Origin of the sequence: Modicisalibacter xianhensis (genome assembly GCF_900113605.1) — a bacterium.
Lineage (GTDB): Bacteria > Pseudomonadota > Gammaproteobacteria > Pseudomonadales > Halomonadaceae > Modicisalibacter > Modicisalibacter xianhensis.
Map to the genome: position 1 here is coordinate 1 of NZ_FOPY01000016.1, position 57189 is coordinate 57189.

Below are 57189 nucleotides of genomic sequence, written 5' to 3' on the forward strand. Positions count from 1 at the left end.
TGGGCCTTCTGCTCGGCCAGACGCAGCTTCTCCTCAAGTTCCTTGATGCGCTGCTCCGGGGTCGGAGGCGATTTTGGCATGACAGGTCTCCTGGCGGCGCGCTCCGTGGCCCCGGGACGCCAGTCCTGGTGACCATAGCGACGCAACCACTGTAGTACCGTCGAGCGGCCCTGGATACCGTAGCGAGCCTGAGCCTGCTTGTAGGTCATCTCGCCGCGCTCGACCTGGTCTACCACCGTCTGTTTAAAGGCCAGGGTGTAGTCCCGCTGGGTGCGTTTAATGCGTTGATTCATCACGTTCTCCCAAGATAAGGGGCGGAACGTGTCAACTCTATTCAGGACAGGTCAAGGTGGTAAAAAAAGCCGAACCGTGATTCTTGTGCTGTCGACGGCGCGGACGCTGGGCATCAGCGTTGGCGTGACAGTACGCGCAGTCGCGACTCGAGCAGGTCGAGATCGAGATAAGTGCCCTGCAGGTGACGCTTGCCGGTATTGGGGTCGAAGGCGCGACGTCCGTGCAGTACGCGACGGTTGTCGAACGCGATCATCTGGCCCGGCGCGAGGGCGAACTCGATCTGGTGGCGCGGGTCGTGCAGCAATTGCCAGAAGTGGCGATAGGCGGCGTACCAGGCATCGACGTCATGCAAGGGCAGGCGCAGGGTATCGCGAATCCAGTTATTGAAGCGGATTTCCAGCGGCCTGCCATCCTCGTCCAGCTCAATGATCGGGGCACGGATGGCGATGTCGTGCTCTTCGTCCTGAAAGCGGAAGTCGATTGGCGTCTCGCTGAGGATACGGAAATGCTCCGGCGATTCCTGACGCAGGATCTCGGCGACGGTGAAGCCGTCGGCAAACGTCGACTCGCCACCCTCGGCCTCGTTCTGTAGGCAGTAAAGCAATTGAATGTCGGGCGGCTGTCGCCAGTTGGGCAGGTCGGTGTGCAACGCCAGCGCAATGGGCGTATAAGCCGCATTGTTGGGGTTGGGCTTGGATCGTACGTCGAAACGCGCCCCGAAGTTGGTGGCACGCATGGGGCCGATGCGTCCGGCCAGGCGGCTGACTTCCTCTTCGACCAGCGGGCCATCGTCGAGCAGGACGAGGCCGTCACGCAGCAGTGCCTCGAGCCACTGACGCTCGCCATCGCCCTCTTCCTCCATGAAATCATTATGCGAGACCCGCTCGGGCGTGAATCCCACATGCCAGGGGCGACGGGGCGGAACGATCTGGGCCGGGGTGAACGCGGCGTTCTCGAGTCGCCGCTGATGCAGCCAGACCGGATCGAAGCGGCTGACATGATCGTCGGCCCAAGACAGCAACAGGTTGCCGTCAACCACTCGGGCAGCGGGAGGTGTCTCGATGTCGTCGAGGGGGATGAAGAGACGTTCCCGCGTCAGTGGATGGCGGCACTCGACACAGGCGCAATGATCGCGTAGCCACAGCCAAGGGAAATGCGCCTGGGTATCATCGTCCCAGCGCAGCGTGACCCGGGCGCCAGTAGTGACAGCGTCGACCAAGGCAGGTCCCTCGGCATGGGCAGCGAGTTCTCCCATGTCGATGCGGGGACGAGCGGTGTTTTGCTCGTCATGTTGCGGTGTTGCCGTTTGCATCGAAACCTCCTGGACGCGGTTGGACAGGTGATGTTGATCGGTGAACAAGGATGAAGATTGAGCATGCCTGGGACAAACGATTAATCTGGGGGCTATGACCAAGCTCCGCTAATGACTCACTTGCCCATGAAACCCCTTCCTCCCGTACTCTGGCTGCAAGCCTTCGAAGCCGCCGCACGCACCCTCAGCTTTACTGAAGCCGGCAATGAGCTCGGCGTGACCCAATCGGCGGTTAGCCAACGCATTCGCTTGCTCGAAGACCGCCTGGGCCAGAAATTGTTCGTACGCCATCCGCGTAGCCTGACGCTGACACCTGCCGGGCAGGCCTGGTTGCCAAGTGTGCAAGAGGCCTTCACGCGGCTGGCCGAAGGTACGGCTGAAGTGTTCGGCCCGCACCCGGAGGCGCCTGTCACGCTGCGTGCCACCCCGGTCATGCAGCAGACCTGGCTGGTGCCTCGCCTGCTCGAGTTCCATCGCACCCAGCCCCAGGTAGCAGTACACCTTGTCAGTGCGATCTGGACCGAAGACTTCGGGCCCGAAGGTGCCGATCTGGAAATCCGTTACGGCAGAGGCGACTGGGAGGGGTTCGAGGCACACTCGCTTGGTGCTGAGTCGATGTTGCCGGTGTGCTCCCCTGAGGTGGCTGAACGACTGCATTCGCCAGCCGACCTGGCCGGCGAGACCCTGCTGCATGCGCTCGGCTTTGCCGTCGGCTGGCCTGCCTGGCTGGAGCAGGCCGGCGTGCCGGGACTTGACAGGCAATGTCCATCGATCACCTGCGACAACCAGGTCACTACTCTGACACTGGCAGCCCAGGGCGGCGGCGTGGCCCTGACGCACGACAGCCTGTTGGCTCGGCGTGACGATCTTGTCGCACCGTTTTCACTGACCGTTCCCAGCGATGAGCGTTTCTGGTTGGTACGTCCCTTGCGCTTGCGCTGGCGCCAGGAGGCCGGGCTGCTCTGGGACTGGCTGATGCGTTTCGCCGACTGAGGCCTATGCTGTAGTCAGTATCTCACCATGGAGGCAGAGGCGATGAGAGACACATCAAAGCCAGCATTCCGCTGTCGGCGCCAAGCCGCAACCCTGCTGATGGCTGCCTCGATAGGAATGGTGACTGCGCTGGCGGGGGCGGATGATATGCCCCGGACTGACGACAGTGGCCGCGATCAAGCTCAGTGGCAGCAAGGACACTCCCGGGAACGCCCCGACAGGCACGGCAATGAGAGGCGCTTTGATCGTGACGATCATCACCACGACCAGCGCGAGCGACGTGGTGATGGCATGCAACTGGAACCCCGCGTCGAAGTGATCGTCGATGACCTGTCGACTCGCGAACCGGCACGACGAGAGTCCCGGGTAGACGAAGATGAGGGCGCAACTATCTGTCGCCAGGCACATAGCGTGACCTGGTCCACTCGCAACCTGCCTTGCCCCGATTCGCAGCCGGCCGAGCGCTCCAATGTGTGGTCGACCACCGACAAGTAAGCACCGGCAGCTCCGGTGCATGTCATCGATTCCCTGCTTTCATTTCGTTATGAAACCAATGGTTACGTTCGGTTGGTGGTGATCCCTGCGTTCTTGTTCCAGTCTTGAATTCGATTGTTCTTCTTTTTCAGACCGCACTTGCAGCGTCCAAAGGAATGAACGCATGCCAAATCGTCGCGAATTTCTAGTTGGCGCGGCCGCCGCAGCCGCAGCTACTTCTGCTTCAAAGCTACTGGCTGCTCAGGATGGCCCCTCACTGAGCAACACCAATGTTGGTGGTAACAATCAGGGAATCATTTCCGAATTGCCAGAAAACCCACCCTTGGCTTCCAAGCTGTTTCCGCCCGAGCATAAGTTCGGTGTCGGTGGGACACAACTGGGAAATATCTTCAAGGTCACGCCTGATGAAGAGGCCGAGAACATGCTCGAGGCCTGTTGGGAAAATGGCGTGCGCTATTTCGATACGTCGCCGTTCTACGGCATGGGCCTCTCCGAGCGCCGGTTAGGGCATTTTCTCAATGGCAAGCCGCCGCAGGAATACCTGCTGTCGAGCAAGATAGGGCGGTTGCTAAAGGCCGATGCATCGGTGGATAGCCAGGGCAACTGGAAGGGTGACCTGAACTTCAGCTACCACTTCGATTACACCGCCGCCGGCACGCGTCGTTCCATCGAGGACAGCCTGCAGCGTTTGGGCGTTCCCAAGATCGACATCGTCTACATCCATGACCTGACGCCAGGCATGCTGGGCAAGGATTGGAGGGAGTACCTCGAGACAGCGCGCAAGGGTGCCATGCCTGAATTATCGCGTATGCGCGAGGAGGGCATCATCGGCCACTGGGGAATGGGGGTGAATAATATCGAAACCTGCCTTGCGGCCATGGAATCCGCCGATCCAGACGTGATGCTTCAGGCCACCAAGTACAACCTGATGGATCATGAAGAGGTCCTTAACCGCCTGTTTCCGAAGTGTCGCGAGAACGATGTCTCGGTGATCGTCGGTGCGCCGTTGGGTGCCGGCTTTCTCGCCGGGGTGAATCGTTGGTTATACAGTGATGGCATTCCCGACGGCTATTGGGAGAAGCGTGATCGTATTGCTCAGATCGCCCATCAACATGGCATCGATCTGCGTACGGCCGCACTGCAGTTCACGGCGGCACCGGATGTAGTCGCCGCGACCATCCCTGGCGCCCGCAATGCGCAACAGGCGCGCGAGAACCGCGCATCGATGAATGTCAGGATTCCTGCCGAGTTCTGGCAACAACTCAAACAGGAAGGGTTGATTGCCCAGGATGCACCCACACCTGGCTAAGCTGCGCGAGGGATGAATACGCTGGCCGGTTCAAGCGCGTCTGTAGGCTTTGAACCGGGCCAGCGGATCCTGGCGAAAATAGCGGTGCAGCAAGGAATAAAGGGTAGGGTAGGCGTCACTCAGGACATCCGGCGCAGTGAAGAAGTGTTCGCAGCAGACGGCAAAACACTCGGCGGGATGGGTGGCGGCGTAATCGTCGATGGGCGTGGGTTCGCCGCGCTCGAGGTGGGCTTGTAGATCATCCCAGACGGCCATGAACGTCTGGTACCACTCGCGACCGTCGATATCCGACGAGAGCGGTGGCAAGCCATCGGCATCCAGCGAATTATCCATGTCGAGCTTGTGAGAAAGCTCGTGAATGATCACGTTGAACCCGGTCCAGTCACCACTGTCACGCACATCGGCCAACGACAGCACGACGGGCCCCTGATGCCAGGTCTCGCCGACCCTCTCATCCGTGTATTCATGCATGACGCCGGCTTCATCCATTTCGGCGACCTGACAACGAAACGCCTCGGGCAGGACAACGATCTCGTGCACGCCGGCAAAAACCTCTTCGGCATCGGCATCATTCCACCCCAGCGTGAGCAAGCCGGCCTGGGCCAACAGGCTCAAGCGGTCGGCCAAGTCGAAGTCCAGCCCTTCCGGCAGGGTCAAACGCTTGCGATGCAGCATGCGCCAGGTGCGCTGCGCCAAGCGTTGGCGTTCCTCGTCACCAAGGGCGGCCAACAGCGGCAGGCGTTCACAAGCCTGTTGCCATTCCGCTTGAGGAAAAGGGTGGCGGGCATCGAATCGCTCGGCCCGCCACTGGCGCCACTTGTGCAGCATTAGTGATCTTCCTGCCGGCCCCCGGATGGCCGGCCCCCGCTCTTCCAAGACCAGTCGCGCCAGCGCAGGTCGAACAGGTCCTTGCGGCGGTCCTTGAGGTTGGTCACCGAGCCTTCCGAACGAACGATCTTCAAGCGCAGCAGGTCGAGATCCGAGAAGATCACCATTTCGGTATTCGGCGTTGTCTCGGAAAGTACGGCATCGTGCGGGAAGGCGAAGTCGGAAGGCGAGAACACTGCCGACTGGCCGTACTGGATATCCAGATTCTCGATCGAGGGCACGTTGCCTACGCTGCCGCACAGTACCACGTAGCACTCGTTCTCGATGGCGCGGGCCTGGGCGCAGTGGCGCACCCGCAGGTAGCTGTTCTTGGTGTCGGTCCAGAATGGCACGAAGAGAATATCCATGTCCTGATCGGCGAGCAGGCGCGGCAGCTCCGGGAACTCCACGTCATAGCAGATCAGGATGCCGATGCGCCCGGCATCGGTCTCGAACACGCGCAACTCGTCGCCGCCTTCCACCACCCAGTCGCGACGCTCCTGCGGTGTGATATGCAGCTTGGCCTGGCTCTCGGTGGAACCGTCGCGATGGCATAGGTAGGAGACGTTGTAAATCCTGCCGTCCTCGCCTTGTTCGATCATCGAGCCGGCAATGATATTGATATTGTAGGAGACCGCCATTCGCGAGATTTCGGTCTTGAACTGCTCGGTGAAGCCAGCCAGGTAGCGGATCGCCTGGAGCTGATCGGACTGGTCTGTCAGTCCCATCAACGGGGTGTTGAAGAGTTCGGGCAAAACCACGAAGTCGCTTTGGTAATCGGACACTGCATCGACATAGTATTCGACCTGCTGCAGGACCGACTCTACCGAGGCGAACTCACGCATCTGCCACTGCACGGCGCCGACGCGGACCTGAGTGCGGCGCGACTCGAGGATACGCTCGGCGGGCTCGAAGAGGATATTGTTCCATTCGAGCAGCGTGGCGTAGCCCTGCGACTTTTCATCCTCCGGCAGGTACTTGCGCAGCAGGCGCTTGACCAGGAAACCGTTAGCAAGCTGGAAGGAGAGAATCGGATCGTGGATTTCCTTGCGCGCGACCTTTTCCAGATACTCGGTCGGGGACATTTCCTCGGCGTACTGGTGATAGTTGGGGATGCGCCCACCGGCCAGGGTCGCACGCAGGTTCATCGAGCGGCACAGTTCCTTACGAGCTTCGTAGAGGCGTCGACCCAGGCGATGCCCGCGGTAATCCGGATGAATGAGCACATCCAGGCCATACAGTGCATCACCATCCGGATTGTTGAGGATGATCTCACGATGGCCGATCAGGTCGTCATACTTGTGCGGGTTGGAAAAACGGTCATAGTCCACCAGCGCGGTCAGCGCCACGCCGACAATCCGGCCGTCATCCTCGATCACGATCTGGCCGTCGGGAAACTCCGAAATCAGCTTGTCGATGGTCAGCTTGGGCCAGGCGCCCCCGATATCGTTATAGACGGAATCCATCAGCGTCTTGAGCTGCGGATAGTCGTCCAGCGTCAGGTTGCGCAGATTGAGATGGAGATCGTCTAGGGACATGGGCGTCTCGAGTCCTTGGGTTAAGGCAGTAGGTTAACATGCAGGCATGACCGCCAGGACGACCATGGACAGCAAACGCCATCAGACGTTCACTGTCCTTGCCCTTGCGTCGGGAAAAGCGAGTAACGAGATGATGCTCAGCGGCCAAGCGTTTCCAGGAAGGCCAGGGCACGGCCGTGCGAGAGCGCCGAGGCGTGCTGGTCGTAGGCGCTGCGTGCCCAGCAGTTGAAACCATGATCGGCGCTATCGTAGACGAACATTTCGGCATCGTCGCGTTCGGCAAAGGCCTGGCGTGTCTGCTCGATATGTTCGTTGGTGATGTGCTTGTCCTGACCGGCGAAGTGAAACTGGACGGGAACCCGTAACTGGTCGGCCTTATCGAGGTGGTTGGCGATGCCGCCGGGATAGAAGCATATCGCGGAATCCACGCCTGCCTTCAGGGCGCTGCGGAAGGAAAGAATGCCCCCCATGCAGTAGCCCAGCGAGGCCACCTTGCCCTCGAGTTCCGGCCGGCCACGCAGCGCCTCGACCGCGCTGGCGATATCCTCGATGGCCTGGTCTGCATCCATGGCCTTCATCAGGGAAAAAGCCTTTTCCATATCTTCCCCTTCATACCCCAACTCAACGCCGGGCTCCTGGCGCCAGAAGACATCCGGGGCCAGCACCACGTAACCATCCAGCGCGTACTGTTCCGCAACGCTGCGGATATGCGCGTTGACACCGAATATCTCCTGCAGCAGAACAATACCGGGGCCCTTTCGTGCCGGTGGAAGGGCAAGATAGCCTTTGAACTTACCGCCGTCCCTGGCGGTGATGTCGATCCATTGCGATGCCATTGAAGACTCCTTGACGATGCGGGACAGGCGATAGTGCCAAGGCCTGTCATGGTAACGGGTCCAGTCTAGGCATCATCAGGCTACTAGCGCCAACCAATGGCGAGAGTCGTTCAGTGTGAAGCTATTTCGCCACCCACTCCTTGGTCAGCGTGCGCTCGTCGGGATCATAGCGGTAAACGGTGATGCCGCCGTCGTTGACATGCCCTGTGACCAGCACATGGGCCTGTGGCGACGTGGCGATGCTCTGGCTGCGAAGATAGGAAAACGTCGATGGGTGAGGATCGGTGCCGAGGTCGAAGTACTTCTGTGGCCAGGGGTTGCCGGCCTCGAAGAGCGCAATCCAGTGCTTGTAGATGCCGAAACGCAGAAACTCCTTGCTGTCGTTGATGAATGCAACCGCGACGGTAGTCGTTGTAGTAAGCTCGCTGTTCCCCCATCGATCGGGTTTTTCAGCTTTAGGAGTGGGTATTAATCGGCTTCGGTCAAATTTCCTCGGATCATCAAGATCATAAGGTGCATCTTCAAGAAACACACCGCTATAGTAGCTGGCCATTCGGTTGCTTTTTGTGGGAGTATCAGTATTCCAAAATAGGCCAATAGTGCTTTCATCTCCACTAACTACCCACTTTCCATCAGGGCTAATGGTGGCGTCTACCTTGGAGTTGTTTCCCGAGAGGTTAGCAATAGGTCTTAATGTTTCAATGTCCCAGAGCACGACGCCGCCGTAATAACTAAATAACTGGTTTTCGACAATGGCAGGTTGTTCTGCAGGATCGAATTCTTCATCGCCAGATGAGCCAGCTGACAAGAATGTTTCATTCTCCTCGGATAAAGTAAGATGCATGAGCTTGCCCGACCCAAGAAAGCTGGGGGAGTTTCCGTCTTGTTTAATTGGTTGAATATTTTCACCATGGTCATGAAACAAGTTCCATTCACTATCTGAGGCGATGTAGTGATTCAGGCTTGAATCTATGACATGTCCATAAGTCGGGAAATGAGAGAAGTGCTCTATAATTTCTCCATTTACTGTTTGTATATAGACTTCATTGCTTAGGTCCTGCCATAGAAAGGCATTGCGATCATGTATAAAATAAGCGCTGTATATGTTGGCATTGCTTGATAATATCTTTCTGTTTTGTTTTTCAAGATTCCACAAGACTAAGTGCTTCGAAGCGTGACTGCTGATAGCATACCGTCCATCATTTGAGACACCAATGACTATGGCAGGGCCGAGGCTATTATTGGGTTTGTATGCAGTAGAGCTGCAACCTGCCATGAACAAGATGGAGGTTGTAGTTACTATCTTTTTAAGACAATGTTTGAAATTAGTAATCACCAAAACGTGAACCTCTCATCAGTCTCTTCATGATTCCATCTTGGTAACTTTTAACGAATATTTCCTCAGTAGGGTATTTCATCGCCGAATGCGACGGAAACCAGAGGGACTGATTAATTGCATCAAAAACCTTTACACTTATCCTTGGTTCAAAGAAAGGCTCTTTTATGAAACTTTCGAACCCAATCAACCCCAACGCCGGTCTCACGTCGGTATCCCTCGGCTGCCAGCCGTCCCGTTGAGCGAGTTGCCGCAGTTTATGCGCAAACAGGCGGGCCATGGATTCGCTGATCCGGTAGTGATGCGACAGGGGTTGGAGCAGGTCGTAAGTCGGCAAGGGAGTATCGGCACGCAACGGCCCCCAGAGGATCGTAGTTGCAACACGACGGGCCTCGTCGACGATGGCTTGTTCGATGGTGTCCCAGGCGCGTTCGATCTGCCATTGAGCATAACCATCGCCGTTACGCGCCTTCTGTTGCGTGTAAGTCTGAAATGCCGGCATGCAATCCTGACTGATTTTTCTGCAGCGCTCGAAATAATAGTCCTGGAAATAGCGCAGGCCGTCACCGGCAATGGGCGGAAAGGTCCACCACTTTTTCGTGTAGGCGCCACCGAGCTTGCCTGTCTGGTCATCGGTCGTGTCGTCGAAAAACGTGCGTATTCCGCGAAGGGCGCCAAGTAGTCCACTATCTTCTTCTATCAATGCGTCCTTGGCCGAGGGACCGAGAATACCGTCTTCGTGGGAATGCAGCACCACGACATTGTTGGTGGCAAGGTGGGCCGTGGGGAAAGTGCCCATGCCCAGTGGATGGACTTCTCGGGCCGGGCTGTGGGCAAGGCTGTCTGTTCCAAAGCCGTCACGACGCGGAGGCGTATCGGTGAAGGGTGTATCCGGGGACAGCGCATTGTCGGCGACGGCCGGCTCCCAGAGAAACAGGTTATCGATGCGTTGCCGCATGCCGTGCGCACCAAGAATGTTCAGGGCGGTCAGCACGACTCGGGCTCCCAGCGAGTGGCTGATCAGGTTGATGGTGATCCCGGCCTCGATCAGTTGCACCAGAATATTGACCAGGCGCCTGCCACTCTTCATCGCCGCGAACTCGGCCTCGATGAATTCGGTGGTGCCGGTGTCGCCAGGCCAGAACACGCCGACGATCCGTGTGTACTGGCGCCAGTCGTCGTCAGGCAGCCCGGCAGCGCGGTTCAACTGATATTCCATGTTGACCAGCCAGTTGCATGCACCACTGCCATTCAACCCGCGTTCGTCGGCATCTGTCGCCTCGCTCTGGCACAGTGTCGCCGTGGCGGCGCTGCCGTTGGGAACAAGCTTCGGCGTGCCTGGTTGCATTGCGGCCAGGCCGGAGAGGTCGGCGTTGTGAGTGAAACGCGCCCAGTTGCCATGCGGTACGTTGTAACCGTGCACGAAGATCGTGGCGTTATTGCCATTCAGGCGAAGCTGCTCGACGTCGGTGTCGCTTAGTCGGTCGACACTATCCGGAGCCGGTTCGCGTAGGTTGACCACGATAGGCGGGGGAATATAGATGGCCTGGATGGTTGTCTCGGGCATGGCCACGGCGGCCTGAGGCGCGATGAGGCCGCACGACACCGGATGACAGGGGGCGTCGTCAATGGCAACGAGATGATAGCCGGAGACATTGCCTATCTGCCATGCCACGGGACCCGCTGCCACGCGTGGGTGCCGGCTGAGTCCTTCGGCATTGATCACGCCATGATGATGCTGACCTCGATGGTCGACGAGCTCCACTGGCGCGCCTTCCGGCAAGGGGCGGCCAAGCGTGTCGCGGTGCTCAATGGTCACCAGAGTCAGGCTGGCGCAATCGGCTCGGGATATGGCACCGTTTCCGGTTTGCAGGCTGGCTTGCAAGGCTGGAGCGAGTTCACTCACAGGCATGTCTCCTGCGAGCTTGCAGGCTGTCGGCCAGAACGTCTTTCCCCCATGCCACGCTCGGCAAAGCGAGCTTCCAGATGCGATAACTTTGTCCGCCAGTCGCCAGGGATTGACTTGATTTCCTGACAAAGCGTGGGGCAGATGGTGCTGTCGAATTGGCACCGCGCCAGCCGCTCGCAGCCTTGAACCCGGGCATGTTCAGTGATGAACCCCATCGCTGGCATCTGCTGGTACCACTCGGCCAGGCGCGTCAGGGGCAGTCCATGGCGCTCGGCGATCGGTTGCAGTAATGCCTGCCCACGCCAGGCCTTGAGGCAGCGTTCATGGTATCGCGTCAACCGAAAAGGCGTGTCAGATGGCGTATAAGGCATCGCTGCTTCGCTTGGCTGTGAAAGTGCCCAGGGCTGGCCCAATGCGCGTCCCGACATCGCTACGAGAGGGCCCAGCAGCCGGTTGTAGTCACTGTCGCTCAGCGAGGCATGAATGCCGGCGTAAAGGCGTGGGTCGGCATACCTAAACAGAACCACGGCACCATTGTCGCGCAGGGTATGGGTCAGACTGCGCAGATGCGTCTCGATGACGTCCAGCTCTGCCGCCGATTGCAGTTCGATGACGATGCCTTCCTCGACTCGGCGCTGCAACCATTCGTGTCCCTCGCTGGTCGTGGGAGCCACCAGTACTGGGCCCCGCTCGGCAGCGCTGGCCTGTCCGGTGTGAAGATAGAGCAGGGTATAGCGGGGCGCCGGCTCGACCTCGAACAGATGACGCAGCCCATCCCGATACCAGGCGAGATCGAACAGGTAGTACGTTGCGAGGCCATGGCTAGCATTCATGTCTGGCATCGGCATTGTTCTCCCAGATTGCAATTGTCGGGGCCGCCCATCCGCGCGGTATCGCGAATCTGACAGACTTCCACGACCGCAGCGGCCTGAAGCGCGGCTTGCAGAAGCTGCTCATGGGTGACAGGGGTAATGGCACTGTGCTGTTCAGGCGTCGCCTGGCCGGGAAGGCGAGGTGTTTCGGCCGCCTGCCCCGAGCCACTGCTCGCACTGCCACCTGCGTTGATACGCACATTGGAGCCGACAATGGTGACCCCGCTGGCATCGAGCGTCAGAAAATTGCCACCGGCAGCGAGTGTCAGTTCGTCACCGGCCTCGAGCACGATCTGCTGGCCTGCCTTGATATGCAGCTCGCGCCCGGACTCGCTGAGCCAGGCCTTGCCCGCCTTGAGATGCAGGCTGCCGTTGACGGTCAGGCTGTGTGTGGTGTCGATCTTCTCGCGCCGCTCGCCATGCACGGTGAGGTGCGTGTCGCGGTCGATTTCCTCGAGGCGGTCGCGCTTGACGCTGAGGAAGCTGTCGTTACGGATTTCCTCGGTGCGGTCGTGCTCGGTGATCAGTTCCAGGTCGCGCTGGGCGTGCACCCAGATCTGCTCCCGATCCTTCTCGTCCTCGAAGCGCAGCTCGTTGAAGCCCTCGCCCTTGTGGCTCTGGGTGCGGATCACGGTGCGTGTCTTGTGCTCGGGCAGCGGGTAGGGTGGGGTATTCACCGCATGGTAGGTGCGCCCGGTGATCAGCGGCTGGTCGGGGTCGCCCTCGAGGAACGACACGATGACTTCATGACCGATGCGCGGAATCGCCATCACGCCGTAGCCGCCGCCGGCCCAGCCCTGGCTGACCCGCAGCCAGGCGCTGCTGGCTCCTTCTGCGGCGTTGCCGCTCGCCCCGGCGGTATCACCCTTGGCATACCGGTCCCAGGGGAACTGCACCTTGACCCGGCCGTGCGGGTCGCAGTAGATCTCCTCGCCTTCGGGGCCGACCACGAAGGCCACCTGCGGGCCATCGACACGTGGCTTGGGAGTCGGCGCGGGCCGCCAGGCACGGTCGCCGGGGGCCAGGGTCAGGGTGTTGGCGTAGCGGGTCATGGCTTCCGAGCCTGCCCGACCCTGCAGGCCTGGCTGCCCGCCCTGATGGAATCCATCTTCTTCCAGCGCCTGGGGCTGCTGACCCTCATGGATCACGCCGAGTACCTGCCAGTCGCGGTTGAGCGCGGCGTTGTCGTGGTCGGTCAGGGTGAAGGTGGTGCCCGGGCACAGCTCCGGCAGGTCGCTCTCGGCCTCGGCGGTGACGGCATCACGACGCAGGTGTTCCAGGCGGACCCGGGTGAAGGCTTGGCCGCTGGCGTCTGTCTTGTAGCGCCCGGGGTAATCGTAATGTTCGTACCCTTGATCAACGACGCCACACTGTGCGTATTCGTTCAGTCCCTCTGCTGATGGGTTGTATAACTGGGTATGTAGTTGTGAATAGGCGGGCTGCTTGAACGAGTAGTCCTTGAGCTGGGCGCTGGACGGACGCACCCGGGCGGTTTGGCGCCAGCGGCGCAGGTGGCGGGTCGGGGCGCTGCCGCCGGCGCGGCTGTGGTAGGTGCGCGGTCCCAGCGCGGCGAGTCCCTGCGGGGCATCGGCGAAAACCAGGCGATGCGTGCCGCCGACGGTATCCTCGCCTTTCCCCTCAAACAGGTGGAAGTAGAACAGCCCTTCCTCGGCGGCCAGGCGCTCGAGGAAGGCCAGGTCGGTCTCGCGGTACTGCACGCAGTATTCGCGCTCGGCGGGCTCGCGGGTCACCGCGAAGACGGCATCGGTAATGCCGCGCTCGGCGAGCAGGGTATGGATGATGGTCAGCGGCGAGACGTGCTGGAAGATACGCGAGTTATGGCGCAGCGACAGGCGCCACAGCGCCGGGCGCACGACGAGCGAATAGCGGGTCCGGCGATGGCCGCGGTCGCCCTGGGCAAACTCGCTGACGATGCCGTGAAAGCGACGCAGCGCCTGGCCGTCCTGCCATACGCTCAGGGTCACCGCGCGGTCGAGCCAGTCGGCGGGTGCCAGGTCGTGCCGTTGGCTGGCGAAGTCGATCACCAGGCGGAACGGCGCGGAAAGGGTTTCTTCCATCTTGAAGTCGATGACGGCGAAGTCAGCCGACTGATTGGGCAGGGCATCGGACATGCTGTCATCGATACTCGGCCCGGGCTCGGCACCAAGATGCAGGGAAAACCGTAATCCAGTCGAAGTATCCATGAAAGCAGGCAACCGGGAAGTTAATCAAACAACGGGCGCCGAAGCACCCGCTGTGCGAGCATCGAACGTGCGGTATCGCGTGAGCGTTACGCCTCGATCGGCGCGCGCCAGTCATCGGAACCGGAGGTGCCGGCGACGGTGTGCTCCCAGTCGATCTTGCGGTAGGCCAGGGACACGTCCATCAGTTGAGTGAATTCGGCCTTGGTAGAATCCTGGGCGTGCGGCATGCGCAGGTTGATGTCGACGATGGTGGCGTCGGTCAGCGAGGTGGTGAAGAAGTGCTCCTGCTTGCCTTCGATGGAGGTGCGATACCACTTGAGCTCGACCTTGGGCAGCATCTCACCGGAGGCTAGCGCGTTGTACATCAGTGGCACGGCCTTGTTCAGGGCCACGGTGAAGATGAACGGCTTGTGCGCGCGCTGGCCGGACGGCTGACCGGATTGCGGGTCGGTGGGTACGGTGACGACGTGCTTGAATTCCTGCACCAGCATCTGGTCTTCATGACCTTCGACGTAGATGTTGCCCACGGAATCCGGCGTGAAGGCACCGGCGGTGATGTTGCCCTGGGTCTGGCCTTCGATGCTGATGTAACAGGGTGTCGGCATGGTCTGCTTCCTTGATGGTAGGTTGAATGTCCTCAAGAGACATGCAATCCAGGCGAATTCCGTGCCACAGGTAATAAAGGAGCGTAAAAACAGTAGGTTGCTGTTGTGTGGGTGAACGTAGGCTTGACTGGCGGGGTAAGGCCTTGCCTGGACCGGGCAACAATTTGCCATCAGGGCAGGGCGTTGCGCTGGGAGGATAAGCCATCCCCGGCATAGCCGGGGATGGGCAGGGCAGCCTGGGGAAGGTACCCGTCAGCCGGCGACGGCTTGAACGCCGGCCTTGGCGACCTGCACGTCCTGTTCGGGCTTGACGCCGGAAATGCCTACGCTACCGGCAACCTGGCCGTCGACGATGACCGGCACGCCACCAGACAGCAATGCCTGCATCGGGGCGGTGACGAAGGCGGTGCGACCGTTGTTGATCATCTCCTCGAAGACCTGGGTCTCCTTGCGGCCGATGGCGGCGTTACGCGCCTTTTCGGTGGCGACGCCGGCACTGAACGGGGCGGCGCCGTCCATGCGACGCAGGCCCAGCAGATGGCCGCCGTCGTCGGCCACGGCGATGGTTACCGCCCAGTTGTTAGCCTGTGCCTCCTTTTGGGCCGCGTCGAGAATGGCATTGACATCGTCCAGAGTGAGAACGGATTTTGTCTGCATAGGGGTCTCCTTGGGTTGGTTATTTTTAGTGATGAGCTACGCGGGCCTAGCTTCTCGGGGCATGCTGCTCGCAGCTGATGCCAGCGAGTCATCAACAATTTCGATCCAATGTCTGACGGGTGTTCTGCTCGCCCCATCGAGATGAGTCTGGCAGCCGATGTTGGCTGTCACGATAAGTTCCGGGTTACCAGCCTCGAGCGCATCGAGCTTGTTGTCGCGCAACTGCTTCGAGAGTTCCGGCTGGGTCACCGAGTAGGTGCCCGCAGAACCGCAGCACAGGTGGGCATCGCGTACCGGCGTGAGTTCGAAGCCCAGGCGCGTCAGCACACTCTCGACTGTACCACCTAATCGCTGTGCGTGTTGCAGGGTGCAAGGGCAATGAAAGGCGAGGCGACGCGAGTCCTTGACGTTCAGGGCATCGATATCTTCTTCACGCAGGATTTCGACCAGATCCTTGGCCAGTGCGCTGACGCGCTTGGCCTTATCGGCATAGACCGGATCGTCGGCGAGCATCTCGCCGTACTCCTTGACGAAGGCGCCACAGCCGCTGGCGGTCTGCACGATCGCCTCGGCACCGTTTTCGATGGCTGGCCACCAGGCATCGATATTGGCACGAATGCGTTGCCGGCCGGCTTCCTGGGCATTGAGGTGAAAGTCGATAGCGCCGCAGCAGCCCGCTTGCGGCGCCGGGGTCAGGCCGATGCCCAATCGATCGAGCACCCGTGCCGTGGCGGCATTGGTATTGGGTGACAGGCCCGGCTGCACACAACCTTCGAGAATCAGCATTTGCCGGGCATGTTGACGGCCGTCGGGGCGCTTGCCCGGATCGACGGGGCGGGCCGGCATCTTGTCGCGCAACGTACCCGGGACCAAGGGGCGAAAGGTCTGGCCGGCTTTCAGCAGTGCAGCGAAGCGCTTGGGGTCGACCAGCGCCTTGCGTAGCCCATAGCGCAGGGCGCGTTCCTTGGGCGTGCGGCCTACGCGCCGTTCGACCTCGGCACGGCCGATATCGAGCAGCTTGTGATATTCCACGCCCGACGGGCAGGTGGTCTCGCAGTTGCGGCAGGTCAGGCAGCGGTCGAGATGCAACTGGGTCTCGCGGGTGACCTGGTCATCGTCGTCGCGGCTTTCCAGCAGTTCCTTCATCAGGTAAATGCGCCCGCGCGGCCCGTCGCGCTCGTCGCCGAGCAACTGATAGGTGGGGCAGGTCGCGTTGCAGAACCCGCAGTGCACGCAAGAGCGCAGCACACGATCAGCTTCGCGGATATGCGGCTTCTGCAGGTCGGCGTCGGTAAAGTGCGTCTGCATGTCAAAACTCCGAGTAAAGCCGGCCGGGATTGAAGATGCCGTTGGGGTCGAGCTGGGCCTTGAGTTGGCGGTGATACTTGGCAACGATCGGGGCCAACGGCGTGAACGGCTCGGCCGCCCCGCCTTCTGACTGCGGGGTGAAACAGGTGGCGTGTCCGCCGGCGCGCGCGACAGCGTCGCGCACGGTTTCGGCAGCGGCATCGCTGCGCAGCCAGCGCTGGGCGCCGGCCCAGTCATAAAGCGTATCGCCGTCGATGGCGAGTCTCGGGGTATTGTTAGGTAATGACAGGCGCCACAGCGGGCGGGAATCGGTGTCGCCGAAAAACGCCAAGCGTTGTTCACGCAGGTCTGACCAGAATGACGCCTCCAGGCGCTCACCGCCCAGACGTTCCGCCGTGGCAGCCACTGAACTGCGCCCCCCCTCGAGACGCAGATGAAGTGCACCGTCGTGCCAGGCGGCCGCACTCAACGGCAACGGTTGACGGCCCCACTCGGCGAGCCGCTCAAGCGCGTTGTCGAGTGTCATCTCCAGGCGCAGGCTATGTGTCTCGGTGGCCTTGGGCAGCACCTTGAGTGACACCTCGGTGACGACACCGAGCGTGCCTTGTGCACCGACCATCAGGCGGGACAGATCGTAACCGGCGACGTTCTTCATCACCTCGCCACCAAAGCGCAGATGCTTGCCTTCGTGCGTGATGACCCGTGTACCGAGCACGAAGTCACGGACACTGCCGGCCCAGGGGCGACGCGGCCCCGACAGGCCGGTGGCAATCATGCCGCCGACCGTGGCTGACTGGCCGAAGTGAGGTGGCTCACAGCCGAGCTGTTGACCCTCGGCGTCCAGGGCTGCCTCGAGTTCGCGCAGGGGCGTGCCGCTACGCACCGAAATCACCAACTCGACCGGATCGTAGTGGGTAATGCCGCGATGCTCGGCCAGCGATAGTGTCTCGCCCTCGACAGGGCGACCGTAGAAGGCCTTGGTATCGCCACCGACGACCTTGAGTGGTGTCTTGTCGGCATTGGCCTGGCGTACCCGCTCGCACAGCGCCTCGCTAATATCCCGGGCAGGTGCCGAGGATGCGCCGCGTTCGGCGTGTGCTGAGTAGTTGTCCTGTTCGTGGTGTTCCATGGTCAAACCTCAAAAGCGCGGCAATTCGGGGTGGGGAAGCTCCCCGTTATGCACATGCATCGCGCCGAACTCGGCGCAGCGCTGCAGCGTCGGAATGTTCTTGCCCGGGTTGAGCAGGCGACGCGTGTCGAAGGCCGCCTTCACGGCATGGAATGTGGTCAACTCGTCGGGCTGGAACTGGGCACACATCTGATTGATCTTTTCGCGACCAACACCGTGTTCGCCGGTGATGCTGCCGCCGGCTTCGACGCACAGTTCGAGAATCTTGCCGCCCACTGTCTCGGCCAGTTCCAGTTCACCCTCGCGGTTGGCATCGAACAGGATCAGTGGATGCATGTTGCCGTCACCGGCATGGAAAACGTTGGCGACACGCAAGCCGTACTGCTCGGACAGATCGGCAATGCCCTTGAGCACACGCGGCAGCTCGCGGCGCGGAATGGTACCGTCCATGCAGTAGTAATCCGGCGACATGCGCCCCACCGCCGGAAACGCATTCTTGCGACCGGCCCAAAATTTGGCGCGCTCGGCGTCGTCGCGTGCCTGGGCAATATCGGTGGCACCCGCCGCCTCGAGAACCCGGCGCACGGTCTGGCAGTCGTCGTCGACGTCGGCTTCCACGCCGTCAAGCTCGCAGAGCAGGATGGCCTCGGCGTCCACCGGGTAATTGGCGTGAATGAAGTCCTCGGCGGCACGGATCGCCAGATTGTCCATCATTTCCAGGCCGCCCGGGATGATGCCGGCGGCGATGATGTCGCCGACCGCCTTGCCGGCCTTCTCGACATCGTCGAAGCTGGCCATCAGTACCTTGGCGCTTTCCGGCTTGGGCAGCAGCTTGACGGTGATCTCGGTGACCACGCCGAGCATGCCCTCGGAGCCGGTGAACAGCGCCATCAGGTCGAAGCCGGGGGCATCGAAGGCTTCACTGCCCAGCGTCATGCGCTCCCCCTCGATGGTCACCACCTCGACACGCATGACGTTGTGGACCGTCAGGCCATACTTGAGGCAGTGCACGCCACCGGCATTTTCCGCGACGTTGCCGCCGATCGAACAGGCGATCTGCGAGGAGGGGTCCGGGGCGTAGTAAAGCCCATAGGGTGCGGCGGCCTCGGAGATGGCCAGGTTGCGCACGCCTGGCTGGACCCGGGCGATACGCGCGTCCGGGTCGACCTCTAGGATCTTGGCGAAACGCGACATGACCAGCAGTACGCCTTGCTCCAGCGGCAAGGCGCCACCCGACAGGCCGGTCCCCGCGCCCCGGGTCACGACGGGGACGCCCATCTCGTAGCAGGTACGCAGCAGCGTCTCGACCTGTTCCAGGGTATGCGGCATGGCCACCAGCATGGGAAGGATGCGGTAGGCCGAGAGACCATCGCATTCGAAGGGGCGCAGGTCTTCCTCGCGGTGCAGTAGCGTCATGTCCGGCAGCGCGTTCTGCAACTGCTGGAGCACGTTTGTCTTGTCTTGTTTCGACAACGCCCCATCAAGGCGCTCGTCGTAGAGAATGTTCATGGGCACTCCCCGGTCAACATCACGGTAGCCACACAATCTGCGACTTCCCACAGGCTGTGTCCAGACTTTGGTTCACTGGTCAGACCAGCCATTAGTCTAATTTCTGAAAATGCATTCCAGCGTTTCAATGGGGCGCCAGTAATGAGCCCTTGAAGCTCTCGAATAGCAACTGACTGGTCTGACCAGAGGATTGCGATGCACGACGCCCCCGATAACCGGCCCATGGTTCGCACTGCGGATACCGTGGTGGCCCGATTGGAGCAACTGATTCTTGACGGCGTGCTCAAGCCGGGGCAGCTGCTGCCCTCCGAGCGGCGCCTGTGCGACAAGCTGGGCGTGTCGCGAGCCTCGCTGCGTGAAGGGCTACGCTCATTGCGCAGCAAAGGGATCATCGAGACCCATCAGGGTCGAGGCTCGACCGTTGCCAAGCTGCTGCCGCAGCGAGATGACAGTCCGCTGATGCATCTATTCAGGGACCATCCGCGCACGTTGTACGATCTCCTCGAAGTTCGCGCATTGCTGGAAGGAGAGTCGGCTCGGCTGGCGGCGCTGCGTGGCACCCCGGCGGATCGTGTGATGATTACCCGGCGCTACGAGGAACTGACGGCTTATATCGAGCAGGCGGAATCGATCGATGCCGAGCGGCTGGCCCGGTTGGATCATGCCTTTCATCTGGCGATCTGCGAAGCGTCGCACAACCCGGTACTGGTACATACCTTGCAGGGTTTGACCGACCTGCTGCTCAGTTCAGTCTTTGCCTCGCTCAAGAATCTTTATCACCGGCCCGGCCCACGCATCTGGATCAACGAACAGCACGCCCAACTGTTCGAGGCAGTCATAGGTCAGGATGCCGAACGGGCCCGTCAGGTGGCGTTGCAGCACCTGGACAGCATCGAGCGGGGATTGCGTGAGATAGAGGCGGAAAACGAGCGCCTGGTGCGCTCGTCGATGCGGTTGGAGGGGTGGGGGTAGGTACCGACATTCAGGAGGAAGCGGCCCGGGAAGGCAATTCGTCGTCCCCTTCCTCTTCGATCATGCCATCCAGGGAGGCGACCTCGAGCTTGTTGCAGAGGTGCTCGCGCAGGATTCGTCCCAGCATCAGGCCATCGCGCTTCTGCAGGGCCTCGATCATGGCCTCGTGATCCTCGACGGCGCGTTTCCAGAAATCATCCGTCATCTTCTTTGAGTACCGCACCCGCTTCACGCGCTGGCTGAGATTGTTGTACATCTCTTCGAGTACGTCATTATCGGCCGCGGCAATGATGCGCTCGTGAATCTGCTGATTGACCCGGAAATAGGGCTGCAGTTCTCGCTGTCGGTAATGCTCGAGCATCGTATCGTGAAGCCGCTGAATGGCAGCAATTTCTTCGTCTGTGATGTTCTGACAGGCCAGTTCGCCCGATAGTCCTTCCAGAGCGGCCATCACATCGTAGGTGTTTCTTACCTTCTTTACGGTCAGGCGCGTGACCCGGGCACCCCGGTTGGGCAGTATCTCGACCAGACCTTCCGAAGCCATGACCTTGAGCGCTTCGCGTAGCGGGGTACGCGATACACCGAACTGTTCGCAAAGCTTCTTTTCCGAAATGCGTTCCCCCGGGGCCAGGACGCCCTGCTCGATCAATTCCCGGACGCGATCTGCGACCTCTCGATAGAGGTTTCTGTGCTGGATCTTTTCCATTGGCGGTTCTCGCATCGGGGCGATACGCATAAGTCTCGCTGCGTCGCCTTGACTTGGTTACAAGAACGGTATTATGAATTCAAAATCAAGACAACAACAATTCATCCCGCAAGGAGCCGCTCATGGCTGGCAAGGTATACCGCTCCCACGTTCAGATTTCCCGTCTCCAGGCTCGTCAGATTATCGAAGCTGCCTTCGGCAACGCCCGCAATGCCGCCATGGAGCCACTGACGGTCGTCGTGCTTGACCTCGGGGGGAATGTCATTGCTGCTGAACGGGAGGATGGTTGCGCACCGCTACGCTTTCCCGTTGCCAAGGGGAAGGCCTATGCCGCGCTCGGCAATGGCGTGGCCAGTCGTGTCGTGGGAGAGCGCAATGCCGAGCGGCCTGCTTTCCTGGCCTCGGTGGCCGCTGCCTCGGACGGCAAGTTCGTGCCCGTACCCGGAGGGGTCGTAATCCTTGATGAGAATAGCCAAGTGATCGGGGCGGTCGGTATCAGCGGTGCTTCTTCCGACGAAGACGAACAGGCGGCAATGGCAGGTATTCGCGAGGCGGGGTTTCAGCCTGGCCTGGCACCGGACTGACCCCGGCAGGGTCATTCTCGCTTCAGGCAAAGTCCGGTTGCCTGAAGCGCCAACCTTCTTGCAGTGAGCGGCCATCTTCCGGCCTTTCCTGCGTCCGATAGGTGCGATGCAAGACTGATCGTGCCCTCTCATGCTGCGTATTACTTACTGAAATCGTTAATGTTTTTGGAATCCCCAAGTTTTCTTTCAGCGAACTAAAGTATAATTTCGCATTTTGAATTATGTATCCATATTCGATTTGCAGCCGGCTTTCATCGCGACACGCCAGCACGACACAGCGACCGGGCCGGCTGAAATGAGAGTCCGCTCGTGCGGGCTTCGGTAGGCCACTCAATGGCTGACCTACAAAAACAACGAGACTTCGGAGATCGACATGAAAGCCATAAAGACAGCTCTACTCGCTACCGCGCTAGCCTTCGGCGTACAGGCAGCCAGCGCGCAGGAGCGTGAGATCAAGTTCGGGCATGTGGGCGGGCCGGGTTCCCTGTTCGAGATTTCAGCCAACGAATTCGCCAAGATCGCCAATGAGAAGCTCGAGGGAAAAGCTGAGGTGGTCGTCTACGGTTCGAGTCAGTTGGGCAACGATTCCCAGATGCTCAACAAGCTGAAGCTGGGCACTATCGATCTGGCGTTGCCGTCCTCGATCATGAGTAGCGTGTCGCCGGAATTCTCTCTTTTCGAGATGCCCTACCTCATTGAAGATCGGGAACACATGCGCCGGGTGCGCGACGATTTTCTGCGCGACGAACTCTATGCGGCGGCTGAAAACAAGAACTACAAGATCATTGGCATCTGGGAGAACGGCTTCCGTCAGATCACCAACAACACCCGTCCGATCAACGTGCCCTCCGATCTCGAGGGGATCAAGCTAAGAACGCCTAACGGTGTGTGGCGCGTGGAGATGTTCAAGAGCTACGGCGCGAACCCGGCGCCGATGGCGCTCTCCGAAGCATTCGTCGCGCTGCAGACTGGCGCCATGGACGGTCAGGAAAACCCCTTGGTTCAGATCTACTCCCAGCGTTTCCAGGAAGTTCAGGATTATCTGTCGCTATCCAATCACGTCTACACCCCGGCTTACGTGCTGGCCGGTGCCAGCTGGAATCGCCTGCCTGAAGACGTCCGTCAGGTGCTTGCCGAGACGGCTGAGGAAGTCGAAGGGTACGCCCTGGAGCAAGGTGAGCGGCTCGACAATAGCCTGTTGGCCAAGTTCGAGGAGGAGGGGATGCAAATCAACAAAGTGGATACCCAAGCCTTCGTTGATGGCTCTTCATCGATCTACGAGAAGTTCGGCAGTGAAGTGGACGGTGGCCAGGAAATGATCGAGAAGGTCGACGCACTTCGCTGAAACTCCCTGAGTCAGTGATACCGGGCATGCCACGCGCAGCGACACGAGTGCAGCAGGGCATGTCCTCCTCCTCTTCTTTCCCGGAGATGGCCAACGTGACCTTTAAACAATTCAAGGTGGCTTATCAGAAGTTGCTGGAATTCATTGTCTTTCTGAACGTCCTGGCGCTGTCGGGGGTAGTGATCGTGGGCTTCATGTCCCGTCTGGTCGGCTCGCCTTTCAGTTGGTACGACGAAGTCGCCTCGGTGGGACTGGCCTGGCTGACCTATTACGGGGCGGCCCTGGCCGCGGCCAAGGGAGCTCACATTACCTGTCCCAGCATCATCAACATGGCTCCACCCAGCATTCGCCTACCAGTAGCGCTTCTGGCGGAGGCGATCACCATCGCCTTCTTCGTGCTGCTCGGTTACACCGGCTATCAGGTGGTGATGATCCTGGAGGGCTCGACATTGGTGAGCCTGACCAGTATTTCGTTGCAGCTCACCCAATCCGTCATTCCCATCGGATCGGCGCTGTTCATCATCGCGCAATTGCTTCGCTTGCCAGAAGTGATCGAAAGCGCGCGTGGTGCGGGCTTCATCGATCACGAGTTGGAGGAGGCGGGCATCAATCCCGACGAGGCGCGATCGAACGAGGGCGACAGTTCCTTCGGGCAGGCCGATAGCCAGGCGCCCCATCGGGCCTGACGGACATCAGCGTACCAGCGGAGAATAAACAATGATCATACTATCGATGTTCGCGGGCCTGATATCGCTGATCCTCATCAATGTGCCGGTGGCCGTGGCACTGGGGATCGTGGGGGCATTGGCCACCGTGGCAAGCTTTGGTGTCTTCGCCTTGCCCAACATTGGCATGGTGATGTTCGACGGCGCGACCAAGTTTCCCCTGATTGCGATTCCGCTGTTCATACTGGCCGGCGCGATCATGAACGCTTCAAGTATCTCGCGCCGGCTCATCGATCTGGCCATGGCCATGGTCGGGTTCATCAAGGGTGGCCTGTCCATGGTGACCATCGGGGCCTCGATCTTCTTCGCCGAGATTTCCGGCTCTGCGGTGGCTGGCGTGTCGGCCATCGGCAGCATCCTGATTCCGGCGATGCGCAAGAAAGGCTACTCCAAGGAGTTCTCGGCGGCCATTTCCTCATCGGCTGCCAGCCTAGCAATCATTTTGCCACCGTCGATTCCCATGATTCTCTATGCCGTCATGTCCGGTGAGTCAGTGGTCAAGATGTTCATCGCCGGTATCTTCCCCGGCCTGCTGGGGGCCATGGGGTTGGCTGCCATGTGCTATTACCTGGCCCGTAAACATGATTTCCCTTCCGAGGGGAAATTCCAGACTAAGCGGCTGTGGGAAGCCTTCAAGGGGGCGATCTGGGCCCTGCTGATCCCGGTCATCATTCTGGGGGGCATCTTCGGGGGCATCGTGACCGCGACCGAAGGGGCGGCGCTCGCCGTCGTGGTTGCCATTTTCATTAGCTCAGTAGTTTATCGCGAGTTCAGCCTGAAGATATTCTACAAGTCCTGCATTGATGCAGGCGTCCAGACTGCCGTGGTCATGCTGCTGGTGGCCAGTTCCGCGGTGGTGGGGCTCTATCTGACCGAGACCCAGATTCCTCAGCAGATGGCCAACTCCATCAGTGAATTGACGGATAACAAGTACGTCATCCTGGCGCTGCTCAACATCATCTTCCTGATCCTGGGTATTTTCCTGCATTCTGCGGCGGCGATCATTCTGGTCGTGCCGATCGTGCTGCCCCTGGTGACGGCCGTGGGCATCGACCCGCTGCACTTCGGCCTGATCGTTACGCTGAACCTGGCCATCGGTCAGCAGACGCCTCCGGTCGCCAGCGTGCTGATCGCATCGTGCTCGATCGCCAAGTCGGATATCTGGGCTACCACGCGTACCAACCTGTGGTTCATCGGCGTGTTGTTCCTGATCCTGATGATCAACACCTACATCCCGGCCTTCGCCCTGGCGCTGGTCAACCTGGTCTACGGCGCATAAGGAGTCGAGCATGACTGACGAGACGGCAGGACGCGTACATTGCGACAAGCGCGATGGTGTGGCATGGATCGGCTTCGATCGCCCCCAGAGCCGCAACGCCATGACCTGGGAAATGTACGATGCGCTGGCAGCGCTGTGCCGCGAGGTGGACGAGGACCCTGAAATCAATGCCGTCGTCTTCCATGGCTGCGGTGGCGAAGCCTTCGTGGCCGGCACCGACATCAAGCAGTTTGCCGGCTTCGACAGGCCGGAAGATGGTGTCGATTACGAGCGGCGTATCGACGAGGTTCTGGCGGGGCTGGAGAATCTCGGCAAACCGACCATCGCGCTGCTGGAAGGTTTTTGCGTGGGTGGTGGCGCTGCCATCGCACTGGCCTGCGACTTCCGCTACGCCACACCGTCGCTGAAGTTCGGCGTGCCGATCGCCAAGACGCTGGGCAACTGCCTGTCGGTCACCAACGTGTCGCGTTTCATGGACATCGTGGGTATTCCCCGCACCAAGGAAATCCTGATGGCGGCGCGCCTGATCGAGGCACCGCAGGCAGAAACGATCGGCCTGGTCAATGCAGTGTATGGCCCTGGCGAGATCGAGGATGCCGTGGCCGGCCACGCGGCCGAATTCTCGCGGCTGGCTCCGCTGACCGTCAGGGCAGCCAAGCAGATCGTTCAACGCGTCCAGGCACACCGGCGAATGCCGGCCGATGCCAGCGACGACTGGGTGCGGACCTGTTACACCAGCCGGGATTTCAAGGCGGCAGTCGACAAGTTCGTCAACAAGACCCCGTTCGAGTGGACAGGCCAATGAACGGCCGGCAACGAACCTACGAGGAGAGAGACCGCATGCTTCCCCTGGACGGAATGAAGGTACTGGATATCTCGCAGATCATGGCCGGCCCGTACTGCACCATGGTGCTGGGCGACATGGGCGCCGAGGTCGTCAAGGTAGAGAAGGCCAATGGGGGCGACGATAGCCGCCAGATGGGGCCATACATCAATGACGAGTCGACCTGCTTTTCGCAGATCAATCGCAACAAGAAGAGTATTTCACTTAACCTCAAGGACGAGCGCGCCCGACAGATCTTCTTCCAGCTGGCAAAGGAAGCGGACGTCATCGTCGAGAATTACCGCCCGGGTGTGACCAAGTCGTTGGGCATCGACTACGACACCGTCAGCGAAATCAATCCCGGCATCGTCTATTGCTCTATTTCCGGTTACGGCCAGACTGGCCCATATAGCCATAAGGGGGGCTTCGACCTGGTGGCCCAGGGTATGACGGGGCTGATGTCGATGACCGGCGAGAAGGGCAGGCGGCCGTTGAAGACGGGGATCGCCGTTTACGACATCGGCGCCGGCATCACGGCGGTCTATTCGATCCTTGCGGCCTACATTCACAAGATGAAGACCGGCGAGGGCCAGCACATCGATATCGCCATCACCGAGTGCGGGCTGCCGTGGTTCAGCTGGGAATCGGCAGCCTATTTCGCTGAAGAGCGGCTGCCCGAGCCGACCGGTTGGCGGCATCGTGTCTCGGCGCCCTACCAGGCGGTCAAGGCGAAGGATGGCTACATCATGCTGGGCTGTGCCAACCAGCGTACCTGGGAACGCTTCTGCAACGACGTCATCGAGCGTGAGGATCTGATTCAGGACCCGCGGTTTTTAACCAACAGCGATCGTGGCGCCAACGTGGAAGTCCTCGAGAGCCTCATCGAAGAGATCCTCGGCGAACGTGACATGGCGTTCTGGCTCGAACGCTGCGATGCCGCTGGTGTCCCGGCCGGGCCCATCAATGACTTCGCCCAGGCCATGCAGGACGAACACTACCTGGCCCGCGGTATGGTCCAAGAAGTCGAGCACCCGGTCATCGGTAAAATGAAGACGGTGGGCTTTCCCAGCAAGTTTTCGCGAACTCCGGCCAGTATTCGCTGCCCGGCGCCACTGTTTGCCCAGCATACCGACGAGATCCTGAGCCGGATGGGCATGTCTGATGGTGACATCAAAGAGCTGCGCCGTGACGGCTGCATACAATGAGCTTTAGTGTCAGTCTGTTTGAATTCAAAATTCATTATTCCGGATAACAACACCAATTCCATCGGAGAGTCATCATGTTGAATCTCGATTTCCATGCGTCGGGTCGTCACTTCCTGCAGATTCCTGGCCCATCACCGGTGCCGGACCGTATCCTGCGCGCCATGAGCCTGCCGACCATCGACCACCGTGGTCCCGAGTTCGGCGCTTTGGGAAGGGAACTGCTGAGCAAGGTCAGGCAGGTCTTCAAGACCGAAGGCCCGGTCGTCATTTATCCGGCCTCGGGAACTGGAGCCTGGGAAGCGGCTCTGACCAACACCCTGTCACCGGGCGACCAGGTACTGATGTACGAAACCGGTCACTTCGCCACGCTATGGCAAAAGATGGCGCGTCGCCTGGGGCTGGAGCCCGAGTTCCTCTCCCTGCCCGGTGACGAGGGCTGGCGCCTCGGTGTCCAGGCCGAAATGATCGAGGCCCGCCTGAAGGAGGATCGTGAGCACGCCATCAAGGCGGTCTGCGTGGTGCACAACGAGACCTCGACCGGCGTCACCAGCGACATCGCCGCGGTGCGTCGTGCGATCGATGCCGCCGGCCATCCGGCGCTGTTGATGGTGGACACCATTTCCGGCCTGGCGAGTGCCGACTACCGCCATGACGAGTGGGGAGTCGATGTCACCATTTCGGGATCGCAGAAAGGCCTCATGCTGCCGCCGGGTATCAGTTTCAATGCCGTGTCCGACAAGGCGCTTTCCGCCAGCCGACAGGCTAAGTTGCCCAAGAGTTTCTGGGCCTGGGACGAGATCGTCGAAGCCAACAAGACCGGCTACTGGCCCTATACCCCCAACACCAACCTGCTCTATGGCTTGAACGAAGCGCTCGACATGTTGCTCGGTGAAGGGCTCGATCATGTCTTCGCCCGTCACCAGCGTTGGGCGGCCGGGGTGCGCACCGCCGTCGAAGCCTGGGGGCTGGAAATCCAGTGTCGCGACCCGAAGGTCTATTCGCCGGTACTCACCGGGGTGATCATGCCGGAAGGCGTGGATGCCGACGAGGTACGGCGCCTCATCTATGAACGCTTCGACCTGTCGTTGGGCATGGGACTGGGCAAGGCCAAGGGACGCATGTTCCGTATCGGTCATCTGGGCGACTGCAACGACCTGACGCTGATCGCCACGCTGGGCGGTTGCGAAGCCGGTATGAAGCTTACTGGTGTTCCGCTCAAGGGCAGTGGCGTGTTGGCCGCGCTGGAATACTTCGCCAACCATCCGCTCGATACCGATCGTTAACGGCGTCATCGCCGCAAGCCGCATGGGGAGGGAACGATGACGTCGTTATCCGAAAAGAACTTTCAGCCACGCGATGCTCGCATCAAGCCGGTATCGGATGTCGCGGCCCGCCTGCAGCGAGAGATCGCTGGCGAGGTGATGTTCGACCAGGCCTCGCGGGGGCGCTACTCCACCGATGCCTCGATCTACCAGATCATGCCTCTCGGGGTGGTCGTGCCGAGGCATCAGCAGGATCTTCAGGTGGCACTCGACATCGCTCGCGATGCCGGCATGCCGGTGCTGCCCCGGGGCGCCGGGACCAGCCAGTGTGGCCAGACCGTGGGCGAGGCGCTGGTGCTCGACACCAGCCGCTGGCTGAACAATGTCGTCGAATTCGACGAGCAGGCGCGTACCGTGGTGGTCGAGCCCGGCATCGTACTCGATCACCTCAACGCCTGGCTGAAGCCCTATGGGCTGTGGTTCCCGGTCGACGTATCGACCAGCGCCCAATGCACCTTGGGTGGTATGGCCGGCAACAACTCATGCGGATCGCGTTCGATCAAGTACGGCAATATGGTTCATAACGTGCAGGGCATCGACGCCCTGCTCGCAGATGGCTCCCAGGCGTCGTTCGGATTCATCGATGAGATGACCGCTACCGGCAAGCTGGGAGACATCATTAAGCAGGTGCGCCAGATCGCCGAGCGCGAGGATGCCCACATCCGCGAACATTATCCCAAGGTGTTGCGTCGGGTGGCCGGCTATAACCTGGATCTGTTCAACTGCCAGAATCCGCTTCCCTACGATGCGCTGGGCCGGGCCAATCTGGCCCATCTGCTGGTCGGGTCCGAGGGGACGCTGGGGCTGACGCAGCGACTGACGCTCAAGCTCGAGCCGTTGCCCGAGCATAAGGTGCTTGGGGTGGTGAATTTCCCCACCTTCTACCAAGCGATGGATTTTACGCAGCACATCGTCGAGCTGGGGCCGGCGGCGGTCGAACTGGTTGACCGCACCATGATCGAGTTGTCGTTGGAGAATCCGGCCTTCCGGCCGGTGATCGAGAAGGCCCTGATCGGCAAGCCGGCAGCGATTCTGCTGGTGGAGTTTTCAGGCCAGGAGCGCGAGCCGCTGCTCGATGCCCTGCGCCGCCTCAACGAGCTGATGGCCGACCTGGGCCTGCCTGACTGCGTGGTCGACATGCCCGAGGCTGCCGAGCAGAAGGCGCTGTGGAACGTGCGCAAGGCCGGGCTCAATATCATGATGAGCATGAAAGGCGACGGCAAGCCGGTCTCGTTCATCGAGGACTGTGCCGTCCCGCTGGAGCATCTGGCCGAATACACCGACAAGCTGACTCAGGTATTCCACAAGTACGGCACCGAAGGCACTTGGTACGCGCATGCCAGTGTCGGCACGTTGCACGTGCGGCCGATCCTCGACATGCGTCGCGACGGTGCGGAAAAAATGCGCGAGATCGCCGAGGCGGCCTCGGAACTGGTCCGCGAATACAAGGGCGCCTATTCGGGAGAACACGGCGATGGTATCTGCCGTGGCGAGTGGGTGGCCTGGCAGTTCGGGGCGGAGCTCAACGCGGCCTTCAAGGAGATCAAGCAACTCTTCGACCCGGACAACCTGTTCAATCCCAACAAGATCGTCGACACCCCGCGCATGGACGACGATCGCTACTTCCGCTTTCCCAGGCAGTACCAGACGATTCCCGTGACACCGGTGCTCGACTGGTCGCCCTGGGACGTCAAGCGCGACCCGCTGACCGGCGAGCAGAGTGCGCCCGGCACGGCTGGCGACCCGACCTTTGGCCTGGCCAAGGCCGTCGAGATGTGCAACAACAATGGCCACTGTCGCAAGTTCGATGCCGGGACCATGTGTCCGAGCTATCGTATCACCCGTGACGAGCAGCATCTCACCCGTGGGCGAGCCAATACCCTGCGTCTGGTGCTGTCCGGGCAGGTGGGGCAGGAGGGGCTGGCCAGCGACGAGGTCAAGGAGGCACTGGATCTGTGCGTGTCGTGCAAGGGCTGCAAGCGCGACTGCCCGACCGGGGTCGACATGGCCAAGCTCAAGATCGAGGCGCGGGCGGCACGTGCCAAGACCCATCCGCTAGCGTGGCGCGACCGCATGATCGCCAACATGCCTCGCTACGCGCCCTATGCCAGCCGGATGGGGCCATTGCTGGGCAGTCTGGAACGGCTGCCGGTGCTATCGCGTTGGGTCAAGCAGTCGCTGGGACTGGCCGAGGCGCGTTCGCTGCCAACGTTCAGCAGTGACTACCTGCGCCGGGCCGAGCTTCTCCAGAGCAAGACGAACACGGTGGGCGAGGTGGTGCTGTTTGTCGATACCTTCAACAACTACATGGAGGCCGACAATGCAGCGGCAGCCCATCGCGTGCTCACGGCCGCCGGGTATCGCGTGCATCTCAACAGTCCTCCTAACCAGCGACCGCTATGCTGCGGGCGGACCTATCTGGCCTCGGGGCAGGTCGACAAGGCCAAGGCCGAGGCACGACGCACGCTGGACTACCTGATGCCTTACGTCGAGCGCGGCGCCACGATTGTCGGCCTAGAGCCATCATGCCTGCTGACCCTGCGCGATGAATTCCTGCACTACGGCTACGGCGAGGAAGCCAGGCAACTGGCCGAGGCGGCGATGCTGTTCGAGGAGTTCCTGGTGCGCGAGAACAAGGCGGGTCGCCTGGCTCTGGATCTCAAGCCGCTCGAGGCGTCACGCGCCTGGCTGCATGGCCATTGCCACCAGAAGGCATTCGATGCGCTGCGTCCCGTAGAGACCGTGCTGGGTTGGATTCCTGACCTGGAGGTCAAGACGATCGAGTCGTCGTGCTGTGGCATGGCGGGCAGCTTCGGCTACGAGCGCGAGCACTTCGAGGCCTCGATGCAGATGGCCGAGCTATCGCTGCTGCCGGCAGTCCGTCAGGCTGCCGCAGATGACCTGGTGGTCGCCGACGGTACCAGTTGCCGGCACCAGATCCGCGACGGTGCCCAGCGCGATGCACTGCACGTGGCACTCGTGCTCGCCATGGCACTGGACTGAACCAACGCAAGGCAATGGCAGTACACCAAGGGGACCGCTATCGGCGCGTCCCCTATATCGTAATGGGCACATGATGAGACAAACGATGATCGATCTACGCAGCGATACCGTGACCCGCCCGAGCCAGCGCATGCGCGATGCGATGGCACGGGCCGAGGTGGGTGACGACGTATGGGGCGACGACCCCAGCGTGGCGGCTTTCGAGAAAAACGTGGCCGAGCGGGCCGGATTTGCCGCCGGTCTGTTGTTTCCGTCGGGGACACAAAGCAATCTGACGGCGCTCATGGCGCACTGCGAGCGTGGCGATGAATTCATTGCCGGGCAGCAATCGCACCTCTACAAGTACGAAGGCGGGGGAGCGGCGGTACTGGCCAGCCTGCAACCGCAACCGATCGACAATGCCCATGACGGGACGTTGCCGCTGGAAAAGGTCGGCGCGGCCATCAAGCGTGACGATATTCATTTCGCCCGCACGCGCCTGATCGCGCTGGAGAATACGTTTCAGGGCAAGGTGCTGCCGCAGGACTACACTGAGCGGTTACTCGACCTGGCCAAGGAACATGGGCTGCTTGCCCACCTCGATGGGGCGCGACTGTTCAACGCGGCAGTTGCCACCGGGCAGCCACTGGACGCGCTATGTCGAGGCTTTGATTCGGTATCGTTGTGCTTTTCCAAAGGGCTGGGCGCCCCGGTGGGATCGGTGCTGGTCGGTAGTGAATCCTTTATTGCCCGGGCACGACGCTGGCGCAAGACGCTGGGTGGCGGCATGCGTCAGGCCGGCATCCTGGCGGCGGGATGCCAGTTCGCCCTCGACCATCATGTTGCCGGGCTGACCGACGATCATCGCCATGCCCAACTGCTGGCCGAGGGGCTCGCGAGCCTGCCAGGCATCGAGGATATCGAATGTCACACCAACATGGTCTTTGCGCGTTTTCCCGAGGCGTATCGTCAGACAATGGCACAGCATCTTCACGCACAGGGCATCCTGGTGGAACCCTTGGCTCGCACGCGCTTCGTCACCCACCGAGACATCTCGCAAGCGGACATTCAACGGGTATTGGTCGTCATGCAGGAGTATTGCCGTGACATGGCCGGGGCAACCTCTGAATAAACGATAGGCAAAAAAGAAACCGCTCTGGCCAATGCCAGAGCGGTTCTTGTTTTGGGGCTGTCGATACTGTTAGCTGCCCAGCAGCGGGTCGCCGAGGCCAAGTATGTAGAAGCCGATCAGGCCCAGAATGCCTGTAAACGTCACGTAGTAGAGCGTCGGCAGGATGGTCTTGCGCAGCGTAACGCCTTCGCGACCGAGCAGCCCGACCGTGGCCGAGGCGGCTACCACGTTGTGAATGGCGATCATGTTGCCGGCAGCAGCCCCCACAGCCTGCAGGGCAACCATCAGCGTGGTGGAGATGCCCAGCACTTCGGCCACGTTGAACTGGAAGTCCGACAGCATCAGGTTGGAAACTGTGTTGGAGCCGGCAATGAAGGCGCCCAGCGCACCTACCCACGGTGCGAAGAAGGGATAGACGCCTCCTACGCTGTCGGCGACGAACTGGGCCATGGCTACCGGCATGGAGACCAGGTCGGCCTCGTTGACCCCGGAGTTAATCAGGATACGCACCATGGGAATGGTGAACAGCAGTACGAAGCCAGCGCCGAAGATGGTGCGGGTCGATTCGGAGAACGCTGCCTTGACCTCGCCGCCGCGCATGCGATGCATGAGGATGGTGATCAACACGACGATCAGCAGGATGCCACCGGGCAGGTAGAGCGGTTCGATACTGCCCGAGATGCCGGTTTCACCTAGAATATTGCTCCAGCCCAGGCTCAGCGAGGTCAGCGCCTCCTTGAGTGGCGCAACGGTACGCGACAACACCAGGAACACGGCCAGCAGTACGTAGGGCAGCCAACCCATGAATACCGACATCGGGGCACGCCCGGCCACCTGGTCGAGTTTGATGTCGAGTTTGCCGATCCACTCATCGGGCCAGGAGGTCGACTCGGGGAAGTCCCAGGTCGTCTTGGGCAGCAGGAAGCCGCGGCGCGCCGCCGGTACGACGATGGCCAGGCCGACCATGGCGCCGATCATCGACGGGAATTCCGGCCCGAGCAGAACGCCGGCCAGCATGTAGGGCACCACGAAACAGACCCCGGTAAATAGCGCGAACGGCGCAATCTCCAGCCCCTCGCGCCAGGAGCGGTTGGCACCGAAGAAACGCACCATGATGGTGACCAGGATCAGCGGCATGAGCACGCCAACGATGCCGTGCAGGATGGCGACTTCGGAAGTGATCAGCTGGAAATAGTCAGCCCAGTCGGCGCCGCCCGTGGCCAGGCGCTCGGTGATATCCGCCTTGCCGAGTCCGCCACTGACACCGACCACGATCGGCGTACCTACGGCGCCGAACGAGACCGGCGTGGACTGGATCATCATGCCCACGACGACAGCGGCCAGGGCGGGGAAGCCCAGCGCCACCATCAACGGTGCGGCAACGGCCGCCGGCGTGCCGAAGCCCGAGGCACCCTCGATGAAGCAGCCGAACAGCCAAGCCACGATGAGTGCCTGCACACGACGGTCCGGGCTGATGCCGGAGAATCCGTTGCGAATCGCTGCAATGCCGCCTGAATGCTTGAGCGTGTTGAGCAGCAGAATGGCACCGAAGATGATCCACAGGATCGCCACGGTCAGGATCAACCCCTGGAAGGTGGAGGCCAGGACGCGAGTGAACGTCATGTCCCAAGCCAACAGGGCGATCAGTGCCGTGACCACGTAAACGATAGGCATCGCGGTTCGAGCCGCGATACGGAAACCAATCAACAACACCCCTGCCAGGACCAGCGGCAGGAATGCCAGTAACGCTAACAACGTTGGGTTCATGAGGCGCAATTCCTCTTGTTCTTGTCCAGCGGGGCTGGCGTGGAGAAACAACCGATGTCTTCGTCTTTCTGCACAGGATCGGCAGGTGATCGCACGATAATGGGGAGACGAGGTTTTGACTATCCTTGGGAAATTGGTAATACCAATAATACGAATGACTAATTGATTATTTAAATAACTGATTTTAAATAACTATTTAAGTTTTTTTGTGATCTTGAGAGTGGCAGGGCTAGGGTGTAAGGGTAAGGAAATTAGACTAATAGATGAGGCATGCGCCGAGGCTTTGGGCGGTGGCGCCGCGCATCGCACAGTGCTAGCGTCAAGGAACTTTGCATTACGTCTCAAGGAGACATCATGGCTCGGCAACTCTACGACCTGTGCGGTATCGACGATCGTCTGCGCTTTTCTCCCTATTGCTGGCGTGTCAAGTTAGCCTTGGCACATAAGGGGCTGGATTACGAGACCCGCCCATGGCATTTCACGGACAAGGACGCCATTGGCTTTTCGGAGCAAGGCAAGGTGCCGGTCTTCGTCGACGGTGAGCACACCGTCGTCGACAGCTACGAGATATTTCGCTATCTCGACCGTGCCTATCCCGACAACCCGTTGCTCGGGGAAGGCGAAGCCGAGAGCCGCGCGCGCTTCTTCAAATTCTATGCCGAGCGCAGCCTGGCGCCGGGCATGATGCGCACTATCGTCATGGACCTGTTCAATGCCGTCCATCCCAAGGATCGTGACTATTTTCGCGAAACCCGCGAGAAGGCCATGGGCCGGACATTGGAAGAAGTCCACGCCCCGAGCACTGGCCTGACGCTGCTCGACAAGGCGCTCGAACCCTTGCGAGGCCGGCTCTCCGAGGCCGAATTCCTGGATGGCGATGCGCCGGCAGGTGCAGATTACCTGATCTTTGGTCACTTCATGTGGGCGCGCACCGTCTCGACGGCCGACCTGGTATCGAACGCCGACCCGGTCTACGCCTGGATGGAGCGTATGCTGGGTCTGCATGGCGGACTGGGACGCAGCGCGACGCGCATCGTCGATATCGAAGGAGCTTACGGTTCCTGAGGGTTATGGGATCACCGGTGCCGATAGCTGCCGGTGATCTTGGTTTCGCTGTTAGGTGGTTGGCCCTGGCGATCAACGGCACAAGGAATCCATCCATGATCGATCTTTACTACTGGACGACCCCCAACGGTCACAAGATTACGATCTTTCTCGAGGAGGCGGGGCTGGACTATCGCCTGCATCCGATCAATATCGGACGAGGCGAGCAGTTTACGACCGACTTCCTGGCTATTGCCCCCAATAACCGCATCCCCGCCATCGTCGACCGCAAGCCTGCCGATGGCGGCCAGCCGATGTCGCTGTTCGAGTCCGGGGCGATCCTCGAATACTTGGCCGACAAGACCGGCAGGTTCCTGCCTCGAAGTGGTCGGGAGCGCTACGTGGTGCTGCAGTGGCTCTATTGGCAGATGGGCGGGCTCGGGCCGATGGCTGGCCAGAACCATCACTTCCGCAACTATGCGCCCAAGAAAATCGAGTATGCCGTCGAACGCTACATGAAGGAGACGGCTCGGCTCTATGGCGTGCTGGATCGCCAACTGGAAGACAACGATTACGTGGCCGGCAACGACTACTCGATTGCCGACATGGCGATCTGGCCATGGATCAAGCCCTACGCCAACCAGGGCCAGGATATCGAGGACTTTCCCAACGTCCAGCGCTGGCTGGAAATCGTTGCCGAACGTGACGCAGTCAAGCGTGCCTATGCCCGGGCCGAGGAGATCAATCCGCAGGATGGGGTGACAATGGACGAAGAAGCGCGCAAGCACCTGTTCGGTCAAAAGTGACGGCTTGGCATGCAACGCATCGATAAGACTCAATCGGGGAGAGCATTAATGAATGATGTCGTACTGATTACCGGAGCCACATCGGGCTTCGGACGCGCTGCAGCACGGCGTTTCGCCAAGGAAGGCTGGTCGCTGATCCTTGCCGGACGTCGTCAAGAGCGCCTACAGGAGCTGAAGGAGGAATTATCGCAGGTGGTGCCCGTACATACCGTGGCATTGGATGTGCGTGACGCCGAGGCGGTCAAGCAAGCTATTGCTGACCTGCCCGGGGAGTTCCGTCCGATCAAGAGTCTGATCAACAACGCGGGGCTCGCGCTGGCGCCCAAGCCGTCTCAGGAGGTCGATCTCGCCGACTGGCACACCATGATCGACACCAATGTCACTGGGCTGGTCAACGTTACCCATGCCGTGTTGCCGTCACTGATCGAGGTCGGCAAGGGCGCAAGTATCGTCAACCTGGGTTCTGTAGCCGGTCAATGGCCGTATCCGGGCGGGCATGTCTATGGCGCGACCAAGGCCTTCGTGCAGCAGTTCACCTATAACCTGCGCTGCGACCTGTTGGGCACCGGCGTGCGTGTCACCGATATCGCCCCGGGCATGGCTGAGACTGAGTTCACTCTGGTGCGCACCGGCGGTGATCAGGCGGCCTCCGACAAGCTGTATAGCGGAACCACGCCGCTCGAGCCCGAAGATATTGCCGAACTGATCTACTACACGGCGAGCCTACCGGCCCACATCAACATCAATCGGCTGGAAGTGATGCCGACGCGCCAGGCCTGGTCGGCGTTCGCCATCGATCGGGATTGAGGCTGGGCCCGCTATTTCATCGTCGTGGCGGGTGTCGGTGTGGATGGCTTTTGTCTTCCCTCCATGGCATTGGCCACGAGGCGGGCTTGGCGTTGCAGGGTCAGATCGATGCGCTCCAGCAGTCCGGCGAGCAATACCCGCCGCTCTTCGGGAATGCTGTCATGGCGGGCGATGGCCTCGGTCAGGGCGTTGCTGGCTTGGGCAATGCCTTGTGGCGCTCGGCCTTGGGCGCTTTGCTGATAGGCATGGGCCAGCGTGTTCAGCATGCGCCGATGGGCACCTCGAACGTCGATGGAAGGCTCATCGTCCAAGCGCATGCGTAACCGCAGGCAGGCACGGCCAACGTCAAGGCCGGTCAGGCCCAGGCTGAACAGGACTCGCTGCTGTTCGGGCAACAACTTGTCGTGATGTGCCAATTGCAGCAGGCGGTCGGCCATGCGTCCGCTGAACCAGGCATCGGCACGTGGCAGGCGTTGTTGAATAAGCCGGCGCAGGTCGTTGCCAATGGCCTGGACCAGACGGCGGTGCAGGAATCGTGAGCCCGGTCCGGGAATCAGGCGAAACCCGAGCACGACGATGGTCAGCCCGAGGGTGACCGCCAAGGCGCGGTTGAAGAAACTCGCGGCGCTGAAGTCCATGTCGTTGCCGGGCATGGTGAGCAAGATGTTGCCTATGGTAAACGCCAGACTGTAACCCATGGCGGCGGGATGAGCTGCGCCCAGCAGGCCGAGGAACAAGGGCGTGCCGAATAGCATGGCCAACATGGTGAAACCGTTGGCTTGGGCCAGCAGGACATGGCCGAAAACGAAGGCACTGGGTATTGCCGCCAGCATGCCCTTGAAGAACATCATGCTGACTCGGGCCGGATTGTCGCGACTGGCGAAGAACGCCGAAAACAGCGTGGCTAGCATCATGGTAATAGGGCCGTTGTTCCAGCCAGTCGCCAGCCAGAAGATGGCTGTGACCGAAAAGACAACACCTGCCCGGGCGGCATTGATACCTGCAACCAGACGGTCGCGATGCCAGGAGAGCGAGGGGCTGCGTAACCGCCGCGAGCCGGGGCGAGTGATCGCCTCACGAGCATCGAGCAGGATCATTGCCTGACCCAGCACTTCACGAAGCCCAAGCCATACCCGTTTCTGCAGCGCAGAAAGATGGCTCGTCTCGGTCTGGTGGGCACGGTGCCGCAGTTGTTTTAGAACGTTGCGTGCCTCGTCGACTCCCGCAACCCGTTCCGCCTGTCTCAGGCCCTCGGCGACTTCGGCGGCGAAGCTGCAAAGCTCTTCGCCAAGACGCTCACGATGTTCGCGCAGTAACTGGTTGAGTGCAGCCAACGAGGCGAACATGGCCACGGCATGGCGGGTCAGTTCGTGAGTAGCCCGAATTCGTCCAGGGCCGGCCGGCCCCTCGTAGCGCGCTGCCTGGCTGTCCGTTTCCAGGGTCATCAGCGGACCGAGACTGGCTGTCAGGGATTGCTGCAACTCGCTATCGTCATGTCCCGGTTCCAGGCGTTGCGCGGCGTGCAAAAAGGCCTGGTTGACCACGGTGTCAGCCTGGGCGGCGAGATGCTGTCGTACATGCGTGGGCCAGAGCAGGGCACTGACCAGCGTGGCACAGATCGCGCCAAGGCCGAGTTCGGACAGTCGGGCAACGGCAACGTCGAAAGCGCTGGTCGGGTTGCTGCCGGCCAGCACCACGATGAGTAGCGTCGTGACGGCAGCCATGATGCAGCCGTAGGAAAAGTTGTTGCGTGTCATCGACGCGCCGTAGACGCACAGCATCAGCCACAGCGTCAGCGAGTACAGGGCAGGAATGCGGGCCTGGGAGAACAGGGCCATGATCATGAGCCCGGCAATGACGCCAATGAAGGTCCCTGCGAGCTGGCACAGTCCTTTCTCGATCACCATTCCGCTCATGGGGCGAATCTGCAGGAAGGCGGCCGAGATCAGCGCCCAATAAGGACGCTCCAGATCCGCCCACAGAGCGATATACAAAGCCAGGAACATCGCCAGCGTGCCCTTGATGGCGAACTTTACAGCATCCGAACTGGGTGCCAGGTAGGCCTGCAGCAGCGGGGGCATACTGGATCAGCGCTCCTTGTCGTTCAGGATGCGCACCGTGGCGGTCATCCCGGCACTGAGCAGTATGCCGTCCGGCACATTGTCGAATTCGATCCGTACCGGAATGCGCTGAGCCAGGCGGACCCAACTGAATGTCGGCTCGACCTGGGGCAATAACTGGCTATTGGGGGCCGTATTGGGATCGGCAATGGCCCGGCCGATGCTGACGACGTGGCCCGGCAGTTCGGTGTTGCCGCTCATGAGGATCACCACCGCCCGGTCGTCGACCTCGATGCGTGGCAACTTGGTTTCCTCGAAGTACCCCGTGACGTAGTAGGACTCGTCCCTGACCAAGGCCATCACCGACTCGCCGGCGTTGACATAGTTGCCCTGGGCGAGGTGAAGGTTGAGTACGCTGCCATCGACCGGAGCGACCACCTCGGTGCGTCGCAGATCTATTTGGGCTTGTTCCAGATCGGCCTGGGCCTGGGCCAGGTTGGCGGCGGCGACCCGTGTGTCGATACGTGCAATCTCCTGATTCTCCGCACTGATGGCTCGCTCGCTCAGGCTGCTGCGACGCTGCTCCTCGTGACGCCGCAGCTCGAGATTGGCCTGACGGTCGGCCACCACGGCCTCGGCCTTGTCCACGGCGGCCCGATAGCGGGCATCATTGAGCGTGAACAGCACATCGCCAGCCTTCACCGACGCGTTGTCCGCGACGGCGAGCGTTTCCACGCGTCCCGCAACATCTGGAGCGATGGTGATCACATCGGCACGGACCCGGGCGTCCCGCGTCCAGGGGGTGTACAGATAGTAATGCCAGAGCCAAGTCCCTGCCGCGATGGCTGCCGCCACGATGAGAAGGGTGATCAGGAGTCGGAGCGATGTGCGCATAGGCGTCAGTGCCAGATCGATAACGAAAAGAGAAAGGCGCAACCCGCCATGGCGATGATGAACAGGGAAGCATCGAACCAAGCTTCGAACCACGGTGCGTCGTGACGGATCAGCCGATAGAGCAGCGTACGTAGCGACAATGCCAGAAGAAAGCCCAGGGCGGCATACAGCAGGAGCGGACTGACGTAGATACCTCCGATGGCGATTTCCCTGAGTCCCATGGCGTCCCTTGGTTGCTGTCCTGGTGCGAGTCGCGACATCCTAGTCTGGCATGCTTGTTTAGCACGCTAAATATTTCTGGCAGAGTCTGACGCTCGGATGTTCCGTTTCATCCAAGATAGCGGTCGTTTTCGATAGTGTCGTGTCAGGCGTGCACGTGCGTCTCAGCAGGGGACGCTGTGCGCCAGGCAGCGGGGACGGCACGACGTAGATGATCGATCAGGCTGACCATCTTGCGAGGCAGGCGACCGAAGGGATAGAGCAGGACGATAGGGTGAGCGGGGGGATGCCAGTCGTTCAGGCAACGAACCATGGTGCCTGGGTGCGCACGTAAGCGACGCTCCACCAGCCAGTCGGGCAGAATGCCCAGCCCTTGGCTACGGGCAATCGCGTCGGACTGGAAGACTTCCTGGTCGACCCGCAGACGCGACGATGGCGGCATGAATTCGTAGATGCCTTCCTGAGCATGCTGTAACTGAAGGCCTTGCTGGGTTTCGCCCAATAGGTCGATCCAGGCGTGGCGGCTCAGTTCCCTTGGATGACGAGGCGCGCCGTGCCTTGCCAGATAGTCGGGATGGGCATAGATACCACGGGGCAGGTGCCCCAGTGTTTCCTGACGCAGGCCGCATTCCTCCACGTCGCCCAGCCACAGGCAGAGCGATGTGTCCTCGGGGCTGGACGGCGGACGCAACTGGGTGCGCAGCTCCAGATGAACCTCGGGATAGCTGGCCAGGAACTCCTCCAGGCGGCGCGAAAACCAGCCGCGTGCAAACACGCAGTGCACATGCGCGGTTATCTTCCCGCTGACTTCACCGCTCAAATCGTCCAGTACGCGTCGGCTCTGCTCGGCGAGGCTGAGAATCTGCTGACAATAGGACAGGAAAAGCGTCCCCGCCTCGGTGGGCAGTAGACGGTTGGATTGGCGGCGCAGTAGCGGTTGGCCGACCTGGGCCTCGAGCTGGCTGATCCGGCGGCTGACTGTGGACTTCGACACGTCGAGCTGGCGGGCGCTCACGGTTAGGTTGCCAGTCTGCATGACCGTGGCAAAGGCGGTCAGATCCTCGAGGTCGTACATGGGTGTCTGCGTTGGTGGGCCCGTGCTGTGTTCTGCGTCTCATCCTGCCCAACTTATGCTTTAAATGCAAATAATTGTCGTTCTCTGGTTGTCAAACAGATCGAATGTTTCGGATTCCGAAACGTAGCATCTCATGAATTCCACCTGAAACTCATGCAACAATCTAAATAATAAAAATTCGCATTTACTCGTGACAGGGCTGATGCACATACCAAGCGAGTTGAGCTAAGGGTGAACGATGTCCAACCAGTACCAGAAGACGCTTCTCGTACTTGCGATTGCCGGTACCGCCAGCGCTTCGGCGCAAGCACAGAATGAAGTCGACCTCGATGATGTCGTGGTCACGGCGGCCGGCTATGAGCAACAGGTCAAGAATGCTCCTGCCTCGATCAGCGTGCTCGAACGCGAAGAGCTGGAAGATCGTTATTTCAATGATGTGACCGATGCACTGCGCAGCATTCCCGGGGTCATCGTTACTGGCGGCGGCGCGGGCGATAACGGCGCCGATATCAGCATTCGGGGCATGCCTTCGCAGTACACGCTGATTCTGGTCGACGGCAAGCCACGCGCGACACGTGAAACACGCCCTAATGGCAGCGCCGGTTTCGAACAGGATTGGCTGCCGCCATTGCAGGCCATCGAGCGTATCGAGGTCATCCGCGGCCCCATGTCAACGCTTTACGGATCAGATGCGATCGGTGGCGTGATCAATATCATCACCCGCAAGGTGGCCGACGAATGGCATGGCAGTCTGCAGGCAAGCACTGTCATCCAGGACAATAGCGATTCGGGCAATAGCCAACAGACCAACGTCTACCTGAGTGGTCCGCTCAAGAAAGACCTGCTGGGCTTGGAAATTTATGGCCAGGTACGACATCGTGACGAGGACGATATCGTCAACGGTTATGAAGACAAGAGTCTACGCAGCATGACGGCGCGGTTGTCGCTGACTCCGACCCGTAACCACGAATTCACCTTGGAAGGGGGAGCGACGGAGCAGAGCCGTGAATCAAACATGGGACGTTCCGCCCCCAGCGAAGGCTGCCGTGGGGGCTGTTCGGATTCGTATGACGAGTTCACCCATGAACACATGGCCTTGACTCACACCGGGCATTGGGAAATAGGTACCACTGATACCTATTTTCAGCGCGAAACGAGCGAAAACGAGTCGCGTGAAATGGCGATTGCCAACACCACGGCCAAGACCAGTCTAGTCATGCCGTTGAGTGCGCATATCGTCACGCTCGGCGCCAGTTATGAAAAGGAAGAACTCGAGGATAAGACCTCGAATCAGATTTCCGACCTGACCGAAGTCGATGCGTACCAATGGGCCGTGTTTGCGGAAGATGAATGGCTGTTGACCCATACCTTCTCGGTAACCGGTGGCATAAGGCTGGATGACTCCGAAAACTACGGTAGCCACATCAGCCCGAGGTTGTACGGCGTCTGGAACTTCACGCCGCAATGGACACTTAAGGGGGGTGTTTCCACCGGTTACCGTTCACCCAACCTGCGCGAAATCACGGCGGATTGGGGACAAATCAGTCGCGGGGGTAACGTCTACGGTAACCCCGATCTCGAACCCGAAACCTCGCTCAACAAGGAGCTGGGCCTGCTTTATACCAACCGTGGTGGGATAAGTGGCGGCATCACCGTGTTCCATAACGATTTCGAGGACAAGTTCACACGTGTGGCCTGCCCCACGAGCATCTGTGATGCAGGTCCCAACCAGTTCGGGTCCGATCCTACCTATCGCATCAACGTCGACGAGGCAGTGACCCAGGGGGTGGAAGTCTCGCTCTCGGCACCGTTGACCGAGACGTTGGAGTTCTCGGCCAGCTACACCTACACCGACTCCGAGCAGAAGAGCGGTGAATACGAAGGCGAACCCCTGACCCAGTTGCCCAAGCATCAGGCAACGGCTGGCCTCGACTGGCAGGCGACCCAGCGGCTCAGCCCCTGGGCCCGTGTCACCTACCGGGGCGAAGAAAGCCAGCCGACGACCGGCCCGTCATCCAGTGCAACCGTCGCACCGTCGTACACATTCGTCGATTCCGGTGTCGGTTATCAACTGACCGAACAGGCCAAGATCAATGTCGGCGTCTATAACCTCTTCGATGAGGAAGTGACGTACGACGAGTACGGCTATGTGGAGGATGGGCGCCGTTACTGGGTGGGTCTCAACGTCAATTTCTGAACCATGCGCGGCGACCGACGGGTCGCCGCTTTTTACGCAATGGAGAATGTCATGCCGATCACCCGGGCAACGGTAACGACCGACAATGCCTCGCTCAATCTCAAGAAATTATGTCGCCATTTCAGCCATAAGGTAGAAACGCAGTTCGACGATGACCATGGCGAGATTCGCTTTCCCTTCGGCACGGCATTGCTTGATGCCCAACCAGGGGAGTTGGTGATGCAAGGCCGTAGTGATAGTGAGGAAACGCTGGCTCGGCTGGAAGATGTCATTGCCGGCCATTTGGTGCGCTTCGCCAGCAAGGAATCACTGACTGTCGAGTGGCAGCGTGACTGAGCCACTGTCGTCTCTTCCATCGAACAACAGGAGTCGTCAAATGCCGCTTTCCCTGTCTGCAGGTCGTTCATTGCTGGGCATGCTGGTCGGGTTGGGGCTGTTCGCCCTGGCAGTCGACCAGGCCAGCGCACGCACACTGGACACTGCCTACGGCGAGGTCGAGGTTAGAGACCAGCCCGAACGTGTCGTCACCCTCTATGAAGGCGCCCTTGACACTGCACTCGCGGTCGGCGTGACACCGCTGGCGGCAGTCTCGACCCGGGGCAGTGACGGAGTGGCAAGCTACCTTCAGGATCAGGCCGGTGACATCGCTGTCGTCGGCACCGCCCGCGAGATAAACATCGAGTCCGTGGTGGCGCAGCGTCCCGACGTGATCCTGGCGGCACCGCGCCTACCCGAGGAGCAATATCAATTGCTGTCACGTATTGCACCGACGCTGGTACCAGCGAGCGAGCCCTACCAGCCAGATACGTGGAAGGAAGAGGCGCGCTTTTTCGCGCAGGCGCTGGGGCGCGAAGCCCAGGTGGAGGACACCATCGCCAAGGTCGAGCAGCGTGCCGCTGAACTGAGCGAGCAACATCCGCAAGCGAGCGCCAGCCTGGTGCGCTGGATGCCGCAAGGTGCACTGGTCATGTCGGAGGCAATCTTTTCCAACACGCTGCTGAGCGCCAGCGGATTTGTGGTCAGCGACGGTGATGTCGTCAAGCAAGGGCGTCCGCACAGCGATCCGTTGAGCCTGGAGAACCTGTCGCGTATCGATAGTGATTGGCTGTTCCTGGCCACACTCAATAACGAAGGCGACGAGGCACTGGCATCCGCCAAGTCATCACCTGCCTTTGCACGTCTTGATGTGGTGGAGCGCGGCCAGGTGGTCCCGGTCGATGGCCAGTTGTGGACCAGTGCATCGGGGCCGTTAGCTGCCGAGGCGATCCTGGATGATATCGAGAAGGCGCAGCGCTAGTCTCGGCCACGCCAGAAACGCGAGGAATGGGTTTGAGCCTAGGCGTAATGTGTCAGGCAGGGGAGGCGCGGCGGCCCCTACCTTTGATGTTCGTGTGGTTGTCGGCCTGTCTGGCCGCCGTGTGTTTTCTGAGTCTGCTATTTGGTGCCGGCGAGATAGGCCCTGGCGCTTCATTGTCCAGCTTGCTGGGGATGCGGGAAGGGGCTGCGCAGCATGCCGAGGAGGCAGCATTCGTGATCCACGAGCTACGCCTGCCCCGCACTATGCTAGGGCTGGTGGTCGGGATGGCCCTGGGCGTGGCCGGGGCATTATTGCAAGCAGTGGCACGTAACCCGCTCGCCGAGCCTGGGCTGCTGGGCGTCAGCGCTGGCAGCGCGTTCGCCGTCGCCATTGCCTTGATGCTGGGTGCGAGCGCCGCCACGTTGCGAGTGTCGGTTGCCCAACTGGGCGCACTGGGAGGTTGCCTGTGCGTACTGGCAGCAGCCCGCATGCGTGGTGTGGGCAATGACCCGGTGCGTCTGGTACTGGCCGGCGCAGTATTGTCCGGTCTGCTGGGCGCGTTGACGTCCATGATCCTGCTGGTCGACCAGCGCACTGCCGATGAAATTCGTTTCTGGATCGTCGGCAGCCTGGCGGGGCGACACTTGGAAGACCTCCAGGCGATTCTGCCCAGCCTGGCACTGGCTGGCGTGATCACGCTGCTGATCGGTCGGCCCCTGGCGGCCTTGGCGTTGGGAGAACGCGTCGCGGTGGGGCTCGGCCATCATCCTCGGCTGGTGCGTCTGCTGGCGATTGGTGTAGTGGCGCTGCTTGTCGGTGCGACCACGGCCGTTGCCGGGCCTATCGCCTTCGTCGGGTTGGTCGTGCCGTTCGCAGCACGTGCATTGGCCGGCCCAGACATTCGCCGTACGCTTTGGCTATGCCTGCCATTGGGGCCGCTGGTCGTGATCGGTGCCGATATCGTGTCGCGCCTGGTGGTACAGCCTTCCGAGCTGCCGCTCGGCGTGCTCACGGCGTTGATCGGCGCGCCTGTCCTGATTCTGGTCGTGCGCAGCCAGCGCCTGCCGACGCTTTGAGCCTCGAATTCCATGGACTTGAGTTCGTCTTCCGTTATGTCCCACGACGCACCCCAAACCGATGGAGCCATGCAAGCTTCACGAGATGAAGCGCAGGTGGCTCCTCCGACGGGAAGCTGGCGTCTGCCGTTGCCTTTCTCTGCCGCTCACGCGGTGCTGCTCGACAAGCGGTCGGTTTCCGCCAACCTGCTGCTGGGCGGTTTACTGGCCGTAGTTGCGCTGCTCTCGCTGTGCCTGGGTAGCGCCCTGATTTCACCGCTGGCCGCCATCCGGGCCTTGCTGGGCCAGGGCGACGCCATGGCCGTGTTCGTCGTGCAGGAATTGCGCCTGGCCCGGCTGATGGCCGGTCTGCTGACTGGGGCAGCCTTTGCCCTGGCCGGCTGCCTGATGCAGACATTGGCACGCAACCGGTTGGCCACGCCGGGCATTATTGGGATCGACAACGGGGCGACGGCCTTTGCCGTGGCTTCCGTGGTGGGGCTGGGCATCAGCCTGGCCCCACCGCCCATGTCATTGGCCGGGGCCGCTGTGGCAACGGCCATCACGTTCGGCCTGGCTGGCGGCGCCGGCACCCGAGGCTACCGTTTCATTGTTGCCGGCATTGGGGTTGGCGCGGTATTCGGAGCATTGACCCAGTTGCTGCTGGCCCGGGTGGCGATCGATGTCGCCAATTCGGCCTATCCATGGACGGTGGGTAGCCTCAATGCGCGCTCCGGTGATGCCGTGCTGATCCTGGGTGTGGGGCTGGCGGTTGGGGTCGTTATCGCACAATTGCTGGCACGCTCGATGGCGGTATTGCGCTTTTCCGACGCGGTAGCGCAAGGCTTGGGCATCCGCGTGCGGCTCTGCCGCCTGCTGGCTCTGGCCCTGGCCGTCGGGCTGACTGCGCTGGCTGTTGCCGTGGCCGGTCCAGTGGGGCTGGTGGCATTGATCGGCCCCGAAATCGCCCGACATCTGTCCTCCCGGCGCGGCGTACCGCTGGTAGGCTCGGCACTGGCCGGCGCGGTGCTCATGGTGGCTGCCGATCTCGCCGGACGACTATTGTTCGCGCCTATCGAAATTCCCGTCGGCATCGTGACCGCCGTGGTCGGCGGTCCGTTCCTGTTGTGGATATTACTGCGCCCTGCTGCTCGAGACCTGACATGACCCGACCTTCCTACGCCGATCCCGTCGATTCACATTCTCAGGAGACTGTCATTGCCACCCGGGGGCTCGAACTGGCCTATGGCCATATGGCAGTCGTCAGGCGCCTGGATCTTGCGCTGCCGCGTGGCCGGGTGACGGCGATCGTTGGCCCCAATGGCTGCGGCAAGTCGACGTTGCTGGCCGGGTTGGCGCGTTTTCACAAGCCGCATGCCGGGGCGGTAGTGCTCGACGGGCGCGACATTCAGCAACTGCCGTCTCGCGAGCTGGCGCGTCGTCTGGCCCTGCTGCCTCAGGAGGCGCAGGCACCGGAAGGTCTCACCGTAGCCGAGCTGATTCGGTTCGGGCGCCAGCCGCATCAGGGCTGGTTGCGTCAGTGGTCTGCCGAGGATCGAAAGGTAGTGGACGAGGCCTTGGCAGCGGCCGATCTGCAGAGCCTGGCCAACCGGCCTTTGGAAGCGATGTCGGGCGGCCAGCGGCAACGCGCCTGGATTGCCATGGCGATTGCCCAGCAGACCCCGTTGTTGCTGCTCGATGAGCCCACTTCGGCGCTCGACCTGGGCCATCAACTCGAAGTGTTCGAGCTGATCCGGGATCTGGCTGCGCGTGGCAAGACCATCGTCATGGTGGTGCACGATCTGGTCAGCGCCTGCCGCTATGCCGATCATCTGGTTGCCATGCATGCCGGTGACGTGGTCGCCGAGGGACCGCCCGCCGAGGTGGTAACGGCTGCGCTGGTGCGCCGGTTGTACGGGATCGACTGCACGCTCATGACGGATCCGGCCACGGGCAGCCCGCTTTTGACCAACATGCGGCGGACCACCGAGCCGCTGACCGGCAGTGCCACCTAGCGGGTTTAAGTTATTTCGACGGAAGCAGCGCGGCCAGTTCGTCCAGCCCCATGTTGCCTCCCGTGATGACGAGGACGATATCGCCGTCAGGTAGCGGGTCGGGAAGGCGGCCTTCGAGCAGGGCCGCAATGCCGACGGCGGCACCGGGTTCGACAAACAGCTTGGTCCGGGTCAAGAGGTGTTGGGTTGCCTGCAGGATAGCGGCTTCACTGACCGTCACCAATGCGTCGACATATTGGCGGCATAAGGGATAGGTATACGTGCCGACGATGGCCGCGCCCAGGCTCTTGGCGCACGTTTCGACCGAATTCAGCCGATACGGACCCTGATGAGTCCAGGCTGCCCGCATGCTGGCGGCGCCTTCAGGCTCGACACCGATGATCCGGATATCGGGTCGCAGGGCACGGGCGGCGACGGCGATGCCTGTAATCAACCCACCACCACCGACAGGGCAGACGAGGGTGCCAGCCTCGGGCACCTGTTCAAGTATCTCCAGGCCCACGGTACCCTGGCCGGCGATGATACGCAGGTCGTCGTAAGGGTGGACCAGAGTCAAACCGCGTTCTTCCACGAGCCGATGCATCAGCTCCCAGGCGTCGTTGATATCGCCATGCAGGATGACCTCTGCACCCAGTTGCCGGGTACCTTGTACCTTGAAGTCGCTGGCGCTCTCGGGCATGACGATGGTGACGTCGACTCCCACGGCCTGTGCGGCCCAGGCGAGACCCAGGGCATGGTTGCCTGCAGAAACGGCGCCCAGTCCACGAGACAGTTCGGCATCCTCGGCGGTACGTATCCAGTTGAGGCCGCCGCGCGGCTTGAACGAGCCGGTATGCTGAAAGAGTTCGCACTTGAGCAGGACACGCTGTGCCCTGGCCGAGGAGAGGAAGCCCTCTGGCAGGACGGGCGTCGGGGAAAGCGTATCTGCGATGCGCTCATGGGCTTGACGAATTTCATCGACAGTCAGCATGGTATCTCCCGCAGCCAGCAAGCTCGTTATCTAAGAGCCAGCGTAGCGTAGTTGACCGTCGTCATGGTTTGCCGCTTTCTAAACTTGTTGTCATGTTGCAGTGCAAAAAAACCTTTGCTATTGTGCACTGCAACGAAGGAGAAACCTTCGCTACCAGCAAATCGTATGGAGGTGGTTTCCATGGCAACGAAAGATTTCGACAAGACGACTCAGCAGTTCGAAAACCTGTTTTTCGGTCCGGCGCGCGCTTACGCCTCTCTGGCCGTCGACTACACTGAACAGTTGGTCAACACCCAGATCGGCTTCGCCAAGAGCTATGCCGATGCTAGCCTGGGCCAGATGCGTTCGCTCCTGAGCGTCAAGGATCCCGAAGGGTTCCGTTCCTACCTCGAGAGCCAGCAGAAAGTGGCCAAGGACATGGGTGACATGCTCAAGGTCGACGCCGAAAAAGTCGTCTCCCTGAACCGCGACTTCATGCAGAAGAGCCAGAAACTGGTCGAAGACAACATGAAGTCAGCCTCCAAGGCTGCCAACGAGTAACATGCGTGCCGCAAGGCAGCAGCTAAGAGTTATCTGAAACAGGCCGCGGGCAATGCCCGCGGCCTGTTTTCGTTGTGTGGCGCTTGCCATCCCTGAAGGCGGTAACTACGGTCAATAGGGATTCGTCATTGGTTCGACACAAGGGAGGTGACGACTATGTCCGAGTCAAGCAACAAGGACACGGCGAGCGAGGAGGGCCAGCGCCTCGACGAGAAGGCCAAGGCCAGAAACATGGTGGAACGTGACCGGCGTGAGGATGAAGCATCTGCGCAGTCAAGCGACGAGGGTGGTTCGGTGTATCGGCCCGACGAGAACGTGGACGATCAGAAGTCACCGAAAGCGCGCAGCGAGCCGGGTCATAATCCCTATCTCAAGGAGGCTTCCATCAAGGGTAGCCAGGCAGGGGAAAAGACCCGGCAAAAGCGCAATATCGACGATACGGCAGACGATGCCGAGTCGTCGCGCCGGGATGGCTAGCATTTGCCTGTCTCGCCATATCCTGCTCAGGGGCGCGTGACCCAACGGTCATGCGCCTTTTCGTTTCTTTCCGAAACGGATATTGATGACTGCGAGGCCGGCCACGACCATTAGCCCGCCGAACAGCTTGTTGGCACCCAATGGGTCGCCGAGCAGCCACATGCCCAGCAGGACGGCGAATACCGGCATGAGGAGCGAAAGGGGGACCACGCGGCTTACCGGGTGCTTCTGCAGGAGTCGATACCACATGCCATAGGCGACGATCGAGGACATCACGGCGGTATAGAACACCGCTCCCCAGCCGGCCCAGCCAGCGCGTGACAGTGCCGCCCACTGGTCTGCCTCGAACCACCAGGTGCCCAGCGCGACCTGAGGGATGGCAAACAGCGCGATCCAGCCGGCGAGCGTGAGCGGAGAAATTGTCGGGGCGGCCTTGATGATCAGGTTGGAGACAGCCCAGAAGAAGGCGCTGGCCAGCAACAGCGAAGTGGCCAGCAGTGACGGCAGCGAGGGGCCGCCAGCGAGTACCACTACGCCGCCGAACGACAGCGCCAGCCCCAGCCAGCGTCGCAGGTTGAGACGCTCCTTGAGGAATAGGGCGGCCAGCAATGTCGCAAATGGCGTACCCATCTGGACGAGCAGGGCGCCGGTGCCGGCTTCGGCCTCGCCGAGTCCCAGGAAAAGGAGCGGGAAGTGCAGTCCACCGAAGGTCACCGACAGCAAAAGCAGCCAAGGCAATTGCTCGCGAGTAATACGCGTGAAAGGCACGATGAGCGCGGCGACGAGCATGAAGCGCAATGTCATCAGCAATAGCGGTGGCATGTCGGCCACCCCGAGCTTGATGACGATGATATTCAGCGCCCAGATGGCGATGACGGTCAGGCCCAGCAGGAGGTCACGGAGGGGCACAAGTCTTCCTTGATCGCGGGTAATGCGGGCGACAGTATAGAGGTTGGGTATGCAGCCTGGCGACCCCGGTCGCCGGCAGGCGATGCGTAAGCAAGGGAATGGCATGGAAAATTTCAAGACGCTGGCGAGGCGAGTGCTACTTCTGTCCGGATTGACACTGGGTGCGGTGATGCCGGCCGAGGCCATGGAGGAAGGGGCGCTAACCATCGACACTGGCGAGCGTTCCTATCGGCTGAACGTGGAAGTCGCACGTACCGCGAAGGAGCGAGCCTTCGGCCTGATGGAGCGTGATCGGCTGGCAAGCGATGCCGGCATGCTATTCGTCTACCAGCAGCAGCAATCGCCCTCTACGGGCTTCTGGATGCATCGTACGCGCATTCCCCTGGATATTGCCTTCATCGGGGCCGATGGCAAAATCCGGGCGATTGACAGCATGGCGCCATGCGGCAATGACGTGAACGCCCGGTGTCCTACCTATCAGGCGGGCGTGCCTTTCCGCTACGCCCTGGAGGTCAATGCCGGCTTCTTCGAGGCACATGACATTCAGGTAGGGGACCGTGTCGACTTGCCCTGACACACGACCTTCGCCCAAAACCCTCTTTCTTTCAGCGTGATGGCCCTTACAATGGCGGTTGGACGGGGCCGTTGCGCCTATCCCGTACGCCCGTTCAGGTTGCGCCACAAGCCGGCCACCCACGGTCTTTGTATCCGAAGGACCTTGCAAGCGACCGGGGCGACCTCGTTCGTCCCTCGACAATACCGATAACGATGCCTGCCGGCGTCCCCGGCCGGCTGTATGCAAGGAACACGACATGCTGACACGCCGCTTTCCCTCGCTTTCCGCCACCCTGGCGGGTGCTGCTCTGTTCTGCGTGGCCATGAGCGTCCAGGCACGCGAATATTCCGTTTCCACTGTGCTTTCGGCCGATTTTCCTTGGGGACAGGCTGCCGAGAAATGGGCCGAACTGGTGGAGGAGCGCTCGGACGGACGCATTACCCTGCGGGTCTATCCCAACTCGCAATTGGTCAGTGGCGATCAGACGCGGGAATTTTCGGCGATGCGTCAGGGCCTGATCGATATGGCCGTCGGCTCGACCATCAACTGGTCGCCGCAGGTTCCTGAACTCAACCTGTTCTCGCTGCCTTTCCTGATGCCCGATACCGAAGCCGTCGATGCCATTACCGGGGGGCAGGCCGGCGAGATGGTCTTCGATGCCATCGAGTCGCGTGGCGTCATGCCGTTGGCCTGGGGTGAGAACGGCTTCCGTGAGCTATCCAACTCCAAACTGCCCATCGATTCACCGGATGATCTCGATGGGCTCAAGATTCGCGTAGTCGGTTCGCCGTTGTTTCAGGATACCTTCACTGCACTGGGGGCCAACCCCACCCAGATGAGCTGGGCCGACGCCAAGCCGGCGCTGACGACCGGCGCTGTCGATGGCCAGGAAAACCCCTTGTCGGTCTTCGACGTGGCGCGTATCGACCAGGTGGGTCAGAAGTACCTCACACTGTGGCACTACATGAACGACCCGCTGATCTTCGCCGTCAATCAGCGTGTCTGGCAGCAATTGCCAGAAGAGGATCGCGAGCTGTTGCGCCAGGCGGCAATCGACGCCGGCCAGTGGGAAATCGAGATGTCCCGCGCCCAGAAGGACGAGCGGCTGGAGGCCATCAAGTCGCGTGGCGTCGAGGTCATCGAACTCGACGAGGCGCAGCGCCAAGCGTTCATCGACGCCACACAGAGCGTCTATGAGACCTGGACGCCGGAAATCGGCCAGGCGCTGGTCGAGGCAGCAAAGCAGGCAGTCGAGAGCCGCTAATCCTCTAACCTGTCACCACTTTTTAACGGGAGACGTTGCCGGCAGACGCTGAGCCGGTAGCGCTCCCGGTTCGAGATGCCTTGCCATGAATTCGAAACCGGATGCTCGGTTGGAGCGGGTGCTGGCGACCCTGGCTCTTGTCGTCATCGCGCTCATCAGCCTGGGCAACGTCATTGTGCGTTATGTCACGGACGCCTCCTTTGCCTTCACCGAGGAAATCTCGGTGTTTCTGCTGGTGGTCCTCACTTTTGCCGGTGCCGCCGTGGCAATGCGCCGTAACGGTCACATTCGCATCGGCCTGCTTGAACGGGCGTTACCCAGTGGGCCGCGGCGCGCACTGATCGTGTTCCAGTGGCTGTCAGGAGCGACCGTTCTGGGGCTGGTCGTATGGTTCGGGGCCAAGCTGGCCATCGAGGAGTATCGCTGGGAAACCCAGTCACCAGGCCTGGGTGTCCCGCAATGGTGGTATATCGTCTGGCTGCCGGTCCTGGCTGGCCTGATGCTGTTGCGACTGACACAGCAAAGCTGGGATCGCCTGCGTGGGAGGCTCTCCGACGATGAGTCCTGATCTGTGGATGATCCTCAGCTTCGTCGCCCTGCTGATCGCTGGTCTGCCGGTGGCGCTGGCGCTGGGCCTGTCGGGGGCCGTAGGCATTGTTACCGGCCTGTCGCCGGCCATGCTTGCCACTCTGGGAACCAATACCTACAACAGCATCGCCAAGTATCCCTTGATTGCGATTCCGCTGTTCATTCTCACCGGCCTGATCTTCGAGCGCGCAGGTGTGGCGGCGCGTCTGGTGCGTTTCGCCCAGGCGTTGATCGGGCCGCGCCATGGCGGGTTGGCGCTGGTGGCCGTGCTGGTGTGCATGATCATGGGGGGAATGAGCGGGTCGGGGCCGGCGGATGCCGCTGCCGTGGCCATGGTCATGCTGCCGAGCATGACCCGTGCCGGCTACCCGCGACCGTTCTCGGCCACGCTGATCGCCGCCTCGGCCTCCACGGCAATCCTCATTCCGCCGTCGGTGGCCTTGATTCTGTACTCCATCGTGGTGCCCGGTGTCGATCTGCGGGCCTTGTTTGCCGCTGGTCTGTTCCCCGGCATCCTGGCCGGCCTGTCGCTGTTGGTGCCTGCATTCTGGTTGGCGCGTCGCCACGGCTGGGAGGCTCCTGCAACCGTCGAGCGCCCCCCGTTGGGCGAGAGTTTTCGCCAGGCATTACCGGCATTGTTCGCGCCAGTCATCATCCTCGGCGGGTTGCGCAGCGGGTTGTTTACGCCCACCGAGGCGGCCGTGGCTGCCGTCGCCTATGGCGTCGTAGTGGGGCTGGTCATTACCCGTGAACTGGACTGGCGCGAACTGTGGCACCTGTTCGGCGAGGCAGCGGTAGTTTCCGGCGTGGTCATGTTGATCATCGCCTTGGCCGGCATCTTTGCCTGGGCCGGGACCATGCTGGGAACGTTCCGCCACATGGCGGAGTGGCTGATTGGGCTGTCCGACAATGGCGCGGTGCTGCTGGTGCTGATCATGCTCGCTGTTCTATTGGCCGGCATGCTGCTGGACGCCATTTCAATCTACTTGATACTGATGCCGATTCTGGTGCCGGTCATGCAGCACTTCGGCTGGAACCCGGTGTGGTTCGGCATCCTGTTGGCCATGAACATCGCCATCGGTCAGTTCACGCCGCCAGTGGCGGTCAATCTGATGGTAACCACCGAGGTGGCTCGGATCCGCCTGGAGCAGACCATGGGCTGGGCGCTGCTGTTCGTGGTTGCCATGGGGGGAGCACTGCTGTTGGTGGCACTGTTTCCGGAAATCGCCCTGTGGCTACCGCGTGTTCTCGGTTACAACCTGTAAGGGCAATCTGGACATCTGGCGCAAAGGCCGGTCAAGGCTCCTGAAGTGAGCCAAGGATTTCCTGATGGACGCGCACGGCTTCCTCGCTGAACAGGACGAAGCGGATGTGGCGCAGCGAGTGGCTGCCTCGGCTGGCCTGGATGACGGTGTCGAGAGCGATTCGAGTGGCTTCGGGCATGGGATAGCCGAAAGCGCCAGTGGACAGCGAGGGGAAGGCAATCGAGGACAGGCCTTTGTCCTCGGCCAGGCGTAACGCTTCACGGTAGCAGCTTGCAAGCAGCTCGTCGGCAGGTTCGTCGACGCCATAGACTGGCCCAAGGCAATGAATGACATGCCGGTTGGGCAGGTTGTGGGCTCCACTGATGACAGCCTGTCCGGGGCGGATCGGTGCCATGGGACGGCACTCCTCTTCCAGGCCGGGGCCGGCGGCGCGATGCAGCGCGCCGGCCACACCGCCGCCTATGGTCAGGTCGGCATTGGCGGCATTGACCACGGCATCCATGTCCGGTTGCTGGGCGATATCCCCCTGAACGCATTCGATGGTCGGCTGTGCGCTCATGACGTCTCCTTTCGAGGGCTTGGCAACTACCTCAGCGTAGGTGGCTCGGGAACGATGCGCTAATCTACTGGAGGTAAACGACCATTTTTCCTCACAGTAGAAACTTGGGCCAGCCAATTTTCACGAAGCAAATTTGCCTAGCTTTACGTGGCGTAACGAAAAACCTGTTTGCAATGTAACGATGCTGTTAGATTAACGCACTGTAAACGCGAGCGATGCACTAGCCTTGTTCGTATCGGCTTGCGTTGTCGGTTGGCGTTCGCAGCATGTTAGCGATTGCTTTTGCAGCCCTGCATGGCAATGCGTATCTTGATAGTGCAGGGATAGCAATGTCGATCGGCAGGTTGACCTGCGTCGAGCCAGCCATTCCAAGGCAAAGCCATCGACCATCGTCGATATTCGTAAAAACAACTCATGAAGAGGAATTTTTGCATGAAACGCCACTCCCTTTCCGCAGCTGCCATGCTGTCCGGCGCCATGCTGGGTGCTGCGACACTGTCCACGCCAGTCATGGCGCAGGAGCAGTTCATCACCATCGGTACCGGTGGCCAGACGGGCGTTTATTACGTTGTCGGCCAGTCCATGTGCCGTATGGTCAACCGCAGCGAAGAGCAGAACATCAAGTGCAACGCGCCTTCGACGGGCGGCTCCGTTGCCAACATCAACGGCATCAAGTCCAACGAACTGGATATGGGGGTGGTGCAGTCCGACGTGGCTTACCGCGCCTACAATGGCGAAGGCAATTTCGAACAGCCGTTCAAGGAATTGCGTTCGGTCTTTTCCATGCATGGCGAACCGCTCACCGTGCTGGCGCGCGCCGATGCCGGTATCGATGAACTGGATGATCTCCAGGGCAAGCGTGTCAATATCGGCAACCCGGGTTCCGGTCAGCGTGCCACCATGGAAGTGCTGATGGATGCCAAGGGCTGGACGACGGATGTCTATTCGCTGGCTTCCGAGTTGACCGCTGCCGAGCAGGCCGCAGCCTTGGCTGACAACAACATCGACGCCATGGTCTATGTGGTTGGCCACCCCAATGGCTCTATCCAGGAAGCGACCACTACCGTCGATGCCAAGCTGGTTCCGCTCGAAGGGGAAGCCGTCGATCAACTGGTCGAGAAGTACCCGTACTATTCGACAGTAACCATTCCCGGTGGCCTGTACAAGGGCAACCCCGATGACGTCAACACCTTCGGCGTGATGGCGACCGTGGTCACCGACGAGAATACGGATGCCGACGTGGTCTATGCTACCGTCAAGTCGGTCTTCGAGAACTTCGACCGCTTCAAGCGCCTGCACCCGGCCTTTGCCAACCTCAAGCCCGAGGAGATGATCAGCAACGGCCTGACGGCCCCGCTGCATGAAGGCGCGGCACGTTATTATAAAGAGCAAGGCTGGATCGAATGATCTCCTGACGGGGACCATCGAGTACTGACCGTGAGGATGCGCGGAGCTGATGAGCTTCCGCGCATCTTTCGGTTATGCAGCCCACCGGCGGTAGTGCGACGTTACCCCGTCAGTTCATACCGCCTTTTTCCGATCAGTCTGTAGCAGGTCACGAGTATGGCTGAAAACAACAAGGACGCCTCGGCGTCATCGAACGAACTGGAAGAACTGGTCGCCGCCAGTGATACCGGTTCGCGAAAGTTGGGCGGCGTTCCCAACAAGATTCTGCTGGGAACGGCGGCTGCCTGGTCGTTGTTCCAGCTATGGATTGCCTCGCCGCTTCCGTTCATTTTCGGCTTCGGGGTCTTCAGCGCTACCGAATCGCGGTCGATACACCTGGCCTTCGCTCTGTTTCTCGCCTACATGGCCTACCCGGCGTTCAAGCGCTCACCGCGCGACCGGGTGCCCGTCACTGACTGGGCCATGGCGCTGGTTGCGGCATTTACCGGCGCTTATCTCTATATCTTCTACGACCAGCTGGCACAGCGCCCTGGCGCACCGATTCTCCAGGACGTGATCGTCGCCGTGGTCGGTCTCGTGCTGTTGCTCGAGGCGACGCGGCGCGCTTTGGGGCCGCCGCTGATGATCGTGGCGATTGTCTTTCTGGTCTACTCGCTGGCCGGCCCCTACATGCCAGGCATGCTGGCGCATCGCGGGGTGAGTTTCGAAGCGCTGGCAAATCACCAGTGGCTGACTACCCAGGGCGTATTCGGGATCGCCTTGGGGGTGTCGACGAGTTTCGTCTTCCTGTTCGTGCTGTTTGGTGCCTTGCTCGACAAGGCCGGGGCCGGCAACTATTTCATCAAGGTCGCATTTTCGCTGCTCGGGCACTATCGCGGCGGGCCGGCCAAGGCGGCCGTGGTGGCCTCGGGCATGACCGGCCTGATTTCGGGCTCTTCCATTGCCAATACCGTAACTACCGGCACCTTTACCATTCCGATGATGAAGCGGGTCGGGTTTTCTGCCGAGAAGGCCGGTGCCGTGGAAGTGGCCTCGTCGGTCAATGGCCAGATCATGCCGCCGGTGATGGGCGCTGCGGCGTTCCTGATGGTGGAATATGTCGGCATTTCCTATGTCGAGGTCATCAAGCATGCTTTCCTGCCAGCACTGATTTCCTATATCGCCTTGATT

At 60.9% G+C, this 57189-nt stretch carries 53 protein-coding genes (1 of these 53 only partly in view); 30 read left to right on the forward strand and 23 right to left on the reverse strand.

What is annotated here, in order from left to right:
- Both BM194_RS20505 and BM194_RS17045 read right to left on the reverse strand, forming a co-directional pair.
- On the reverse strand, positions 1-293 hold a 293-nt coding region (locus tag BM194_RS20505; protein WP_143097591.1), incomplete at its 3' end, for a helix-turn-helix domain-containing protein.
- A gap of 113 nt (positions 294-406) precedes the next feature.
- Positions 407-1606: a TauD/TfdA family dioxygenase gene (locus BM194_RS17045; RefSeq protein WP_092849276.1), complete on the reverse strand. Its 1200-nt coding sequence runs from the start codon at positions 1604-1606 to the stop codon at positions 407-409.
- 126 nt (positions 1607-1732) lie between these two features.
- Between BM194_RS17045 and BM194_RS17050 the strand changes: the two genes are divergently transcribed.
- The 3 genes from BM194_RS17050 (at position 1733) to BM194_RS17060 (ending at position 4403) form a co-directional block, all read left to right on the forward strand.
- A complete protein-coding gene (locus tag BM194_RS17050) occupies positions 1733-2599 on the forward strand; it encodes a LysR family transcriptional regulator (RefSeq protein ID WP_092849279.1) in 867 nt (288 codons plus the stop codon).
- Positions 2600-2641: 42 nt separating this feature from the next.
- Positions 2642-3094: a hypothetical protein gene (locus BM194_RS17055; RefSeq protein WP_143097618.1), complete on the forward strand. Its 453-nt coding sequence runs from the start codon at positions 2642-2644 to the stop codon at positions 3092-3094.
- A gap of 163 nt (positions 3095-3257) precedes the next feature.
- Entirely contained in the window at positions 3258-4403 is a 1146-nt protein-coding gene (locus BM194_RS17060; protein WP_092849284.1) for an aldo/keto reductase, read from the forward strand.
- Positions 4404-4433: 30 nt separating this feature from the next.
- Here the strand turns inward: BM194_RS17060 and BM194_RS17065 are convergent, their stop codons facing one another.
- From BM194_RS17065 to glcD, 12 genes are all read right to left on the reverse strand, one after another.
- Positions 4434-5231, reverse strand: a complete 798-nt coding sequence (locus BM194_RS17065; protein ID WP_092849286.1) for a M90 family metallopeptidase — start codon at positions 5229-5231, stop codon at positions 4434-4436.
- On the reverse strand, positions 5231-6808 hold the full coding sequence (locus BM194_RS17070; RefSeq protein ID WP_092849288.1) for a bifunctional GNAT family N-acetyltransferase/carbon-nitrogen hydrolase family protein: 1578 nt from the start codon (positions 6806-6808) through the stop codon (positions 5231-5233). The genes BM194_RS17065 and BM194_RS17070 overlap by 1 nt, the downstream gene beginning before the upstream one ends.
- A gap of 137 nt (positions 6809-6945) precedes the next feature.
- A complete protein-coding gene (locus BM194_RS17075; protein ID WP_092849291.1) occupies positions 6946-7644 on the reverse strand; it encodes a dienelactone hydrolase family protein in 699 nt (232 codons plus the stop codon).
- Positions 7645-7765: 121 nt separating this feature from the next.
- Complete coding sequence (locus BM194_RS17080; RefSeq protein WP_177223453.1) at positions 7766-8800, reverse strand: WD40 repeat domain-containing protein; 1035 nt, start codon at positions 8798-8800, stop codon at positions 7766-7768.
- A gap of 169 nt (positions 8801-8969) precedes the next feature.
- Entirely contained in the window at positions 8970-10706 is a 1737-nt protein-coding gene (locus BM194_RS17085) for an alpha/beta hydrolase (protein WP_177223454.1), read from the reverse strand.
- A 176-nt stretch (positions 10707-10882) separates the two neighbouring features.
- Positions 10883-11731 (reverse strand): DUF4123 domain-containing protein, encoded by an 849-nt coding sequence (locus BM194_RS17090; RefSeq protein ID WP_177223455.1) that lies wholly within the window; start codon positions 11729-11731, stop codon positions 10883-10885.
- Complete coding sequence (locus BM194_RS17095) at positions 11719-13965, reverse strand: type VI secretion system Vgr family protein (protein ID WP_092849297.1); 2247 nt, start codon at positions 13963-13965, stop codon at positions 11719-11721. The genes BM194_RS17090 and BM194_RS17095 overlap by 13 nt, the downstream gene beginning before the upstream one ends.
- An 86-nt stretch (positions 13966-14051) precedes the next feature.
- Positions 14052-14570 (reverse strand): Hcp family type VI secretion system effector, encoded by a 519-nt coding sequence (locus BM194_RS17100; RefSeq protein ID WP_092849300.1) that lies wholly within the window; start codon positions 14568-14570, stop codon positions 14052-14054.
- A 252-nt stretch (positions 14571-14822) separates the two neighbouring features.
- Positions 14823-15227: a heme-binding protein gene (locus tag BM194_RS17105; RefSeq protein WP_092849303.1), complete on the reverse strand. Its 405-nt coding sequence runs from the start codon at positions 15225-15227 to the stop codon at positions 14823-14825.
- 36 nt (positions 15228-15263) lie between these two features.
- Entirely contained in the window at positions 15264-16535 is a 1272-nt protein-coding gene (gene glcF / locus BM194_RS17110) for a glycolate oxidase subunit GlcF (protein ID WP_092849306.1), read from the reverse strand.
- Position 16536: 1 nt separating this feature from the next.
- Positions 16537-17664 carry a glycolate oxidase subunit GlcE gene (glcE, locus tag BM194_RS17115; protein ID WP_092849309.1) on the reverse strand — a complete coding sequence of 376 codons (1128 nt, stop codon included), beginning with the start codon at positions 17662-17664 and terminating at the stop codon, positions 16537-16539.
- A gap of 9 nt (positions 17665-17673) precedes the next feature.
- Entirely contained in the window at positions 17674-19173 is a 1500-nt protein-coding gene (gene glcD, locus BM194_RS17120; RefSeq protein WP_092849311.1) for a glycolate oxidase subunit GlcD, read from the reverse strand.
- Between the two features lie 195 nt (positions 19174-19368).
- Between glcD and glcC the strand changes: the two genes are divergently transcribed.
- Positions 19369-20145, forward strand: coding sequence for a transcriptional regulator GlcC (gene glcC, locus BM194_RS17125; RefSeq protein ID WP_092849315.1), 777 nt, complete (start codon positions 19369-19371; stop codon positions 20143-20145).
- A gap of 10 nt (positions 20146-20155) precedes the next feature.
- Here the strand turns inward: glcC and BM194_RS17130 are convergent, their stop codons facing one another.
- Positions 20156-20851, reverse strand: coding sequence for a GntR family transcriptional regulator (locus BM194_RS17130; protein ID WP_092849318.1), 696 nt, complete (start codon positions 20849-20851; stop codon positions 20156-20158).
- 122 nt (positions 20852-20973) lie between these two features.
- Between BM194_RS17130 and BM194_RS17135 the strand changes: the two genes are divergently transcribed.
- The 9 genes from BM194_RS17135 to ltaE all read left to right on the forward strand — a co-directional run bounded on the left by BM194_RS17135 (position 20974) and on the right by ltaE (position 32248).
- On the forward strand, positions 20974-21435 hold the full coding sequence (locus BM194_RS17135; RefSeq protein ID WP_092849320.1) for a GlcG/HbpS family heme-binding protein: 462 nt from the start codon (positions 20974-20976) through the stop codon (positions 21433-21435).
- A 373-nt stretch (positions 21436-21808) separates the two neighbouring features.
- Complete coding sequence (locus BM194_RS17140) at positions 21809-22780, forward strand: TRAP transporter substrate-binding protein (protein ID WP_092849323.1); 972 nt, start codon at positions 21809-21811, stop codon at positions 22778-22780.
- An 86-nt stretch (positions 22781-22866) separates the two neighbouring features.
- A complete protein-coding gene (locus BM194_RS17145; protein ID WP_092849326.1) occupies positions 22867-23466 on the forward strand; it encodes a TRAP transporter small permease in 600 nt (199 codons plus the stop codon).
- A gap of 31 nt (positions 23467-23497) precedes the next feature.
- Entirely contained in the window at positions 23498-24784 is a 1287-nt protein-coding gene (locus BM194_RS17150; protein WP_177223456.1) for a TRAP transporter large permease, read from the forward strand.
- Positions 24785-24794: 10 nt separating this feature from the next.
- On the forward strand, positions 24795-25589 hold the full coding sequence (locus BM194_RS17155; RefSeq protein ID WP_092849329.1) for an enoyl-CoA hydratase/isomerase family protein: 795 nt from the start codon (positions 24795-24797) through the stop codon (positions 25587-25589).
- 35 nt (positions 25590-25624) lie between these two features.
- On the forward strand, positions 25625-26812 hold the full coding sequence (locus BM194_RS17160; protein ID WP_092849332.1) for a CaiB/BaiF CoA transferase family protein: 1188 nt from the start codon (positions 25625-25627) through the stop codon (positions 26810-26812).
- A 74-nt stretch (positions 26813-26886) separates the two neighbouring features.
- Positions 26887-28095: a pyridoxal-phosphate-dependent aminotransferase family protein gene (locus BM194_RS17165; RefSeq protein ID WP_092849335.1), complete on the forward strand. Its 1209-nt coding sequence runs from the start codon at positions 26887-26889 to the stop codon at positions 28093-28095.
- A 36-nt stretch (positions 28096-28131) separates the two neighbouring features.
- Positions 28132-31137: an FAD-binding and (Fe-S)-binding domain-containing protein gene (locus BM194_RS17170; protein WP_092849337.1), complete on the forward strand. Its 3006-nt coding sequence runs from the start codon at positions 28132-28134 to the stop codon at positions 31135-31137.
- A gap of 85 nt (positions 31138-31222) precedes the next feature.
- A complete protein-coding gene (gene ltaE, locus BM194_RS17175; RefSeq protein WP_092849340.1) occupies positions 31223-32248 on the forward strand; it encodes a low-specificity L-threonine aldolase in 1026 nt (341 codons plus the stop codon).
- 69 nt (positions 32249-32317) lie between these two features.
- Here ltaE and BM194_RS17180 read toward each other — a convergent pair whose 3' ends face one another.
- The gene (locus BM194_RS17180; RefSeq protein ID WP_092849343.1) at positions 32318-34015 is read right to left on the reverse strand and encodes an L-lactate permease; all 1698 of its coding nucleotides are present in this window, start codon (positions 34013-34015) and stop codon (positions 32318-32320) included.
- A 354-nt stretch (positions 34016-34369) separates the two neighbouring features.
- Here BM194_RS17180 and BM194_RS17185 point away from each other — a divergent pair, with 354 nt between their 5' ends.
- The 3 genes from BM194_RS17185 (at position 34370) to BM194_RS17195 (ending at position 36672) form a co-directional block, all read left to right on the forward strand.
- Entirely contained in the window at positions 34370-35080 is a 711-nt protein-coding gene (locus BM194_RS17185) for a glutathione S-transferase N-terminal domain-containing protein (RefSeq protein WP_092849347.1), read from the forward strand.
- Positions 35081-35175: 95 nt separating this feature from the next.
- Entirely contained in the window at positions 35176-35865 is a 690-nt protein-coding gene (locus BM194_RS17190) for a glutathione binding-like protein (RefSeq protein ID WP_092849349.1), read from the forward strand.
- Between the two features lie 48 nt (positions 35866-35913).
- The gene (locus BM194_RS17195) at positions 35914-36672 is read left to right on the forward strand and encodes an SDR family oxidoreductase (RefSeq protein ID WP_092849351.1); all 759 of its coding nucleotides are present in this window, start codon (positions 35914-35916) and stop codon (positions 36670-36672) included.
- Positions 36673-36683: 11 nt separating this feature from the next.
- Here the strand turns inward: BM194_RS17195 and BM194_RS17200 are convergent, their stop codons facing one another.
- The 4 genes from BM194_RS17200 to BM194_RS17215 all read right to left on the reverse strand — a co-directional run bounded on the left by BM194_RS17200 (position 36684) and on the right by BM194_RS17215 (position 40920).
- Positions 36684-38753, reverse strand: coding sequence for an FUSC family protein (locus BM194_RS17200; RefSeq protein WP_092849353.1), 2070 nt, complete (start codon positions 38751-38753; stop codon positions 36684-36686).
- 6 nt (positions 38754-38759) lie between these two features.
- Positions 38760-39626 (reverse strand): efflux RND transporter periplasmic adaptor subunit, encoded by an 867-nt coding sequence (locus BM194_RS17205; RefSeq protein WP_092849356.1) that lies wholly within the window; start codon positions 39624-39626, stop codon positions 38760-38762.
- 5 nt (positions 39627-39631) lie between these two features.
- Positions 39632-39847 (reverse strand): DUF1656 domain-containing protein, encoded by a 216-nt coding sequence (locus BM194_RS17210; RefSeq protein ID WP_092849358.1) that lies wholly within the window; start codon positions 39845-39847, stop codon positions 39632-39634.
- Between the two features lie 143 nt (positions 39848-39990).
- On the reverse strand, positions 39991-40920 hold the full coding sequence (locus BM194_RS17215; protein ID WP_092849360.1) for a LysR family transcriptional regulator: 930 nt from the start codon (positions 40918-40920) through the stop codon (positions 39991-39993).
- A 238-nt stretch (positions 40921-41158) separates the two neighbouring features.
- On the opposite strand from BM194_RS17215, the gene BM194_RS17220 reads away from it, so the two are divergent.
- The 6 genes from BM194_RS17220 (at position 41159) to BM194_RS17245 (ending at position 47484) form a co-directional block, all read left to right on the forward strand.
- The gene (locus BM194_RS17220; RefSeq protein ID WP_092849362.1) at positions 41159-43117 is read left to right on the forward strand and encodes a ligand-gated channel protein; all 1959 of its coding nucleotides are present in this window, start codon (positions 41159-41161) and stop codon (positions 43115-43117) included.
- A 51-nt stretch (positions 43118-43168) separates the two neighbouring features.
- Positions 43169-43453, forward strand: coding sequence for a DUF2218 domain-containing protein (locus BM194_RS17225; protein ID WP_092849365.1), 285 nt, complete (start codon positions 43169-43171; stop codon positions 43451-43453).
- Positions 43454-43493: 40 nt separating this feature from the next.
- Positions 43494-44414, forward strand: a complete 921-nt coding sequence (locus BM194_RS17230; protein WP_092849367.1) for an ABC transporter substrate-binding protein — start codon at positions 43494-43496, stop codon at positions 44412-44414.
- An 86-nt stretch (positions 44415-44500) separates the two neighbouring features.
- On the forward strand, positions 44501-45490 hold the full coding sequence (locus BM194_RS17235; protein ID WP_092849369.1) for a FecCD family ABC transporter permease: 990 nt from the start codon (positions 44501-44503) through the stop codon (positions 45488-45490).
- Positions 45491-45559: 69 nt separating this feature from the next.
- A complete protein-coding gene (locus BM194_RS17240) occupies positions 45560-46636 on the forward strand; it encodes a FecCD family ABC transporter permease (protein ID WP_244890998.1) in 1077 nt (358 codons plus the stop codon).
- Positions 46633-47484: an ABC transporter ATP-binding protein gene (locus BM194_RS17245; protein WP_092849374.1), complete on the forward strand. Its 852-nt coding sequence runs from the start codon at positions 46633-46635 to the stop codon at positions 47482-47484. The genes BM194_RS17240 and BM194_RS17245 overlap by 4 nt, the downstream gene beginning before the upstream one ends.
- Before the next feature lie 10 nt (positions 47485-47494).
- Here BM194_RS17245 and BM194_RS17250 read toward each other — a convergent pair whose 3' ends face one another.
- A complete protein-coding gene (locus BM194_RS17250) occupies positions 47495-48454 on the reverse strand; it encodes a threonine ammonia-lyase (RefSeq protein WP_092849376.1) in 960 nt (319 codons plus the stop codon).
- 180 nt (positions 48455-48634) lie between these two features.
- Here BM194_RS17250 and BM194_RS17255 point away from each other — a divergent pair, with 180 nt between their 5' ends.
- Together BM194_RS17255 and BM194_RS17260 are read left to right on the forward strand one after the other, a co-directional pair.
- Positions 48635-48994 (forward strand): phasin family protein, encoded by a 360-nt coding sequence (locus BM194_RS17255; protein WP_244890999.1) that lies wholly within the window; start codon positions 48635-48637, stop codon positions 48992-48994.
- 156 nt (positions 48995-49150) lie between these two features.
- Positions 49151-49471: a hypothetical protein gene (locus BM194_RS17260; protein WP_092849381.1), complete on the forward strand. Its 321-nt coding sequence runs from the start codon at positions 49151-49153 to the stop codon at positions 49469-49471.
- A 48-nt stretch (positions 49472-49519) separates the two neighbouring features.
- Here the strand turns inward: BM194_RS17260 and BM194_RS17265 are convergent, their stop codons facing one another.
- Positions 49520-50380 (reverse strand): DMT family transporter, encoded by an 861-nt coding sequence (locus tag BM194_RS17265; protein ID WP_092849383.1) that lies wholly within the window; start codon positions 50378-50380, stop codon positions 49520-49522.
- Between the two features lie 103 nt (positions 50381-50483).
- Between BM194_RS17265 and BM194_RS17270 the strand changes: the two genes are divergently transcribed.
- The 4 genes from BM194_RS17270 (at position 50484) to BM194_RS17285 (ending at position 54053) form a co-directional block, all read left to right on the forward strand.
- Complete coding sequence (locus BM194_RS17270) at positions 50484-50954, forward strand: DUF192 domain-containing protein (protein WP_092849448.1); 471 nt, start codon at positions 50484-50486, stop codon at positions 50952-50954.
- A 238-nt stretch (positions 50955-51192) separates the two neighbouring features.
- Entirely contained in the window at positions 51193-52200 is a 1008-nt protein-coding gene (locus BM194_RS17275; RefSeq protein ID WP_092849386.1) for a DctP family TRAP transporter solute-binding subunit, read from the forward strand.
- A gap of 85 nt (positions 52201-52285) precedes the next feature.
- A complete protein-coding gene (locus tag BM194_RS17280) occupies positions 52286-52768 on the forward strand; it encodes a TRAP transporter small permease (protein WP_092849389.1) in 483 nt (160 codons plus the stop codon).
- On the forward strand, positions 52758-54053 hold the full coding sequence (locus BM194_RS17285) for a TRAP transporter large permease (RefSeq protein ID WP_092849392.1): 1296 nt from the start codon (positions 52758-52760) through the stop codon (positions 54051-54053). Before BM194_RS17280 ends, BM194_RS17285 begins: the two co-directional genes overlap by 11 nt.
- A gap of 31 nt (positions 54054-54084) precedes the next feature.
- Here BM194_RS17285 and BM194_RS17290 read toward each other — a convergent pair whose 3' ends face one another.
- A complete protein-coding gene (locus BM194_RS17290) occupies positions 54085-54612 on the reverse strand; it encodes a macro domain-containing protein (RefSeq protein WP_092849395.1) in 528 nt (175 codons plus the stop codon).
- Positions 54613-55044: 432 nt separating this feature from the next.
- Here BM194_RS17290 and BM194_RS17295 point away from each other — a divergent pair, with 432 nt between their 5' ends.
- The gene (locus BM194_RS17295) at positions 55045-56019 is read left to right on the forward strand and encodes a TAXI family TRAP transporter solute-binding subunit (protein ID WP_092849398.1); all 975 of its coding nucleotides are present in this window, start codon (positions 55045-55047) and stop codon (positions 56017-56019) included.
- 156 nt (positions 56020-56175) lie between these two features.
- Positions 56176-57189: the 5' portion of a TRAP transporter permease gene (locus BM194_RS17300; protein WP_092849401.1), read on the forward strand. It continues 1578 nt past the right edge of the window; the window shows 1014 of its 2592 coding nt (coding positions 1-1014); the start codon lies at positions 56176-56178; the stop codon falls past the right edge of the window.

Bases quoted from the DNA above. Each gene is read 5' to 3' on its own strand.
- BM194_RS17180 (WP_092849343.1), bottom strand. From the start codon at position 34,015: ATGAACCCAACGTTGTTAGCGTTACTGGCATTCCTGCCGCTGGTCCTG.
- BM194_RS17165 (WP_092849335.1), top strand. From the start codon at position 26,887: ATGTTGAATCTCGATTTCCATGCGTCGGGTCGTCACTTCCTGCAGATT.
- BM194_RS17155 (WP_092849329.1), top strand. From the start codon at position 24,795: ATGACTGACGAGACGGCAGGACGCGTACATTGCGACAAGCGCGATGGT.
- BM194_RS17130 (WP_092849318.1), bottom strand. From the start codon at position 20,851: ATGGAAAAGATCCAGCACAGAAACCTCTATCGAGAGGTCGCAGATCGC.
- BM194_RS17045 (WP_092849276.1), bottom strand. From the start codon at position 1,606: ATGCAAACGGCAACACCGCAACATGACGAGCAAAACACCGCTCGTCCC.
- BM194_RS17250 (WP_092849376.1), bottom strand. From the start codon at position 48,454: ATGCTGACTGTCGATGAAATTCGTCAAGCCCATGAGCGCATCGCAGAT.
- BM194_RS17260 (WP_092849381.1), top strand. From the start codon at position 49,151: ATGTCCGAGTCAAGCAACAAGGACACGGCGAGCGAGGAGGGCCAGCGC.
- BM194_RS17170 (WP_092849337.1), top strand. From the start codon at position 28,132: ATGACGTCGTTATCCGAAAAGAACTTTCAGCCACGCGATGCTCGCATC.
- BM194_RS17150 (WP_177223456.1), top strand. From the start codon at position 23,498: ATGATCATACTATCGATGTTCGCGGGCCTGATATCGCTGATCCTCATC.
- glcD (WP_092849311.1), bottom strand. From the start codon at position 19,173: ATGAACATTCTCTACGACGAGCGCCTTGATGGGGCGTTGTCGAAACAA.
- BM194_RS17060 (WP_092849284.1), top strand. From the start codon at position 3,258: ATGCCAAATCGTCGCGAATTTCTAGTTGGCGCGGCCGCCGCAGCCGCA.
- glcE (WP_092849309.1), bottom strand. From the start codon at position 17,664: ATGGAACACCACGAACAGGACAACTACTCAGCACACGCCGAACGCGGC.
- BM194_RS17070 (WP_092849288.1), bottom strand. From the start codon at position 6,808: ATGTCCCTAGACGATCTCCATCTCAATCTGCGCAACCTGACGCTGGAC.
- glcC (WP_092849315.1), top strand. From the start codon at position 19,369: ATGCACGACGCCCCCGATAACCGGCCCATGGTTCGCACTGCGGATACC.
- BM194_RS17290 (WP_092849395.1), bottom strand. From the start codon at position 54,612: ATGAGCGCACAGCCGACCATCGAATGCGTTCAGGGGGATATCGCCCAG.
- BM194_RS17055 (WP_143097618.1), top strand. From the start codon at position 2,642: ATGAGAGACACATCAAAGCCAGCATTCCGCTGTCGGCGCCAAGCCGCA.
- glcF (WP_092849306.1), bottom strand. From the start codon at position 16,535: ATGCAGACGCACTTTACCGACGCCGACCTGCAGAAGCCGCATATCCGC.
- BM194_RS17090 (WP_177223455.1), bottom strand. From the start codon at position 11,731: ATGCCAGACATGAATGCTAGCCATGGCCTCGCAACGTACTACCTGTTC.
- BM194_RS17225 (WP_092849365.1), top strand. From the start codon at position 43,169: ATGCCGATCACCCGGGCAACGGTAACGACCGACAATGCCTCGCTCAAT.
- BM194_RS17095 (WP_092849297.1), bottom strand. From the start codon at position 13,965: ATGGATACTTCGACTGGATTACGGTTTTCCCTGCATCTTGGTGCCGAG.
- BM194_RS17280 (WP_092849389.1), top strand. From the start codon at position 52,286: ATGAATTCGAAACCGGATGCTCGGTTGGAGCGGGTGCTGGCGACCCTG.
- BM194_RS17245 (WP_092849374.1), top strand. From the start codon at position 46,633: ATGACCCGACCTTCCTACGCCGATCCCGTCGATTCACATTCTCAGGAG.
- BM194_RS17255 (WP_244890999.1), top strand. From the start codon at position 48,635: ATGGCAACGAAAGATTTCGACAAGACGACTCAGCAGTTCGAAAACCTG.
- BM194_RS17230 (WP_092849367.1), top strand. From the start codon at position 43,494: ATGCCGCTTTCCCTGTCTGCAGGTCGTTCATTGCTGGGCATGCTGGTC.
- BM194_RS17140 (WP_092849323.1), top strand. From the start codon at position 21,809: ATGAAAGCCATAAAGACAGCTCTACTCGCTACCGCGCTAGCCTTCGGC.
- BM194_RS17185 (WP_092849347.1), top strand. From the start codon at position 34,370: ATGGCTCGGCAACTCTACGACCTGTGCGGTATCGACGATCGTCTGCGC.
- ltaE (WP_092849340.1), top strand. From the start codon at position 31,223: ATGATCGATCTACGCAGCGATACCGTGACCCGCCCGAGCCAGCGCATG.
- BM194_RS17215 (WP_092849360.1), bottom strand. From the start codon at position 40,920: ATGTACGACCTCGAGGATCTGACCGCCTTTGCCACGGTCATGCAGACT.
- BM194_RS17100 (WP_092849300.1), bottom strand. From the start codon at position 14,570: ATGCCGACACCCTGTTACATCAGCATCGAAGGCCAGACCCAGGGCAAC.
- BM194_RS17240 (WP_244890998.1), top strand. From the start codon at position 45,560: ATGCAAGCTTCACGAGATGAAGCGCAGGTGGCTCCTCCGACGGGAAGC.
- BM194_RS17270 (WP_092849448.1), top strand. From the start codon at position 50,484: ATGGAAAATTTCAAGACGCTGGCGAGGCGAGTGCTACTTCTGTCCGGA.
- BM194_RS17275 (WP_092849386.1), top strand. From the start codon at position 51,193: ATGCTGACACGCCGCTTTCCCTCGCTTTCCGCCACCCTGGCGGGTGCT.
- BM194_RS17285 (WP_092849392.1), top strand. From the start codon at position 52,758: ATGAGTCCTGATCTGTGGATGATCCTCAGCTTCGTCGCCCTGCTGATC.
- BM194_RS17220 (WP_092849362.1), top strand. From the start codon at position 41,159: ATGTCCAACCAGTACCAGAAGACGCTTCTCGTACTTGCGATTGCCGGT.
- BM194_RS17235 (WP_092849369.1), top strand. From the start codon at position 44,501: ATGTTCGTGTGGTTGTCGGCCTGTCTGGCCGCCGTGTGTTTTCTGAGT.
- BM194_RS17105 (WP_092849303.1), bottom strand. From the start codon at position 15,227: ATGCAGACAAAATCCGTTCTCACTCTGGACGATGTCAATGCCATTCTC.
- BM194_RS17195 (WP_092849351.1), top strand. From the start codon at position 35,914: ATGAATGATGTCGTACTGATTACCGGAGCCACATCGGGCTTCGGACGC.
- BM194_RS17145 (WP_092849326.1), top strand. From the start codon at position 22,867: ATGGCCAACGTGACCTTTAAACAATTCAAGGTGGCTTATCAGAAGTTG.
- BM194_RS17210 (WP_092849358.1), bottom strand. From the start codon at position 39,847: ATGGGACTCAGGGAAATCGCCATCGGAGGTATCTACGTCAGTCCGCTC.
- BM194_RS17050 (WP_092849279.1), top strand. From the start codon at position 1,733: ATGAAACCCCTTCCTCCCGTACTCTGGCTGCAAGCCTTCGAAGCCGCC.
- BM194_RS17160 (WP_092849332.1), top strand. From the start codon at position 25,625: ATGCTTCCCCTGGACGGAATGAAGGTACTGGATATCTCGCAGATCATG.
- BM194_RS17135 (WP_092849320.1), top strand. From the start codon at position 20,974: ATGGCTGGCAAGGTATACCGCTCCCACGTTCAGATTTCCCGTCTCCAG.
- BM194_RS17075 (WP_092849291.1), bottom strand. From the start codon at position 7,644: ATGGCATCGCAATGGATCGACATCACCGCCAGGGACGGCGGTAAGTTC.
- BM194_RS17190 (WP_092849349.1), top strand. From the start codon at position 35,176: ATGATCGATCTTTACTACTGGACGACCCCCAACGGTCACAAGATTACG.
- BM194_RS17295 (WP_092849398.1), top strand. From the start codon at position 55,045: ATGAAACGCCACTCCCTTTCCGCAGCTGCCATGCTGTCCGGCGCCATG.
- BM194_RS17065 (WP_092849286.1), bottom strand. From the start codon at position 5,231: ATGCTGCACAAGTGGCGCCAGTGGCGGGCCGAGCGATTCGATGCCCGC.
- BM194_RS17200 (WP_092849353.1), bottom strand. From the start codon at position 38,753: ATGCCCCCGCTGCTGCAGGCCTACCTGGCACCCAGTTCGGATGCTGTA.
- BM194_RS17205 (WP_092849356.1), bottom strand. From the start codon at position 39,626: ATGCGCACATCGCTCCGACTCCTGATCACCCTTCTCATCGTGGCGGCA.